Raw genomic sequence first — 55,685 nt, 5'->3', positions numbered from 1 at the left:
CAGGCCGCGGCTGATTCTGCAACGCGGCTGACCACGATCAGCCAGGAACCGGCCGACGACGCCGCCTGGCTGGCTGCGGCCCGCGCCAACCTGTCCCACCACGAAGCCCGCATGAGCAAGCGCTTCGATCATGGCGATGGCATGGATCGGGTGTTGGCCCTGCGCGCGCGCAGCGTCGATCACGTGCTCGTGGATGCCTGGCATCGCTGCGTTCCCGCCGACAGCCTGATGTCGCTGTTCGCGGTGGGCGGCTACGGGCGCGGCGAGTTGTTCCCGCAGTCGGACGTGGATCTGCTGGTGCTGGCCGAAGCGCCACAACAGCAGCAGCATCACGAGGCGCTGGCGCGCTTTTTCGCCCTGCTGTGGGACGCCGGCCTGCCGGTCAGCCACGCAGTGCGCTCGGCCGAGGAATGCACCCTTGCCGCCGCCGACCAGACCGTGTTGACCGCGCTGATTGAAGCGCGACCGGTGGTAGCCGAAGCGCAGGACGAAGCGCGCCTGATGGATGCGGTGGCGCCTGCCCGCGTCTGGCCGCCGCGCGATTATTTCGTGGCCAAGCGCGAGGAACTGCGCCAGCGCCATGCGCGCTTCGGCGACACCTCGGAAAACCTCGAACCCAACATCAAGGAAGGTCCCGGCGGCCTGCGTGATCTGCATGCCTTGGGCTGGATGGCCTTGCGTACTTTCGGCGTACGCGATCTGGAACCGCTGGTTGGCATGGGCCACCTGGGTCCTGACGAAGCGGCGGCATTGGCGCGCGAGCGTCGCGCACTGGGACGCCTGCGCTACGGCCTGCACCTGGTCGCCGGTCGCCCGGAAGAACGCCTGCGCTTCGACTACCAGAAGACCCTGGCCGAGCGCCTGGGCTTTGTCGACGACGCCGAAAACCTGGGCGTTGAAAAGATGATGCAGGGTTTCTATCGCAGCGCCGCGATCGTGCGCCGCATCAGCGACCGCCTGCTGCAGCGTTTCGAGGAACAGTTCGATGGCGAGGCGCTGCCCGAGCCGCTGGATGAGGCCTTCGCCTTGCGTCGCGGCTACCTGGCCGCACGTGATCCGCTGTGGCCACAGAACGATGTTTCGCAGGTGTTCGCCCTGTTCGCCATGTGGGCGGCACAGCCGCAAGTGCGCGGCCTGCATTCGCGCACCGCGCGCGCGCTGGCCGAAGCGCTGCCGCGCCTGACCGCCTATCCATCCGCCACCGCCGAACAGCGCGCCGCCTTCATGGGCCTGCTGCGCGGACCGCGCGCCGTGGAAACACTGACCCGCATGGCCCGCCTGGGCGTGCTCGGACAATGGCTGCCTGCGTTCGCGCGCGTGTCCGGGCGCATGCAGTTCGATCTCTTCCATGTCTACACCGTGGATCAGCACACCCTGATGGTGCTGAAGAACATCGCCACCTTCTCCAGCGGCCGCGCCGACGAGCGCTTTTCCATTGCGCACGAGGTCTGGCCGCGCCTGCGCAAGCCGGAACTGCTGTTGCTGGCCGGCCTCTTCCACGACATCGCCAAGGGCCGCGGCGGCGATCACTCCGAACTGGGCGCGGTCGATGCGCGCGAGTTCTGCGCCGCGCACAACCTCAGCGCCGCCGACAGCGATCTGATTGCCTGGCTGGTCGAGCAGCATTTGCGCATGTCGGTCACGGCGCAGAAGCAGGACATCGCCGATCCGGAGGTGATCCACAAGTTCGCCAGCATCATTGGTGATCGCGAGCGTCTGGATTACCTGTACCTGTTGACCTGCGCCGATATCGCCGGCACCAGTCCCAAGTTGTGGAATGCGTGGAAGGATCGCCTGCTGGCGGATCTTTATTTCGCCGCACGCCGCGTGTTGCGCGAAGGCCTGGAGAATCCGATCGCGGTCGACGCCCGTCTGGCCGAAGCGCGCGAATCGGTGCGGGTGCTGCTCAAGCTGCACGCGGTGGACGATGCCACCGCCGACAGCCTGTTCGCGGCCATGCCCGAGGAAAGCTTCCTGCGCTTCCGCCCGGAGCAGTTGGCTTGGCAGGCCGAAGCTCTGCGCGGGGTGGCGCACGGCGAAACCCGCGTGCGTGCGCGGCTGATTGCCGATGACGCCAACGCGATGGAAGTGTTCGTGCACTCGCCGGATCGCGATGGCCTGTTCGCTGCCATCCTGGCCACGCTGGATCGGCAGGGCTACGCGATTCACCAGGCGCGCGTGCTGGTCGGCCCGCAAGGCACGGTCTTCGATACGTTTGAAGTGCTGCCGGCCGACAGCTATGCCAGCCGCAATCCGGCCGACCTGGAGGCTGCATTGACGGCGGCGCTGGCCGGCCCGCTCGACAAGGTGCGGACCTCACGCCGTGCGTTGCCGCGCCAGTTGCGCCATTTCCGCTTTGCCCCGCGCATTGAATTCGGACGCACGCCCGATGGCCGGCGCACGGTGCTGAGTCTGGTGGCGCCGGATCGCCCCGGCCTGCTCTCCGATGTGGCGCAGGTCCTGCGCGCGCGCCAGTTGCGCGTGCACGACGCGCGCATTGCCACCTTTGGCGAGCGTGCCGAGGACATCTTCCAGATCACCGACGAAGCCGACATGCCGCTGACTTCGGAAGAGCAGCAACAGCACTTGCGCGATGCCATCCGCGCTGGCCTGGAAACGTCGAACTGATGCATCGCCACCCGCAACGAAGCACCCCACAAGAAATCACCCAGTAAGGACATGGATTGATGAGCCCCCGCAAAGCCACCGCCACAGAAGAACTGAAGTCGACGATTGAAAGCGCCTTCGAGCGCCGCGCCGAACTGACCACGATCGAAATTGAAGGCTCCACCAGCGCCGCCGTCGAGCGCGCCATCGAGGGCTTGGAGAGCGGCAAACTGCGCGTGGCCGAGCCGGATGGCAAGGGCGGCTGGAAGGTCAACGAATGGCTGAAGAAAGCGGTGCTGCTGTACTTCCGCGTCAACGAGATGGAGTACGTCGAGGCCTACCCGGCGCCGTTCTGGGACAAGGTGGAGGCGCGCTTCGGCGCGTTCGAGGAGGCTGATTTCCGCAAGCTTGGCGTGCGCGTGGTGCCTGGCGCGATCGCCCGCCGCGGCAGCTACTTCGGCAAGGACGTGGTGCTGATGCCCAGCTTCGTCAACATCGGCGCCTACGTGGGCGAGGGCACCATGGTCGATACCTGGGCCACCGTCGGCTCGTGCGCGCAGGTCGGCAAGCACTGCCACCTGTCCGGCGGCGCCGGCATCGGCGGCGTGCTGGAACCGCTGCAGGCCTCGCCGACGATCATCGAGGACCATTGCTTCATCGGCGCGCGTTCGGAAGTGGTGGAAGGCGTGGTGGTCGGTCACCACAGTGTGATCGGCATGGGCGTGTTCATCGGCCAGAGCACCCGCATCTACAACCGCGCCACCGGCGAGATTACCTACGGCTACGTGCCACCCGGCAGCGTGGTGGTGTCCGGCTCGCTGCCGGCCGCCGATGGTTCGCACTCGTTGTACTGCGCTGTGATCGTCAAGCAGGTGGATGAAAAGACCCGCAGCAAGACCAGCGTCAACGAACTGCTGCGCGGACTGGCTGACTGATTGGCCATGACCACCACGATTTACGGACTGAAGAATTGCGACACGTGCAAGAAGGCGACCAAGTGGCTGGATCGCTTCGAAGTGCCGTACACCTTTGTCGACTATCGCGACAACCGGCAGGCGCCCGAAACGCTGCTGGCGTGGTCGATGAAAGCCGGTGGTTGGGATGCCTTGATCAACAAGTCCTCGACCACCTGGCGGCAACTGCCCGACAACCGCAAGGCGCCCGGTTCGGAAGCCGAATGGAAGCTGCTGCTCAAGGAGTATCCGCAGTTGATTCGCCGACCGGTGGTGGTGACCGGGGGCGACGGATTTTCACAGGGCTTCAGTGACAATGGTTTCAAGAAGATTTTCGGAGTCGGCAAGTGAGTGACGTCGTTGAACTGTCCAGCGAACTGATCCGCCGTCATTCGGTCACGCCCGACGACGCGGGTTGCCAGCAGGTGCTGGCAACGCGTTTGTCGGCGGCCGGATTCACCTGCGAGTCGCTGCGCTTTGGCGACACCGACAATCTTTGGGCCAGCCACGGTAGCGGCGAGCCGGTCCTCGTGCTGTTGGGTCACACCGATGTGGTGCCACCCGGGCCGCTGGCGCAATGGACCAGCGATCCGTTCATTCCGACTGTCCGCGACGGCGTGCTGTACGGCCGCGGCACCGCCGACATGAAGTGCAGCGTGGCCGCGTGCACAATTGCACTCGAGCGCTTTGTCGACGCGCATCCCCATCATCCGGGCACAGTGGCGCTGCTGGTCACTTCAGATGAAGAAGGCGATGCCCATGATGGCGTCAAGCGAGTCGCCGAGACCTTCCGCCAGCGTGGCCAGCGCATTGACTGGTGTATCACCGGCGAACCGTCCTCCAAGGAAAAACTGGGCGACCTGCTGCGCGTCGGCCGTCGCGGCACGGTCACCGGCACGCTCACCGTGCGCGGCATCCAGGGCCATGTGGCGTATCCGCACAAGGCGCTCAATCCGATCCACAAAGCACTGCCTGCGCTGGCCGAACTGACCGCGCGGGTCTGGGATGACGGGTATGAAACCTTCCCGCCAACCAGCCTGCAGATTTCCAACATGCAGTCCGGCACCGGCGCCAGCAACGTCATTCCCGGAGATCTCAAGCTGATCTTCAACCTGCGCTTCAATCCCACCTGGACCGCGGAAAAGCTGGAGCAGGAGATCGAAGACCTGCTGCGCCGGCATGAATTGGACTACAGCATCCATTGGCACCGTGGCGGCGAGCCGTTCTATACGCCCGAAGGCCAGCTGCGCGCCACGGCGCGGCAGGTGCTGGCGGAATTTGCCGGCGAACCGCCGGAAGAGAGCACCGCAGGTGGTACCTCTGATGCGCGATTTATCGCCCCACTGGGCGCGCAGTGCATCGAAGTGGGTCCGGTCAACGCGAGCATCCACAAGGTGGACGAGAACATCGCGGTGGCGGAGCTGGAAGCGTTGCCGGGCCTGTACCAGCGGCTGCTCGAGCGCCTGATGCTGCCGGGGTGACACCTCTGCAGGAGGCGCTTCAGCCCCGATGCTCTTGCTGTCGGGGCTGAAGCCCCTCCTACAACATGCACAGGTACGGCCAGGCTGACCTGTTGCATCTGCAACCTTTTCGATTCGAGCCCGGGGGCTTGCCAGCCACCACCCGGACCGGTTAGCTTCACCCCCATGCTTCGTCTTTCCGCCGTCAACACGACCAATTCGAACCGCCGCAATAATGCGCGTGCGAATAATCGTGCGTGTGCGCTGCGGGTCTGCGATTAGGCAAAGTTTCAAAGCCGAGTACAGGAAACCCGCATCGCGAGATGCGGGTTTTTTTTTTAGCCGCCGATTTCCCTTCCCCTCAGGAGTTTCCCCATGTGTTCCATCTTCGGCATCTTCGGCCTGCAGGCCGGCGACGACAAAGCAGGCCTGCGACGACTGGCCCTGGATCTTTCGCAGCGCCAGCGCCATCGCGGCCCCGACTGGAGCGGCGTGTTCGTCGATGACGGCGCCATCCTGGTGCACGAGCGGCTCGCCATCGTCGACCCGGCGGGTGGCTCGCAGCCGCTGCGCTCGGGCGACGGCCAGCTGGCCCTGGCGGTGAACGGTGAAATCTACAACCACCGCGAATTGAAGAAGGAACTCAAGCAGGCCTACGAGTTCCAGACCGGCTCGGATTGCGAAGTGATCAACGCGTTGTTCCGCGAAGACACGCCGGCCTCGTTCCTCAACCGCCTCAACGGCATCTTTGCCTTCGCGTTGTGGGACGCGGCCAGCCAGCGTTTCCTGATTGCGCGCGATCCGATCGGCGTGTGCCCGCTTTATTGGGGCCATGATCGCGAAGGTCGCCTGTGCGTGGCCTCGGAGATGAAGGCGCTGGCCGATACCTGCGCTGACGTCGCCCAGTTCCCGCCGGGCCACTACTACGACAGCGCGACCTCTGCCTTGGTGAAGTACTACGACAAACCCTGGCGAGACTACGACGCCGTCGAAGGCGTGCAGGTGGGTCCGCAGGAACTGCGCGAAGCGTTCGAACGCGCCGTGCATCGCCAGCTGATGACCGACGTGCCTTACGGCGTGCTGCTGTCCGGCGGCCTGGATTCCTCGCTGGTCGCCGCCGTCGCAGCGCGCTTCGCCCGCAAGCGGGTGGAAGACGACGATACCTCCGAGGCCTGGTGGCCGCGCCTGCATTCCTTTGCCATCGGCCTGAAGGGATCGCCGGACCTGGCCGCCGCCGAGATCGCGGCCAAGTCGCTGGGAACCGTGCACCACGGCTTCGAATACACCTTCGATGAAGGCCTTGACGCATTGCCAGAAGTCATCCGCCATATCGAGACCTACGACGTCACCACCATCCGTGCGTCCACGCCGATGTACCTGCTGGCGCGCCGGATCAAGGCGATGGGGGTGAAGATGGTGCTGTCGGGCGAAGGCTCGGACGAAATCTTCGGCGGTTACCTGTACTTCCACAAGGCGCCGAACGCGCGCGAATTCCACGAAGAACTGGTGCGCAAGCTCGACGCGCTCTACAGCTACGACTGCCTGCGCGCCAACAAGTCGATGATGGCCTGGGGCGTGGAGCCGCGCGTGCCGTTCCTGGATGTGGAATTCCTGGACGTGGCGATGAAGATGGACGCGCAGGCCAAGATGGCCGGCAAGGGTCGCATCGAGAAGGCGGTGCTGCGCGAAGCCTTCGAAGGCTACCTGCCCGAAGGCATCCTGTGGCGCCAGAAAGAACAGTTCAGCGATGGCGTGGGCTATGGCTGGATCGACGGCCTGAAGGCGCATGCTGAAGCCCTGGTCAGTGATCGTGAACTGGCGGCGGCCGACAAGCGATTTCCGGTGAATCCGCCGCTGACCAAGGAAGCCTATTTCTACCGCAGTGTGTTCGAGCGCTTCTATCCCAGCCCTGCCTGCGCGGAGACGGTGCCTGGTGGCAAGTCGATTGCCTGTTCGTCGCCGGCGGCGATTGCGTGGGATGCCAGCTTCGCGGCCGCGGCCGATCCTTCGGGCCGCGCCATTGCCGGCGTGCATAACGCTGCGCTGTAATCCGCGGCGCGGCAAGGCGCACGGATCTGTGCGCCTTGTTTCGATTTGATGTCGCCCGGCGCTTTGGCGCCGGGCAATTGCGACTGACTCGTATTAGAACGCGGTCATTTCGATTCGGGCATCATGCGCTCCGCCGCGCTTGCAGCGGCGTTGGAGAAGCACCGCATGAAAGGCCATCCCGAAGTCGTCGACTACCTCAAGCAGCTGCTGCGCGGCGAACTGTCCGCGCGCGATCAGTACTTCATCCATTCCCGTCGTTATGAGGACATGGGGCTGAAGTCGCTGTACGAGCGTCTCAACCACGAGATGCAGGAAGAGACCGAGCACGCCGATGCACTGCTGCGTCGCATCCTGTTCCTGGAAGGTGATCCGGACATGACCCCGGACCCCTTCGTCGCCGGTCAGACCGTCGAGGAAATGCTGCAGCGGGATCTGGAAGTGGAATACGCCGTCCGCAAACACCTGGCCGATGGCATCGCCCTGTGCGAACGCCACGGCGACTTCGTCAGCCGCGCCATCCTGCAGGTCCAGCTGAAAGACACCGAAGAAGATCACGCGCATTGGCTCGAGCAGCAGCTCAGCCTGATTCGCCTGCTCGGCCTGCCGAACTACCTGACCGCCCAACTGCGCGCCGAGAAATCCGGCGAGTAAGCCCCGCGTCATCCGGCTGGCCGCCCCACGTAGGAGCGGCTTCAGCCGCGAAGCCGATAGCCCTCACACAGCCAGCCAGCCCGCCCGCCAGCCCGCCAGCCAGCCCGCCAGCCAGCCCGCCAGCCAGCCAGCCAGCCAGCCAGCCAGCAAGCAAGCCAGCAAGCAAGCAAGCAAGCAAGCATTCGCCAGCCAACCCCCGCCCACTGCAACTAACGTCCAGCCAGCCTTCGCCAGCCAGACGTTTGCGGAACTTCCGGATCCGTAGTGCTCAGGCCTTGCGCTGAAGGCGATAGACCGCAGTCGACAAGGCGGTGACGCCGTCTTCCTGGAACGCGGGTTCCTGCGCCAGGATGTCGCGACGATCAAGTTCCTCGATCGACCACTGGGGGGCGAACAGCGCCTCGACCTCTGCCACATCGACGCGGAAAGGCGGACCGGCCTTCTCGGCCTGCGGATATTCCAGCGTGATCAGCAGCGCCTGGCAGCCCAACGGCAAACGCCCATAGACCTCGCTCACATATCGCCGCCGCATGTCGGCCGGCAAGGCGATCAAGGCGGCGCGGTCGTAGACCGCCGTGCAGCCAGCCAGTGCGGCAGCATCCAGTTCGAACACATCTCCGCAGACCAGATCGATCGGTCCGGCGCGATGGTGCCGGCCGTCGGCTTCGTCGCTGATTGCGGGCTGCAACTGGTTCTCGTCGAAGAACTGCGCCACAGCCAGCGGCGACAGTTCCGCACCCAGCACGGCATGGCCCTGTTCGGCCAGCCACAGCATGTCCAGCGACTTTCCCGCCAGTGGCACAAAGACCCGGCAGCCCGCAGGCAAGGCCAGTGCCGGCCAATGCTGGCGCAACAAGGGCATCACCTCATCGCGGTGGAAGCGGGTGCGTCCTTCTTTCCAGCGTTCGAGCCAGAAGCCGGCTTCCATCATTCCACCGCCAGTCCGTCGACCTTCTGCCAGCCGCGCGGCAGCAGGCCACCGCGGGTGGCGCGTGCGCCCAGATACGCATCCAGTTCCTTGAACGACAGCGACATCGTGCGCGCGCCGCTGCGCACCTGCAGGGTGCCGCCGGGCGACACCGCCGCGATGGCGACCACGCGCTCGGTGCCCAGCTTGGCCTTGGGGATGTCGATGATCTTGTTGCCCTTGCCCTTGTCGAGCTCAGGCAATTCGCTGATCGGGAAAGCCAGCAGGTGACCGGCGCTGGTGACGGCAACGATGCGATCGGTGTCCACGCTCGCTACCGAGGCCGGCTGCAGCACCTTGGCCCCGGTGGTCAGGTTGAGCATGGCCTTGCCGGCCTTCTGCCGGCCGGTCAGGTTTTCGAAACGGGTGACGAAGCCGTAGCCATGCGAACTGGCCAACACCAGCCGGCTGTCGTTGTCGCCGCTGGTCAGCGCCTGGAACGACGCACCGGGCGCGGGCGAGAAACGCCCGGTCAGCGGTTCGCCGTTGCCGCGCGCCGAGGGCAGCGTGTGCACGGCAGTGGAATAGCTGCGGCCTTCCGAATCCAGGAAGGCCACCTGCTGGGTGCTGCGCGAGCGCACCGCCGCCAGCAGGTTGTCGCCATCGCGGTAGGACAGGGTCGAGCCATCGACGTCATGGCCCTTGGCGGCGCGAATCCAGCCCTTCTCCGACAGCACCACGGTCATCGGCTCGGAGGCGACCAGTTCGGTTTCATCCAGCGCCTGCGCCGCGCCACGCTGTACCAGCGGCGAGCGGCGGGCGTCGCCGAATTTCTTGGCATCGGCGGTCAGCTCGTCCTTGATCAGCTTCTTGAGCTTGGCCTTCGAGTCCAGGATGCCGGCGAGCTTGTCGCGCTCGGCCGCCAGTTCGTCCTGCTCGCCGCGGATCTTCATCTCTTCCAGGCGCGCCAGCTGGCGCAGCTTGGTGTCGAGGATGTAGTCGGCCTGGTCTTCGCTGAGCTGGAAGCGCGCGATCAAGGCCGGCTTGGGTTCTTCCTCGCTGCGGATGATGCGGATAACCTCATCCAGGTTGAGGTAGGCAATCAACAAACCTTCCAACAGGTGCAGGCGGCGGTCGACCTTTTCCAGCCGGTGCTTGAGCCGGCGGGTGACGGTGTCGTAGCGGAAGGTCAGCCACTCGGTCAGGAACATCTTCAGGTTCTTGACCTGCGGACGTCCGTCCAGGCCAATGATGTTCATGTTGACGCGGTAGCTCTTCTCCAGGTCGGTGGTGGCGAAGAGGTGGCCCATCAACTGCTCGGCGTCGACCCGGTTGCTGCGCGGAATCAACACCACCCGCACCGGATTGGCGTGATCGGATTCGTCCCGGATGTCTTCCAGCCAGGGCAGCTTCTTGGCGCGCATCTGCGCGGCGATCTGCTCGATTACCTTGGAGGGCGACACCTGGTAGGGCAGAGCGTTGATGACGATGTTGCTGTTCTCGCGCGCATAGGTCGCACGCGCGCGCACGCTGCCGTGGCCGGTTTCGTACATCGCCCGGAAGTCGCTGGCCGGGGTGATGATTTCGGCCGTGGTCGGATAGTCCGGCCCGCGCACGTGTTCGCACAGATCGGCCACGGTGGCTTCGGGGTCGTCGATCAGGCGGATGACGGCGCTGACAATCTCGTTGAGGTTGTGCGGCGGCACATCGGTGGCCATGCCCACGGCGATGCCGGTGGTGCCGTTGAGCAACAGGTGCGGCAGGCGCGCCGGCATCCAGGTGGGTTCTTCCAGGGTGCCGTCGAAGTTAGGCGTCCAGTCCACCGTGCCCTGGCCCAGTTCACCCAGCAGCACTTCGGCGATCGGGGTCAGCTTGGCCTCGGTGTAGCGCATGGCCGCGAAGGACTTGGGATCGTCGGGCGAACCGAAGTTGCCCTGGCCTTCGATGAGCGGGTAGCGGTACGAGAACGGCTGCGCCATCAGCACCATCGCCTCGTAACAGGCGCTGTCGCCATGCGGGTGGTACTTGCCGATGACGTCACCGACCGTACGCGCCGACTTCTTCGGCTTGGAGGCCGCGCTCAGGCCCTGCTCGCTCATCGAGTAGATGATGCGGCGCTGCACCGGTTTCAAACCGTCGCCAATGAAGGGCAGGGCGCGATCCAGCACCACGTACATGGAATAGTCGAGATAGGCCCGCTCGGCGTATTCACGCAGCGGAATCTGCTCGAAGCCGTGGAAAGTGGAACGAATGGTGTCAGTCATCTAGGGAAGGGCAAGCCTGCTTGATTCGAACGCCAATTCTACGGGAATGGCGCTGCGGCCAAACAAAAAGCCCCGCTTGCGCGGGGCTTGGTGCTGGCAACGACGCAGGGCTCAATTGGCGGGAGGCGCTGCGGCGGGCTCGGCGGCCACGCCTTCGTCCGCCGGAACCAGGGGAACGCGGGCGGTGGCGCCCGGGCGCACGTTGACCACGAAATTGCCGACGGACTCGCCATTGCGGGTCACGCTGACGCGGTACTCGCCCAAGGGCAGGTTGCGGAAGTGGTACTTGCCGCCTTCCTCTACCACGGTCTCCCGCTTGAATCCGGTGCCGGTATTGTGGACGGCCACCTGATCACCGGCGACAGCATTGCCACCGATATTGCCGTCGGCGCGCTGCGCCAAGGCGGAGAACGAAACCAGCATCATCAACAGCGACAACGCAAGGAACAGCCAACGCGACTTGGATACAAGGGCCATGCACTTCCTCCTGAAGGACGGAATACGATCTCCATGTGTATACAGGGATTACAGTGCTGGAAGTCATAGTCCAGGTCGGCGGCGGACCGCCGACCCGGGCGCCGGGACCGGAGGGGCAATGAATAGCCCCGCTCGCGCAGGGCTTTCTCATTGCAGGCGCCGGCAATCAGTTGGCTGGGGCAGGTTGGCCCGCCAGCGGCTTGGAATCGGCGGTCAGGTTGGGCACACGCGCCGTGGTACCGGGGCGCACATTCAATTTGAAGTTGGCCACGGGGGCGCCATTGCGAACCACGGACACGATGTATTCGCCCAGGGGTAGCGAACTCAGACGGTACTTACCGTCCTGGTCAGCCACTGCCTCGCGCTTGAAGCCCGTGCCGGTATTGACGGCGGTGACCTGATCGCCGGCGACGGTGAGGCCGCCAATATTGCCGTCCGTGCGTTGCGCCCACGCGGAGAAGGAAACGAGCGCCATCAACAGCGACAAGGCCAGGACCAACCAACGCGTATTGGATTTTGAAGACATTGCATTTCTCCTGCTCGGTGGAGGCTTGAGCATCCTCCCGGCCTGCACGAGCACCCAGTGGAGGAAGTCACTGGGCCTGTCGACATGCGTCGACGAATGCACAGCGCGCATTCATTCAGAAGAACCACGACACGCCCACGCTGACATTGCGTCCCAACCCCGACAGAAAGCCCGGTTGTGCAGCAGTAGCCTGGTGCCGCATGGAGGAACTGCTGGCATGGCGACGGTCGGTCAGATTGTCGCCAACCACAAACACCGACCATCCGTTCGTCGGAGCGAGATACTCCACGCGAAAGCCAAGCAGTGCATACGCATCCTGGTAGATGCTTTCAGAGTTGGCGTGATCGGTGGGGGTGTCTTGCGGCAACCAACGAAGACTCGGACCTGTGCGCCAGCCCTTGCTGCCCGACCACGGCACTTCCGCGCTGATCAGATTTGCCGACTGGCAGCGCCACGGGAAAATCAGCGGACGCCAACGCGACTGGCAAGTCCGCGATCTGGCTGCCCTGCGCGAACTGGCGCGCGGCGCGGAACGGGGTTTTTGAAGGGGGCCCAGGCCAATCGGGTTAAGATCGCCCGGTGCACCTGTCCCGCTGCTTCCGTCGAACGATGACCCAGCTCGCCCTCGTGGCGGTGCTGCTGGTGGCGTTCGCGCCCTCCATCAATCGCCTGGTCGGTGGTGCGGGCGCACAGGTGTTGGCCGGATGGACCGAGCTGTGCACGGCATCCGGCTTGAAGTGGGTGGACACCGCGGACACCTCGCCCGCCAAAAAGGCGCCACTGGCCGGCGGTGGCATGCCGATGGGCGCGGACTGCGACTACTGTCGTCTGGTCGACGTGCTACCTCTGCTGCTGCTCGCGCTATGCCTGACGGCGCCGACAGGGTTGCGCGCCCGCTTCCAGCCCAAACCCGCGCCCTCACGCCGGCCGCCGACCAATCTTCGCGGCCTGGGTAGTCAAGGGCCACCGCTCTTTCTCTGAAACATCGCCACTCATTCGGGCGCGTTCGAACGCGTCCGGACCTCGTGCTTTTTTCGGAGTTCCCCATGTTGATTCCCGCTTGCGGGACGCTGCCTGCGTCCCGTCTTGGCGTCGCCGTTGCGGCCGCGCTTTGCTGTTCCCCCTTGTTTGCCGCCGAAGAACCGGTCGACTCGACGACCCTGGACGCCATCGTGGTGACCGCGGCGCCGGTGTCGCCGCTGACCTGGGAAACCGACCCCCGGCTGCCACGCCAACCGGTGCCGGCCAGCGACGGCGCCGACTATCTCAAGACCATTCCGGGATTCACCGCGCTGCGCAACGGCGGCACCAACGGTGACCCGGTGCTGCGCGGCATGTTCGGCTCGCGCCTGAATCTGCTGACCAACGACGGCAGCATGCCGGGCGCCTGTCCGGCGCGCATGGACAATCCGCTGTCCTACGTGTCGCCGGAAACCTACGACCGCCTGATTGTGGTCAAGGGCCCGCAGACCGTGCTGTGGGGACCGGGCGCATCGGCCGGCACGGTCCGCTTCGAACGCAACCCGCCGCGATTCGACGAGCCGAATGTGGCGATCACCGGCAGCCTGCTCGGCGGTTCGTTCGGCCGCAACGATCAGGTGCTCGATGCGACCGCCGGCAACCCGACGGCCTACGCGCGCCTGAGCGCCAACCGATCCGAAGCCAACGACTACGAAGACGGCGATGGCAATGTGGTGCCGTCGTCGTGGAAGAAGTGGAACACCGACCTGTCATTCGGCTGGACGCCGGATGCCGATACCTTGCTGGAACTCAACGCCGGCATCGGCGATGGCCAGGCGCGATACGCCGGGCGCGGCATGGATGGCGCGCAGTTCAAGCGCGAGAGCTACAGCCTGCGCTTCGAGAAGGTCAACCTGGCCGGTGCACTGGACACGTTCGAAACCAGCGCGTTCTACAACCATGCCGATCACGTGATGGACAACTACAGCCTGCGCGAACCCAACCCCATGAGCGCCATGCCCATGCCGATGGTGGCCAACGTGGACCGCCGCACGCTTGGTGGGCGTGCCGCGCTGGGGTGGAAGTGGCAGCGCTTCGAGCTGATTGCCGGCGTGGACGGACAGGAGAGCCGGCACCGCGAACGCAGCGGGATGGGGCGCAACGCGCATCTGGCTTTGCCGTGGACTACGGATGCCAACTTCAAGACCGTCGGAATTTTCGCCGAGTCCACCTGGACGGTCGGCGTCGGCGAGCGCTGGGTGAGCGGGCTGCGCATGGATCGCGCGCAGGTGAAAGACGAGCGCGCCACCAGCGGGATGATGGGCATGCCCAATCCCAGCTTCGGCATTACCCGCAAGGAAACACTACCCGCAGGATTCCTCCGCTTCGAGCAGGATCTGTCCGCTGTTCCGCTGACCTGGTACGCAGGCGTCGGACATACCGAGCGCATGCCCGACTACTGGGAGCTGTTTTCGCCGGACATGGGGCCGATGGGCGCGGTCAACGCGTTCGCAGGCATCCAGCCCGAAAAGACCACGCAGTTGGATATCGGCCTGCAGTACCGGACCGAAACCGTTGATGCGTGGATCTCCGCCTATGCCGGCCGCATCAACGACTACATCCTGTTCTCCTACATCGGCGGCGGGATGATGGGCATGATGTCGGCCGCCGGCAATGTCGACACCGACATCCGCGGCGCCGAAGCCGGCGTGGAATGGCGCGTCGCCCATGCATGGAAGCTGGGTGGCACGCTGGCCTACGCCTGGGGTGAGAACCGTGATGGCGGCACCGCACTGCCGCAGATGCCGCCGCTGGAAGCGCGCCTGACGGCCGGCTTCGACAACGCGCGCTGGAGCGCGGGCGTGTTGTTGCGCGTGGTCAGCGATCAGGATCGCGTGGCGATTGACCAGGGCAATGTGGTCGGGCGCGATTTGAACCCGAGCGCGGGCTTTGCCACGCTGGCGTTGAATGGCGGCTATCGCTTTTCCGATCGCGTGCAGCTGACGGCAGGCATCGACAACGTCTTCGATCGCACCTACAGCGAACATCTCAATCTGGCGGGGAGCGCGGACTTCGGCTATCCGGCGGATCCGGTGCGGATCAATGAGCCCGGTCGCAATGCGTGGTTGAAGGTGAACTTCAGCTTCTGAGTGCAGGCGCCTCCCTGCTCGAAAGGGCAGGGAGGTGCTGGTATGAAGGCATTCGACAGGCACAAAAAAACCCGCCGGAGCGGGGTCTTTGTTGGTCTCCGGAGAGACCGGTTTGCAGTGGTGCCCAGGAGAGGACTCGAACCTCCACGGTTTTACCCGCTAGTACCTGAAACTAGTGCGTCTACCAATTCCGCCACCTGGGCAGGTGTGCAGGGCGCGAATTGTGGTGGAGGCGGATTTTTTTGTCAAACGTTTCTTTTCGCGCGGCCTCCATCGGACCGGGGTGTAACATGAACCGATGACTAAAAAGACCAGCAAAGGCAGCGCGAAATCCTCGTCCCGCAAGGGTCCGCCCGGTTCGCGCGGGGGCAGCGGCGGCAGCCGCGACGGCGGCAAGAGCAAGCGTCCACCGTGGATGCCCGACCTGCCTGCGCCACCGCCGCGCAATCGCGCGGGCGGCGCACCAGGTCCCGCGTCGGCGCCGCGCCCGGCGCGTGCCGCACCGGGCGGCGGCTTCCATGATCCCCACGCGGCACGCGAAGCCGCGCGCTACGCCGACCCCATTCCCAGTCGCGAAGCCATCCTCGGCCTGCTCGAAGCCGCCGGCGGTCCGCAGACCGCCGAGGAAATCGCGGTCCAGCTGGGCCTGGCCGCAGCCGACCGCGCCGATGCCCTGGGCAAGCGCCTGGCGGCGATGCTGCGCGACGGCCAGGTGGTGCAGAACCGCCGCGGCGGCTTTGCCCCGGTCCAGCACACCGACCTGATCGCCGGCATCGTGATCGCCAATCCCGATGGCTTCGGCTTCCTGCGTCCGGATGCGGGCGGTGACGACCTGTTCCTGCCGCCGTTTGAGATGCGCAAAGCCATGCACGGCGATCGCGTGCTGGCCAACGTGACCGGCATCGATCGCCGCGGCCGCCGCGAGGGCAGCATCGCGCGCGTGCTGGAGCGTCGCCTGACCCGCCTGATTGGCCGCTTCGCCTTCGAGGCCGGCATCGCCTATGTGGTGCCGGACGACAAGCGCATCCAGCGCAACGTGCAGATTCCTCCAGACGCCACCCAGGGCGCGCACGATGGCCAGCTGGTGGTCTGCGAACTGACCCAGGCGCCGGACGCACGCCGTCCGCCGATTGGCCGCGTGCTGACCGTGCTGGGCGACAAGCTGACCCCGTCGCTGGTGGTGGAAGCGGCCATCCACGGCCACGACCTGCCGCATGAATTCCCGCCCGAGGTGCTGGCCGAAGCCACCGCCGTGCCGCTGGTGGTGGAGGAGGGCATGATCGACGGCCGCGTGGATCTGCGCGCGGTGCCGCTGGTGACCATCGATGGCGAAGACGCCAAGGACTTCGATGACGCGGTGTTCTGCGAAGCCAACAAGCAGGGCTTCCGCCTGATCGTGGCCATTGCCGATGTCTCGCACTACGTGCGTCCCGGCACGCCACTGGATGACGAGGCGCAGAAGCGCGCGACCTCGGTCTACTTCCCGGGCTTCGTGGTGCCGATGCTGCCGGAGACGCTGTCCAACGGGATCTGCTCGCTCAATCCCAAGGTCGATCGCATGTGTTTTGTCTGCGACATGCAGATCGACCACGACGGCATCGCCACCCGCTCCAAGTTCTACGAAGCAGTGATGAACTCGCACGCACGCCTGACCTATACCCAGGTCTGGCAGGCGGTGGGCGAGGACAACGAAGACACCCGCAAGCAACTGGGCGCGGTGCTGCCGCACGTGGAGCGCCTGCACCAGTTGTACGAGGTGCTGTCGAAGGCGCGCCAGGCGCGCGGCGCGATCGAGTTTGAATCCTCCGAAGTCCGCTTCGTGCTGGACAACACCGGCGAGGTGACCCAAGCCGGCATGCTCCAGCGCAACGATGCGCACAAGCTGATCGAGGAATGCATGATCGCGGCCAACGTGGAAGCCGCCAAGTACCTGCTGCAGAAACACATCCCGGCGCCGTACCGCATTCACGACAAGCCGCCGGAATCCAAGTACGAGGATCTGCTGGAATTCCTCAAGGAGTTCAAGCTGACCCTGCCGGCCTGGAGCAAGGTGCAGCCGCGCGACTTCATCAAGTTGCTGAAGAAGATCCGCGACCGTCCCGACGCCGCCCTGCTGGAATCGGTGCTGCTGCGCAGCCAGAGCATGGCGGTGTATTCGCCGGACAACGTCGGCCATTTCGGCCTGGCGCTGGAGTCGTATGCGCACTTCACCTCGCCCATCCGCCGCTATCCGGATCTGCTGGTGCATCGGGCGATCAAGTTCGCCTTGAAAGGCGGCAAGCCGGACAAGTACCTGTATCCGCCGCACGAGATGGCCGCGTTGGCGCTGCAGTGCTCGGAGCGCGAACGTCGCGCCGACGAAGCCGAGCGCGAGGTCGACGAGCGTTACCGCGCCGCATGGATGGAGAAGCACGTCGGCGGCCAGTTCGATGGCGTGATCAGCGGCGTGACCAGCTTTGGCCTGTTCGTGGAGCTGGCCGATTCCAAGGTCAACGGGCTGGTCCATGTCACCCAGCTGCCGCACGACTATTACCACTTCGATCCGGTGCGCAAGACGCTGACCGGCGAGCGTCGTGGCAAGGAATACCGGTTGGGCGATCAGGTCCGGATCATCGTGCTCAAGGCCAGCCTGGAGGAGCGCAAGATTGATTTCCGCCTGGTTGAGGGCAATGAGCAGGGGCAGGGGCCTGGACCGGCTGCCGGGTCGGGTCCGGGTCCGGGTCCGGCAAAAGGTCCGGCGAAGGGTAAGGGCAAGCCGAAACCTTCGGCTTTCCCGGCTGCTCCGTCGCGTGGGCAGCCGGCCAAGCGCAAGAAGCAGCCGTACTGATAGACCCTGATGGCGGGCTTGCCCTCATCCCAGCCTTCTCCCGCAAGCGGGCACGCCCTCATCCCAGCCTTCTCCCGCAAGCGGGCACGCCCTTCCAGCCTTCTCCCGCAAGCGGGAGAAGGGGCTTATCATGCGCGCCCCGGTTGTCGTGGGCGCCGCGGGTCCGCGTGATCCGTGCATCGAGTCCTGCTGACTACCTTTCCCACTTTCCCCTTTTCCCTGCGCCACTTCCCCCATGAGCAAACAAAACCAGTGGATCGTCGGCGTCAACGCCGTCGCCTCGTCCATCGAGAACGATGCTGACAACGTCCGCGAAGTCCTGGTCGAAGGCGGCAGCAAGAACGCGCGCCTGACCGAGATTGAAGAGAACGCACGGCGCAAGGGCATCGAGGTGCGCCGGGTCACCGCGCAGGCGCTGGATGGCGTGGGCGGCAACGTCCGCCATCAGGGCGTTGCCGCGCGCTACGCCGCCGCGCCCACCTGGGAAGAGGGCGAACTGGAGGGCCTGGTCGAGAAGGCCGAGGGCCGCGCGCTGTTGCTGGTGCTGGATGGGGTGCAGGATCCGCACAACCTGGGCGCCTGTCTGCGCAGCGCCGCCGCCGCCGGGGTCACTGCGGTGATCATTCCCAAGGACAAGTCGGCCACGGTCAATGCGACTGTGCGCAAGACCTCGGCCGGCGCGGCCGATCGCATCCCCGTGGTGGTGGTGACCAACCTGTCGCGTTGCCTGCGCGATCTGCAGAAACAGGGCGTGTGGATCTACGGGCTGGCCGGCGAAGCCGAGGCCTCGTTGTACGCCACCGACCTGCGCGGCAACGTGGCGCTGGTGCTGGGCGGCGAAGCCGATGGCCTGCGCCGGCTGACCCGCGAGCATTGCGATGGCCTGGTCAAGATTCCGATGCCGGGCGATATCGAAAGCCTCAACGTGTCGGTCGCCGCCGGCGTGACCCTGTTCGAAGCCGTGCGCCAACGCCAGGCGTAAGCCTCGCCACGTCCGGGCGCGTCTGCGCCCGCCATCGCCTGAGACCCAAGGGGCCATCGTGAATCGCCTGCCTGCCGATGCTTCGCGCGTACCGCTGATGCCGGTCGGCATGGTGTTGCTGTCGATGGTATCGATCCAGGTCGGCGCCGCGTTTGCCAAGGGCCTGTTCCCGCACGTGGGCGCCGCCGGTGCGACCGCGCTGCGGCTGATCCTGGCCACGCTGATGCTGGTGCTGTTCTTCCGCCCATGGCGGATGCGCGTGAGCCGGGCGCAATGGCGGCCGCTGATCGTATTTGGCGTGTCGCTGGGCCTGATGAACCTGCTGTTCTACAAGTCGCTGGAGACCCTGCCGCTGGGGCTGGCGATCGCGCTGGAGTTCACCGGCCCATTGGCGGTCGCGCTGCTGGGATCGCGGCGCTGGATCGATCTGCTGTGGGTGGCGTTGGCGGTGTTGGGCCTGTGCCTGCTGCTGCCGCATCTGGACGGTACCGCGCTGGACCCGCGCGGCATGGCCTACGCACTGGGCGCGGGCGTGTGCTGGGCCTTGTACATCGTCTACGGCCAGCGCGCCGGCATGGATCACGGACCGCAGACGGTAGCGCTTGGCTCGGTGATCGCCGCCGCGGTGGTGGTGCCGATTGGCGTGGTGCAGGTGGGTGCGGCCTTGTTCGCCCCTGCGCTGCTGCCGCTGGCTTTGGCCGTGGCCCTGCTCTCCACCGCATTGCCCTACAGCCTGGAAATGGTCGCGCTGACCCGCTTACCGGCGCGCACCTTCGGCATGCTGATGAGCCTGGAGCCGGCCATCGGCGCGCTCTCGGGTTTGCTGTTCCTGCATGAGCAACTCAGCCAGCGGCAATGGCTGGCGATTGCGGCGATCATCGTGGCGTCGGCGGGCAGCACGCTCACTGCCAGCGCACCCCGGGCCGAGGCGGGCTGCGGGGAGGGCTGATCCCGCTTACAGCACGCCGGGCACCAGCGCCTTGGTCTTCTTCATGTAGTCCGCGTAAGGCGTGCCGAAGCGCGCCAGCAGGAAGCGTTCTTCCTGTCGCGACTTGTACCAGAACGAGGCGAACACCACCGCCAGCGCCAGCCAGCCGCGCCAGTCGCCCATCTTCAACGCGGTGCCGAAGAACGCCAGCAGCAGGCCGGTGTAGATCGGATGGCGGACGAAGCGATAGGGGCCGCGCTGGATCAACTCGTGGTCCTGCTTGATCTGCACTTCGCTGCTCCAGTTGCGGCCCAGCATGCGCCGCGCCTGGATCGCCAGCGCCACGCCGGCGAATGTCAGCGCCACGCCCACGCCCCTGAGCAGCAACGACTTGGGCAGGATGCGCTCGTGCAGCGGACAGCCGATATACCAGTCGCCCGGACCCAGCAGCGATGCGGCAAACAGCAGCGGCAGCCAGTACGCCAGCAGGCGGTGCCAGGCCGGCTCGGTGCGTGCGGCTTGCTTGACGCTGCGCCATTGCCACAGCCAGTAGCCGGCAAATGTCAGCCAGGCCAGATGGTGCAGCCAGGTCAGCAGCTGATCAGGCGAAGGCAACACAGCGGCTCCCGGTGATGGCGGCAGGTCCGCCGGCGATACGGCAAAATCAGCCCAGCGGCGAGGGCCAGGCGTTGGCAATCTTGCAGAACAGGCGCGCGGTCTGTTCCGCGTCGTACACCGCCGAGTGCGCGTCGTCCGCGTTCCAGTCGAAGCCCGCCGCCTGCACGGCGCGCGCCAAGACCGTCTGCCCGTAAGCCACGCCGGCGAGCGTCACCGTGTCGAAGACGCTGAACGGATGAAACGGATTGCGCTTGTGGCCGACCCGCGTCACCGCGGCATTGAGGAAGTTGAGATCGAAATGGGCGTTGTGGCCCACCAGAATCGCGCGCTGGCAGCCATGCTTCTTGACTGCCGCGCGTACCGACGCGAACACGTGATCCAGTGCCTCGCGTTCGTGCTTGGCAAAACGGAAGGGGTGATCCAGCACGATGCCGGTGATCTCCAGCGACTTGGGATCAATTTCCAGGCCGGGCGCCGGATGCAGGTGCACGCTCGCGGTTTCGCCGGGGACCAGCAAGCCGTTTTCGTCCAGATCCAGCGGCACGGCAGCCAGTTCCAGCAGGGCGTGGCGGTTCCAGTCAAAGCCACCGGTTTCCACGTCCACCACCACGGGCAGATAGCCACGAAAGCGGCGGGCCATGGGGGTGGAGGCGGGTGCTTCGGCAGCGTCGTTCATGCCGATCAGGTTATCAGAGCGGGCCTGTACCGAGCAGGCTGCCCTCCTCGCGCATCCGCTCCAGCATCGCAGCGCCCTGCGCCAGAAACGCGGCGTCCGCCGGCACGCCCGCCTCGTCGGCCAGGGCCTGCAAGGCCGCAAGGCCGGTGGCCTGACCCGGCGCCAGCCGTTCCCACAAACGGAACACCAGCGGTGACAGCCGGGCAAAGTGGATGACGTAATCGGCATCGCGACGGACCAGCAGCAAGGTCGGTTCCGCGGGTGCGCTGTCAGGCTGGTACGCCGGACCAATCTGCGGCACCGGCCAGGTGTAGGCCAGCGCCCAGGCCAACGGCGACACAATCGGTACGCCCGTCATCAAATCGCCGTCAGGGTGGTGTTGCGGCAATGCGTCGTCGGCAATTTGCAAGGCCAGCTCCACCCACTCGTAATGCGCCAGTTCGGCCAGCCACGGCGGATCGCCGCGCGCCTCTCCTTCGCGCTGCTGCAGATAGCGGATGAACTCGCGCGCCAGCTCCGGGAACAGCGGCGTGTGGCTGCGATGCTCGGCGTAGAAGGCACGCACGAGATCACACCAGCCATCCTCACCCAGGGTCTTGCGCATCACCGGGAAATTGCCGGACAGCAAGCCATGGATGTTGTTGAAGAACAGGTCGCGATAAACCGCCATGCGCCGTGACTCGATGCCGACAGGCGCCGGATGCGTGGCCGGATCACGCAGATGCCGGCTGAAGGCGAATTGCTGCGCGCGCAGGTCCTCAGCCATGCGCCGCCTGGCCCGTGTCGCCAAGCGCTTCGGCCTGGAGCTGACGGATGCGCGCGACCTCGGCGTACAGCACATCGGCCGCGGGGAAGTTGAAGTCGCGCTCGAGCAGCGTCGCACGTACGCCGTGCACGCGATAGGCCTGCGCCAGCAGATCCCAGACCGCGTTCTTGACCGGCGCGCCATGGGTGTCGATTTTCAGGTCATCGGCTTCATCGTAGTGACCGGCGATATGGTACGAGGCGATACGCGCGCCCGGCATGCGCGCCAGGAAATCGCCGGCGTGATAACCGTGGTTGATCGCGTTGACGAAGATGTTGTTGACGTCCAGCAGCAGGTCGCAATCGGCTTCGGCCAGGACCGCGCTGATGAAATCCACTTCGGCCATGGCCTGGTAGGGCGCGGCATAGTAGGAGACGTTTTCCACCGCGATGCGTCGGCCCAGGCTGTCCTGCACCTGGCGGATGCGGGCGGACACGTGGTGGACCGCTTCCTCGGTGAAGGGAATGGGCATCAGGTCGTACAAATGACCGTCGTCGGCGCAGTAGCTCAGGTGTTCGCTGTACAGACCGACGTGATGGCGATCCAGGAACTGCCGGGTACGCGCCAGGAAGGTGTCGTCCAGCGGCTCGACGCCACCCAGTGACAGCGACAGGCCATGGCAGGTGAGCGTATGCCGGGCGCTCAGTTCCTGCAGGGCTTCGCCGAAGCGGCCACCCACGCCGATCCAGTTGTCCGGCGCGCATTCGAGGAAGTCGAACGCACGCGCAGGCGCCGCACGCAGCTCCTCGAGCAGCGCGCGGCGCAGTCCCAGGCCGGCGCTGCCGGCAGGAGGAGTTCGCAACATGGGCAGGCCAATCCGGGCGCGCTACCGCCTGTGCGGCAGCGCGCACCTGCCCGGACTCAGGGCGTGGTCTTCTTGTCGTCGGCCTTCTTTTCGCCGTCGGCGCCGCACTTGCCTTCGCCACACTTGCCTTCACCGCATTTGCCTTCGCCCTTGTGGGCTTTCACCTCGGCAGCATCCAGGAAGCCGTCCTTGTTGGTGTCGATGCCGGCGAACTTGTCGGCCGGTGCATCCGGATGGGCGGTGGCGAACTCGGCCGAGGAGACCTTGCCGTCCTTGTCAGTGTCGGCCTTGGCCAGACCGCACTTGCCTTCGCCACCCTTGCCATCACTGGCGGGTGCCGCGGCGGATTCCGGCGCGGCCAGCAGATAACCCTGGGCCAGGGGTTGCATCGCGAACGCAGAGCCGGCCAGGACGATGCCGCTGGCCAGCACGGTGCAGGCGGCCAGGGTGGTGGACTTCGAGTTGGACTTCGACATTGCTGATACTCCGTGGGATGCGGCGAACCGCAGGGCGGGGGAGCGTCAGTGTAGTCGGCCCGTGTTAGCGCCATGTAAGCCGGCGGGGGCGACCGCTGGTCGCACCCCGCGGCGGGATCAGATGACCCCGGTGGTGCTGGTGTCGTCGCGCTTGTCGCGCGCGGGCAGCGGCTGGTCGCCGTGGATCAGGAACCACACGTTCTCGGCGATGTTGGTGGCGTGATCGCCGATCCGCTCCAGGTTCTTGGCCATGAACAGCAGATGCGTGCAGGGCGTGATGTTGCGCGGATCTTCCATCATGTAGGTCAGCAGCTCACGGAACAGCGCGGTATACAGCGCGTCCAGCTCGGCATCGCGATCCCGCACCTGCACGGCGCGCGCGTCGTCGTTGTTCTGGTAAGCCACCAGCACGTCGCGCACCTGCTGCGTGGCCAGCTTGCCGAGCGCGCGCAGGCCGGTGATCTGCGGCATCGGCGGCGAGACGTTCAGGGCGATCGAGCGCTTGGCCACGTTGGCGGCGTAGTCGCCGATGCGTTCCAGATCGGCCGGGATGCGCAGGCCGGCGAGGATCTCGCGCAGGTCGCGCGCCATCGGTCCACGCAGGGCCAGGTGCATCACGTCGTGGCTGATCTGCTGCTCCAGCGCATCAATCGCCTCGTCGTTGGCAATGATGCGCTGGGCGGCGCGGTCGTCACGGCGCTCGATCACGTCCAGCGCCGCTTCCAGCTGCGCCACGGCGGTTTCGCCCATGCGCACGATTTCGGTCACCAGGCGGCGCTGCTCTTCGTCGTAGCTCTTCACAATATGCTCGTGCGGTTGAGTATTCATGGGATTCCTTAGCCGAAACGACCCGTGATGTAGTCCTCGGTCTGCTGCTTGGACGGACGCGAGAAGATGGTGGCGGTGGCGTCGTGCTCGATCAGCTCGCCCAGGTACATGAAGGCGGTGTAGTCCGACACGCGCGCAGCCTGCTGCATGTTGTGGGTGACGATGGCGATGGTGTATTCCTGCTTCAACTCCTCGATCAACTGTTCGATCTTGCTGGTCGAGATGGGGTCCAGCGCCGAGGTCGGCTCGTCGAGCAGGATCACGTCCGGGCGCAGGGCCACGGCGCGGGCGATGCACAGGCGCTGCTGCTGGCCGCCGGACAGGCCCAGCGCGCTCTGCTTGAGCTTGTCCTTGGCCTCCTCCCACAGCGCCGCCTGGCGCAGGGCCTGCTCCACGCGCACGTCCATGTCGGCCTTGCCGATGCGTTCGTGATGGCGGATGCCGTAGGCGACGTTTTCGTAAATCGTCATCGGGAACGGCACCGGCTTCTGGAACACCATGCCGATCTTGCTGCGCAGGCGGTTCATCGGGTACTTGGGGTCGAGGATGTTCTGGCCGTCAAGCAACACCTCGCCCTCTGCGCGCAGCTTGGGATAGAGCGAGTAGATGCGGTTGAAGATGCGCAGCAAGGTCGACTTGCCGCAACCGGAAGGACCGATCAGCGCGGTGACTTTCTTTTCGGGAATATCCAGGTGGATGTTCTTCACGGCATGGAAATCGCCGTAGTAGAAATCCAGGTTCTTCGCCGCCAGCTTGACCCGTGCGGGGGCGCTGGAGTCGAGTTCGCGGGTCGTGGTCGCGACCGAAATACGGGCCACGTCATTCATGGGTCACCTTGTTTCGCAGGAGTAGGGTGCGGGCCAGCAGACTGAGCAGGAGCACCATCATGGTCACCAGGAAGGCGCCGGCCCAGGCCAGCGAATTCCAGGAGTCGTATGGGCTCATCGCATACTGGTAGATGACCATCGGCAGGTTGGCCATCGGTTGATTGAGGTCGGTGCTCCAGAACTGGTTGTTGAAGGCGGTGAACAGCAGCGGCGCGGTTTCGCCACTGATGCGCGCCAAGGCCAGCAACACGCCGGTCACCACGCCCGGCAGGGCCGAGCGCAGCAGTACCTGGGTGGTCACCTTCCATTGCGGCACGCCCAGAGACAGCGCGGCTTCGCGCATCTGCTGCGGCACCAGCCGCAGCATTTCGTCGGTGGTGCGCACGATGACCGGCAGGGCGATGAAGGCCAGCGCGACTGCGCCGGCCCAGGCCGACCAGTGGCCCATCTGCGCCACCATCACGGTGTAGATGAAAAGGCCCAGCACGATGGACGGCGCCGACAACAGGATGTCGTTGACGAAGCGGATGGTCTCGCCCAGCCAGTGCTTGTTGGCGTACTCGGCCAGGTAGGTGCCGGCGGCGATGCCGATGGGCGTGCCCAGCACGATGGCCAGCAGGCTGATCACCACGCTGCCGAAGATCGCGTTGAGCAGGCCGCCGGGTTCATTCGGTGGCGGCGTCATCATGGTGAACAGATCGGCATTGAGGCTGCCCAGACCCTTGGTCACCGTGGTCCAGAGAATCCACACCAGCCACAGCAGGCCGAAGATGGCGGCGGCAATCGACAGGGTCAGGGCGACCACGTTCTTGACCTTGCGCCAGGTATACAAAGAGGCGGACATGTCAGTTGCCCTCGCGCTTGGCCAGCTGGCGCAGCATCAGGCGGGCGATGGCCAGCACGATGAAGGTCAGCAGGAACAGGGTGAAGCCCAGCAGCAACAGCGAGCCGCGATGCAGCGGGTCGGTGGCTTCGGCGAATTCATTGGCAATCGTGGCGGCAATCGAGGTGCCCGGTTCCAGCAGCGCCGCGCTGATCGCGTAGGCGTTGCCGATGACGAAGGTCACCGCCATGGTTTCGCCGAGGGCGCGGCCCAGGCCCAGGAACACGCCGCCAATCACCGCCGAGCGGGTGTACGGCAGCACGATGTCCCACATCACTTCCCAGCGGGTGGAGCCGAGCGCGTAGGCCGACTCTTTCAAACGGCCCGGCACGGTCAGGAACACTTCGCGCATCACCGAAGAGACGAAGGGAATGACCATGATCGCCAGCACCAGTCCGGCGGTGAGCATGCCGATACCCAGCGGCGGGCCGGCGAACAGCACGCCGATGCCGGGAATCTGGCCGAGGTTTTCATCCAGCCAGGGATACACGTGTTCGCTCAACTGCGGCGCCAGCACGAACAGGCCCCACATGCCGTAGATGATCGAGGGAATGCCGGCCAGCAGCTCGATGGCCATGCCGACCGGTCCGCGCATCCACACCGGCGCCACTTCGGTCAGGAACAAGGCGATGCCGAAGCTCACCGGCACCGCGATGATCATCGCGATGCTGGCGCTGACCAGGGTGCCGTAGATCGGCACCAGCGCGCCGAACTTGCGCGCACCCACATTCCATTCGGTGCTGGTGAAAAACCCCAGTCCGAATTCCTGCAGGGCTTCGCGGCCACCCCACAACATCGAAAGCGCGGCGCCGACCAGCGACGCGAGTACGAACAGGCCGGCGGCGGTGAGCAGCCAGCGGAACAGACGATCCGCCCGCGCATCGCGCGCGGTGCGCAGATCCGTGGCGGAAGCGGCAAGGGTAAGTGCGGCGGTATTCATGTGATCGTGCGATCCGGGCCGTCGGTGCGGGGGAGGGCGCGGCGAGTGGACCCGCCGCGCGTTGCCTTACGGTGTCGCGACTGCGTGTACGGGCTTCAGAGCTTGATGTCGCTGGCCCAGTAGGCTTCGACCTGCTGCACCAGTTCCGGCGGCAGCGCCACGTAGTCCAGTTGTTCGGCCTGCGGCTTGCCCTGTTCGTAGGCCCACTTGAAGAAGTTCAGCGTGTTCTTTGCGCGCGCCGCATCCTTGGGTGCCTTGTAGACCAGGATGAAGTTGGTCGCGGTGATCGGCCAGGCCGCTTCGCCCGGCGCATTGGTGATGACCAGGTTGAAATCCCTGGCGCCCGCCCAGTCGGCGCTGGCAGCAGCGGCGGCGAAACTTTCAGCCGTGGGAGTGACGAACTTGCCGGCCGCATTCTGCAGCGAGGCGTAGGCCATCTTGTTCTGTTCGGCGTAGGCCAGCTCGACATAGCCAATCGAGTTCTTCAGCTGGCGCACGTACGCGGCCACGCCTTCGTTGCCCTTGCCGCCGACGCCGCCGATCCAGCTGACCGAAGTACCTTCGCCAATCTTCTGCTTCCACTCCGGGCTGACCTTGGACAGGTAGTTGACGAAGTTGAAGGTGGTGCCCGAACCATCGGAGCGGTGCACGCTGTTGATCTTGGCGTCGGGCAGGGCCAGGCCGGGATTGAGCGCGGCGATCGCCGGGTCATTCCACTTGGCGATCTTGCCCAGGAAGATGTCGGCCAGCAGCGGGCCGCTCAGCTTGAGCTGGCCCGAGGCGACGCCTTCCAGATTGATGACCGGCACCACGCCGCCAATCACCGAAGGGAACTGGCCCAGGCCGGCCTGCGCCAGCTCCTCCGGCGAGAGCGGCTTGTCGGTCGAGCCAAAGTCGACCGTACCGGCCTTGATCTGGGCAATGCCGCCGCCCGAGCCGATCGACTGGTAATTGATCTTGGCGCCGGTGCTCTGGTTGTAATCGCTGGACCAGCGTGCCATCAGCGGATAGATGAACGAGGCGCCGGCGCCGGTGACGACCGCGCCGACCTTGGCCGCGTCAGCGCCCGCCGGAGCCGCGGCAGGCGTGTTGCCGGCCGCGGCCGGAGCATCGGAGGAGGGTTTGCAGGCCGCCAACATCAGCGTGGCGGCGATAGCGAGCGCGGCCATCCGCGCAGGCTGGGAAAGGGTCATGGCGGATTCCGTCTTGGGGGCGTGTCGGGTCATGGCCGCTATGAAATGATGTTTTTGTTACAGCGTGATGACATCGGCTTTGGGACCCGGGTCACGCCTGCAATGAAAAAGGGGTCAGAGCTGGCTCTGACCCCTTTTCGTTTGGTTGATCCCGCCCGCGACTGGGAGAGAGAGGAGGCCGCGGACAGGATCGGGGAGGTGGTGCTCAGTACTTCAGGTTCTGCGTCCAGTAGGTCTCGATCTGCTGGACCAGCGCGTCCGGCAGCGGAACGTAGTCCAGCGCCTTGGCCTGGGCGTCGCCGTTGTCGTAGACCCAGTTGAAGAATTCCTTGGCGGCCTTGGCGCTGGTCGGATTCTTCGGGGCCTTGCTGACCAGAATGAAGTTGGTGGCGGTGATCGGCCAGGAATTCGCGCCCGGGGCGTTGGTCATCACCAGGTAGAAGTCTTTGGCGTTCTTCCAGTCGGCGCTGGCGGCCGCGGCCGAGAAGGTCTCGTCGCTCGGCAGCACGAAGTTGCCATCGGCGTTCTTCAGGCGCGAGTAGGACATCTTGTTCTGCAGCGCGTAGGACAGCTCGACATAGCCGATGCCGCCCTTGATCTGCTTGACGTAAGCGGCCACGCCTTCGTTGCCCTTGCCGCCGATGCCGGTCGGCCACTGCACGCTGGTGCCTTCACCGACCGAGGACTTCCACTCGCCGCTGACCTTGGACAGGTAGTTGACGAAGTTGAAGGTGGTGCCCGAACCGTCCGAACGATGCACGACGGTGATCTTCTGCGCCGGCAGCTGCACGCCGCCATTGAGCGCGACAATGCGCGGGTCGTTCCAGGTCTTGACCTTGCCCAGGAAGATGTCGGCCAGCAGCTCGCCGTCCAGCTTGAGCGCGCCCGAGGCCACGCCCGGCACGTTGATGACCGGCACCACGCCGCCAATCACCGAGGGGAACTGGGCGAGGTTGAACTTGGCCAGTTCGTCCGGCTTCATCGGCGCGTCGGAGGAACCGAAATCGACCGTGCCCGCCTTGATCTGGGCAATGCCGCCGCCCGAACCGATGGACTGGTAGTTGACCTTCTTCTGGGTGGCCTTGGCGTAGTCGGCCGACCACTTGGTCATGACAGGATAGACGAACGAGGCACCGGCGCCGGTGACGTCGGCGGCAAACGCATTGGCCGACAGCGCGGTGGCGATGGCCAGCACGACGACGCGGGACTTGAACGAGTTGAACACGGAGGGCTCCTGGATGGATATAGCGGCATGGCTGCCGTCGGCGTGCATTTCACGACGTTTAGGTGACAGCCCGGTGTCGCCTGTATGACAGCGGTGTGACAGCCTTCGAACCCTTCCCCCGCCTGCGGGGGAGGGAGTCTGATGGCATGCGTCGGCCAGCAAGGTGCTCGATAAAAAAAGGGCGCGGCTTTCGCCGCGCCCTTTCTGCTTCGTCCGAAGCTGCAACAATTACCAGTAGAACTGCATGCGCGCTTCGAGGATGTTGGGGTCGTCGTTCAACGCGCCCTTTTCCTGCTTGACCGCCACGTAGTTCAGCATGAACTTGAAGTTGGAGCGCCAGTACCAGTTCACGCCGGCGGTGATGCTGTCCATCTCGCCGCCGACCACGGCGCCGTCGGTCAGGTCGATGGTGTCGTAGCGCAGTCCGAGCTGCCACAGGCCCTTGGTCGGGTCATCCGGCAGCGGGGTGGTCGGCACGCCGGCCTTGTAGCCCCAGGTTTCGCCGGTGATGTTCCACAAGCCCGACACGTAGTAGCCGTCGCCGGTGAAGTCTTCGAAGTTGCCGTAGCGCTTGACGTCGGTGGTCATGTACTCGCCCTGCAGCTTGAACGGGCCGTTGACCCACATCGCTTCCAGGCCCAGCACGTTGTTGCGGTCGGCGGCGCGCAGGCCGCTGCTGCCGGTGTCGACGAAGCGGGTCGGCACCATGTCGGCCATCGGACGCGCGCGCAGGCGGATCACGTCGCCGTCGGTGTCCTTGTCGGTGTAGTTGATGCCCAGGTGCAGGATGCTGCCGGCGCTGTTGATCGGCGCCCAGTAGCCGCGGGCCGAGTAGCCGCCGCCGTGTTCGCGGTTGCGGGTCAGTTCGCGACCGAAGAAGCTGGCCGTCACGCCCCAGTTGGCGTCACCGATGTTGTACTGCAGGCCAACGCGACGCGGGGTGCCGATCGAGTTGGTGATCGAGGACTTGCTGATGAAGTCGTTGTTCTTGGTGCTGGACAGCTCTTCCAGCGTGGCACCCGGCTGCTTGAACTGGCCGATCTGCAGGAAGTGGTTGGCGTTGCCGCCAATCTTGTACTTGATGTTGGCGTCGAGGAACTTGTCGTCCTTGGCGTCGTAACCCAGCACCCACTCGATGTTGCCCGGGCCCTTGCCCTTCAGCACCAGCTCGGCGCGTCGCAGTTCCTGCAGGTAGTCATCACCGTCCAGATCGGTCGCCGAGTCGGCGCCGTAGTCGATGGTGTCGGAGTCGAACTTGTAGAAATCGGCCTGCACCAGACCTTCGAACGAGACTTCGGAACCGGCGATCACGTCGATCGGGATCTCGGCCTGTGCGGCGGGCGCTGCGGCGGCGGCGAGCAGTGCGAGGGTCAGGGTGGAGCGGGTGAGTTTCATGGCTTAGCCCTTGGGGCGCGTGTGGAAGACGCTGCGCAGGCTAAGGCGTGAAAGTTGCGTTATTGTTACAGCGCTGTCTTATTTCGTTGCGGTGACAGTGGGATGACGCGGACGTCAGGCCGCGCCGGCTTCGCCCGGAGTCTTGTCGGGAAATCGGCAGAGATCGCGGATGACGCATTGCGGGCAATCCGGCTTGCGCGCCTTGCAGACATAGCGGCCGTGCAGGATCAGCCAGTGGTGCGCGTCGTGCATGAATTCCTTCGGCACGACCTTGACCAGCTTGTCCTCGACCGCGCGCACATCCTTGCCGGGCGCCAGGCCGGTGCGGTTGGAGACGCGGAAGATATGCGTGTCCACCGCCATCGTCGGTTCCCCGAAGGCGGTGTTGAGCACCACGTTGGCGGTCTTGCGGCCGACGCCGGGCAGCGCTTCGAGTGCTTCGCGCGAGCGCGGGACTTCGCCACCGTATTGCTCCACCAGGATCCTGCAGGTGGCGATGACGTTCCTGGCCTTGGCGTTGAACAGGCCGATGGTGGCGATGTACTTCTTCAGCCCGTCCTCGCCCAGGGCGAGGATTTTCCCGGCCGTGTTGGCCACCGGGAACAAGCGGCGCGTGGCCTTGTTGACGCCAACGTCGGTCGCTTGCGCGGACAGCGTCACCGCCACCAGCAACTCGAAGGGCGTGCTGAATTCCAGCTCCGTGGTCGGCTTGGGATTGAGTTCGCGCAGGCGCGAGAACAGTTCGTGGACTTCTTCGCGGCTGAGCGTCTTGCTGCGGCGCGTGCGGGTTGCGGTCATGCGGGCTTCTTTCGAGCGGGTTTCATTCAAGCGCGTTTCATTCGAGCGGGCGGCCCGCGGCCTTGGCCTTGGCGCGCGCGAGGATCGCGGCGGCGCTGGCGGGCAGGGCGGGGCGTGCTGGCAGGGGAGAGGTGGCAGCTGGCGTGACCATGTCGCCGTCAGTCGTGGCTGGGGATGCGGGTGCGATCGCCGTGCTTCGACGCGCCTGGCGTACTTCGGCGCGACGTTGCAGGCGCGCCTGCCGGCTGCGATAGCGTTCGCGCGCCGCCCAGGCCATGCGCAATTGCGTCTGCGCGGCCCGCAAGGGGGCTACATCGGCGCAACAGGGCGCGGAGCAGGGCACGAAATCGATCAGGCCGGCTTCGATGGCGCCATCCAGATCAGCCGCACGCACGAGCGCAAGCAAGCGCTCACGCAGTGCCGACTGCGGACAGATCGAGATGGCGCCCATGCGCGCGATCAACGGCCGTTGAACTGCGGCTTGCGCCGTTCCAGGAAGGCACGCGTGCCTTCGCGCATGTCGTCGGTGGCAAACATCAGGCCGAACTGCGCCGATTCGTATTGCAGGCCTTCTTCAATGCCGCACTCACCGCCGACGTGGATCACGTCCAGGTTGCCGCGCAGGGCCAGTGGCGCCGCCTGCGCCAGTTGCTCGGCCCACTTGCCGGTTTCTGCGTCCAGTTCGGCCAAGGCAACAACGCGATTGACGATGCCCAACTGATACGCGCGCTCGGCAGTGATCGGTGCGCCCAGCAGGCACAGTTCCAGTGCGGCGGCGCGACCGGTCAGTCGCAGCAGGCGTTGGCTGCCGCCAAAACCCGGCACCAGGCCCAGGTTGATTTCGGGCTGGCCCACTTTGGCGCTGTCGGCGGCAATCCGCAGATGGCAGGCCATCGCCAGTTCCAGGCCACCGCCCAGCGCGAAACCATTGATCATCGCGATCACCGGCTTGGGCATGGTTTCGATGCGGCGCATCAACTTCTGCCCGCGCAGCGAGAAATCGCGGCCATCGGTGGCGCTCAAATCCGCCATCTCGGCGATGTCGGCACCGGCGACAAATGCCTTGGGTCCGGCGCCGGTCAACACGATCACGCGCACGGCCGGATCGGCGGCGGCGGCTTCGAAAGCCACCAGCAGGGCATCCAGGGTGGCGGCGTTGAGGGCGTTCAATTTATCCGGCCGGTTGACGGTGATTCGGCGGATTGCGGCCTGGTCGGTGACGGAAACTGGGGATTCGGACATGCGTAAGACCCGGATTTTTCGTAAAAAATTGGTGAAGGGGAACTCCTGGACCGCGCCTGCGGTCGGACCCCCCGGTTGTCAGTAGCGGTTAAGTCCCGCCACGGCTATCCTAGCGCGTCCATCCGGGGCGGTTTCTTCCGCCCCGTACTATCACCCGGAGATATCGTTGATGAAGTTGCGTTCCTTAGTGGTCGCTGTCGCGGCATTCGCCATGGCCGGTAGCGCCCTGGCCCAGGACACCACGTCCGAGAAAGGCAAGTTGAGCTATTACTTCGGCTACGACTACGGCAACAACCTTGCCGAACTGGGTGGTCGCGGCGAACAGCTCGACATCAACACCGTCATCAAGGGTCTGCAGGATGCTTATGCCAAGAAGCAGCCGGCGCTGACCGCCGAGCAGCTCAAGCCCGCGCTGGAAGCTTTCCAGAAGCGTGAGCAGCAGCGTGCCGCCACCGCCAAGGCCGAGTACGACAAGGTCGCCGGCGAGAACAAGACCAAGAGCGATCAGTTCCTGGCCGCCAACAAGGCCAAGGCCGGCGTCAAGGTCCTGCCGAGCGGCGTGCAGTATCGCGTGGTCGATGCAGGCAATGGCGCCAAGCCGACCCAGGCCAGCACCGTGAACCTGGAAGTGGGTGGCCCGTTCCCGTACGGCCAGCACCCGGCCGAAGCGCGCGCGCCGCAGTCGATGCCGAACGTCAAGGTCAGCGAAATCGAAATGCAGGCGATGCGTGAAGTGATCCTGCAGATGCCGGCCGGCGCCAAGTGGGAAGTCGCCCTGCCGCCGGAGAAGGCGTACGGCGCCGACCCGCGCACCGGCTTCCCGCCCAACGTGGCGGTGGTGTTCGAAATCAAGCTGCTCAGCGTCAAGTAAGCCGCTTTCCATGCAGTCCCGCTACGCCGGCCCCTGGGCCGGCGTAGTGCTTTCTGCGCGCCGGCGCTGCAATCGCGCTAGGCTCGCTGGTATGAAGAAGTCCCATGTATTCCGCTTACCGCGCCGTGCTTAGTCCCTGCATAGGCGTCTGTACCCTGGCCGACGACGGCCTGTGCGAGGGTTGCCTCAGAACGACGGCCGAAATCGCCCGCTGGTCGCAAATGAATGACAACGAACGTCTGCGATTGATGGAAACGATCCTGCCCGCGCGCGAGCAGGACAGGCTGCCGTTCGCGCAGCGCCTGTCCGAAGCCAGCCGCCTGCGCCATGTTCTGCATCCGCTGGACCGGTTGCCGACCGCACCGGGCTGGAACCACGAAGAGCTGATCGATCTGCTCCCGCCTGGCCCACCCGCCGAAGCCGCGGTGCTGGCCGGCCTGGTGCCGCGTCCGCAGGGCACGCAGGTGTTGCTGACGCGGCGCAGTGATGATCTGCGCCACCACGGCGGGCAGGTGAGCTTTCCGGGCGGGCGCATCGAAGCCAGCGATGGCGGCGTACTGGCCGCGGCGCTGCGCGAAACACAGGAAGAAATCGCCCTGGCCAGCGAGCAGATTGCACCGTTGGGCTATCTGGATCCGTTCACCACGATCAGCGGTTTCCGGGTGGTGCCGGTGGTGGCGATCATCGATCCGGCCTACGTGCCGCGTCCCAATCCGGACGAGGTGGCGGACGTGTTCGAAGTGCCGCTGGATTATCTGATGGCGCCGGCCAACCTGCGCCGGGTCGAGATGGACTACCGCGGCCGGCGTCGTGTGGTGCTGGAATACGGCTGGCCGGGCCAGCGCATCTGGGGCGCGACAGCGGCCATTCTCTACAACTTGCGGCAGCGACTGGAGGGCGTGTGATGGAGTGGACCACGCTGGTGGATGCCCCAACCCTGGCCGCTGCCTTGCAGAACCCCGAACTGCGGCTGGTGGATGCACGCGCGGCCTTGGCGGATCCCGACGCCGGCAGGCGCGCCTTCGCAGAGTCCCATCTGCCGGGCGCGGTGCACGCCGACTTGAATCGCGACCTGGCCAATCTCTCGCGCAGTGGCCAGGGACGTCATCCGCTGCCCGACAGCGATGCGTTCGCCGCCTGGCTGGGACATGTGGGTATCGCCCCGCAGCACCAGGTCGTGGTGTATGACGCCGGGGATGGCAGCATGGCGGCCGCGCGCCTGTGGTGGATGCTGCGCCTGCTGGGCCATCGCCCCGTCGCCGTGCTGGATGGCGGACTGGCGGCGTGGCGGGCTGCCGGGCTGCCCGAGACGCCGCTGCTGGCGGCCGCAGCGCCGGAACCGCCGTACCCCGCGCAGTTCGACCAGGATGCCGTGGTCGACGTTGCAGAAGTGCTGCGTCGTTCCACCGAGGCAACGCCCGGCATCTTCGATGCACGCGCCGCCGAGCGTTTCCGCGGTGAGGTCGAACCGATCGATCCGGTCGGCGGCCATGTACCCGGCGCGCGCAATCGCCCGTTCGCCCTCAACCTGCGCGACGGCCAGTTCAAGCCGGCCGACGAACTGCGCGCCGAACTCGAGGCCTTGCTGCAAGGCCTGCCCGCGCGGGACGCCGTGCTGATGTGCGGCTCGGGCGTCACCGCCTGCCACCTGTTGCTGGCCTTCGAGCATGCAGGCCTGCACGGTGCGCGCGTGTATGCCGGTTCCTGGAGTGGCTGGATCAGCGACCCCGCGCGGCCGGTCGAGCGCTCCGCCGCATCCTGATCAACGCACGTCATCGCCCTGTCATCGTCCGGCGGCACTCTGCCGGGCTTTACAGGGGGATGTTGCATGTACCAGTTCTGCCTGCGCGCTGCGTTTGCGGCGTGCCTTGTTCTGTTCGCGATCCTGCCCGCGCATGCGCAGGAAGACGCCGAGCGCCTGCGCATCCATGGCTCCAATACCGTCGGCCAGGTGCTGCTGCCGGCGATGGTGGAAACCTGGCTGCACGATATCGGTTACCTGCAGATACGCCGCAAATCGCTGGGCGCGCAACGCCTGGAAATCCATGCCGTGCGCGATGGCATGCCGCTGATCGTGGAAATCGATCGGCGCGGTTCCGCCCAAGGCTTCCAGGCACTGGTGGATGGTGAAGCCGAAATCGCGATGATGACGCGCGAGCCCAGCGCGGCCGAGCGCGATGCCGGTTGGCAGCTGGGCGATCTGCAATCGCCGGACCAGGAATTCGTGGTGGCGCTGGACGGCCTGGCGGTGGTCGTCCATCGCGACAATCCGGTGCAGGGCCTGAGCGTGGCGCAGCTGCGCGACGTATTGGCCGGGCGCATCACCGACTGGTCGCAACTGGGCGGCCGCAAGGCGCCGATTCAATTGCACCTGGGCGCTGAGCCCAGCGGCAACCGCGACTTCCTGAAAGAGCGGGTGATGGCGGGAACGCCGATCCTGGGCAGTGCATCCACCGCAGCGACCCTGGCGCAGGCGGCACGCGCGGTGGCGCACGAAGCCGGTGGACTGGCGGTGGTCGGCGTGATGACTGCGATTCCCGCAGGCGTGCGCACGCTGGCCGTCTCCGATGGCGGCATCGCCGTGCTGCCGACCCGCTTGAACGTGTTGAGCGAGGACTATCCGCTGGTGCGTCGCTATCGCCTGTACGGCGGACAGCTGATGTCGGCGCTGGGGCGCAGCTTTGCCCAGTACAGCATCACCCGGCGTGCGCAGCTGGCGGCCGAACGCGCGGGTTTTCTCGCGGTGACGCTGCGACCGGCATCGCAGGCGACGCCGCCCGACGTGGCGCGTCCCTATGGCGCCGCCGTGGCGGGCGCCGAGCGCCTGCCATTGAGCCTGCGCTTTACTCCGGCTTCGCTGACCACGTTCTTCGACAGCCGCAGCTTCAACGATCTGGATCGGGTGGTGGCCTATCTGAAACTGCCGCAGAACCGCGAACGGCATGCGACCGTCGTCGGCTTTGCCAACCAGGACGGCAGCAATCGCCTGATCACCACCGTGCGCAGCAACGAACGCGCTGACGCCGTGGCCGAATACCTGGTCAAGCAGGGCATTCCGGTACAACGCTCGGTCGGCGTGGGCGCCATGCGCAGCTTGAGCGGCGGCGGCGGCGAGGCCGCGCGCTTCCGCAACGAACGCATGGAAGTGTGGGTGCGCTGAGTCGGGATTACTTCTTCAGTTTCTCGACGAGCGATTTCAGCGCGGCCTGCGTGTCCGGCGCATCCCAGGCATCAATGAAGCGATCGAGCTGGATGAACTCCGGCGACATCGCTTCGACCACGTCCTGGCGGGCGATGGCGCGGGTCTGCAACATGGGATGGTGGGGCAGGCGCAGCAGGCCCCGCAGCCAGGCCACGGCGCGTTCGCCGACCTGGTCCTGCTCGACCAGCTCGTCGACCAGGCCCAGCTCCAGCGCGCGTTCGGCGCTGACCATTTCACCGACCACCAGCAGGCGTTCGGCGCGATGCGGGCCGACCAGGCGGCGCATCAGACGCTGGATGCCTTCCGGCGCCACCAGGCCCACCTGGGTTTCGTTCAAGCCAATGGCGAAGGGCCGCGCCGGGTCCACACTGCGCGCCATGACGCGGTAGTCGCAGCACAGCGCCAGCACGCAGCCGCCGGCGGGCGCATGCCCGGAAATTGCGGCGACCACCGGGATGCGCGAATCGGCCAGTGCACGCGCCGCGCCAAAGAACGACTGCCACGCATCCATCAGCGCGTGGCGGTTTTCGCCCAGCGACATCAGATAGGGCACGTCCATGCCGGCCGAGAAGATCCTGGGATTGCCTGCCAGTACCAATCCGCGCACGCCATGGGCGATGGCCGTATCCACGGTGTGGATCAGGGCGCGGCACAACTCGGTGTTGAGTGCGTTGACCGGCGGACGGGCCAGGCGGATTTCGCGGACATCGCCGTGATCGACGGTCTCGATGAGGGTGGACATTCATCTGCTCCCAGTTACTGAAGCCGTATCATAGGCGCATGAATAGCCGCCTTGTATCCGTTTGCGCACTCGCGCTGGGCCTGCTCGCCGTCAGCCACGGCGCACACGCCGCCGACTGCGCCATCACCGCCAGCCAGGCCTGGATTCGCCTGCCGCCCACCGCCGCCATGCCAATGGCCGCCGGCTTCGTGCGCATCGACAATCCTTGCGGCAAGGCAGTCAACATCGTCGGCGCGGAAAGCCTGTTCTTTGGTGACGTATCGCTGCATGAGTCGCGCGTGGTCGACGGCGTCAACCAGATGCGCGAAATCCAGAACCTGCCGGTGGCGGCTGGCAAATCGGTGCAGCTCAAGCCGGGCGGCCTGCACCTGATGTTGATGCAGCCGGAATCCCCGCTCAAGGAAGGCGAACAGCCGGTGATTACCCTGAAGCTGCAGGATGGCCGCAGCCTGCCGGTGACCTTCACCGTGCGCAAGACCGCCCCGTAGGCCGGGCACGAAAAGCCCGCGGCAACGACCGCGGGCTTCGCTGCAAAGCGAGGTCGCTCAGACCGAGGTGTTGCGGATGGCCTCCGGCAAGGGCGCGCTCTTGCCGGTCTGCGTATCCATCCAGACCACCACCACATTGCCGTCCGAATACAGCAGGCTGTCGTCGTCCTTGTCGACAATGCGGTGACCGATGGTCACGCTGCTGCTGCCCAGGCGATCCACATACAACTCCACGATGATGTCGTGGGGCCAGGTCAGTGGGCGTTTGTAGTTGATGTTGTTGGCGGCCACCACCGGCGCGATGCGATCGGTCATCGACACGCCCGGCACGGTCAGCATCCAGCGCACGCGCGCTTCTTCCAGATACGAAATGTACTTGGCGTTGTTGACGTGGCCCATGCTGTCCATGTCGCGCCAGCGCACGCTGATCGGCACCTTGGCCAGCAGCTTGCGGTCAGCGGGAGGGGCGGAGGTATCGTTCATCGCGTGGCCTTTTTCCTGGGCTTGGCGGTGCTGGCGGATTTGGCCACTTTCGCGGCCGCTTTGGCAGCGGCCTTCTCGGCCAGTTTGGCCGCTTCTTTTTCGGCCTTGCGCGGCGGCAGCACGTCCGGCTTGGCGACGGCTGCCGGTTTGCTGGCCTTGGGCGTCTTCGAGGCCGGCAGCAGTTTGGCCAGGAAGTGACCGGTATGCGATTCCGGATGCGCGGCCACGTCCTCGGGCGTGCCGGTCACCAGGATGCGGCCACCGCGATGGCCACCTTCAGGTCCCAGATCCACCACCCAGTCGGCGGTCTTGATCACGTCCAGGTTGTGTTCAATCACCACGATGGTATTGCCGTCATCGCGCAGTTTGTGCAGCACCGCCAGCAGGTGCTCGATATCGTGGAAATGCAGGCCGGTGGTGGGCTCATCGAGGATGTACAAAGTGCGGCCGGTGTCGCGGCGCGACAGTTCCTTGGACAGCTTGACGCGCTGCGCCTCGCCGCCAGACAGCGTGGTCGCGCTCTGGCCCAGCTTGATGTAGCTCAGGCCCACGTCCATCAGCGTTTCCAGCTTGCGTGCGATCGACGGCACCGGCTCGAACAGCTTGAGCGCATCTTCGACGGTCATTTCCAGCACGTCGTTGATGTTGTAACCCTTGTAGAGGATTTCCAGCGTCTCGCGGTTGTAGCGCTTGCCGTGGCAGACATCGCAGGGCACGTAGACGTCGGGCAGGAAGTGCATCTCCACCTTGATCAGGCCATCGCCCTGGCAGGCTTCGCAGCGTCCCCCGCGCACGTTGAAACTGAAACGTCCGGGCGAATAGCCGCGCGCACGGCTTTCCGGCACCTGCGCGTAAAGCTCGCGCAGCGGCGTGAACAAACCGGTGTAGGTAGCCGGGTTGGAACGCGGGGTTCGACCAATCGGCGACTGGTCGATGTCCACCACCTTGTCGAACAGGTCCAGGCCGGTGACTTCCGCATACGGCGCCGGCTTGTGCGAAGCGCCGTTGATCTCGTTGGCCGCCAGCGCATACAGGGTGTCGTTGATCAGCGTCGACTTGCCCGAACCGGACACACCAGTGATGCAGGTAAACAAGCCCGATGCGATTTCCAGATCGACGTTCTTCAGGTTGTTGCCGCTGGCGCCCTTCAGGTTCATCACCATCTTGGGGTTGGCCTTGTGGCGCGCCTTCGGCACTTCGATCTGGCGCTTGCCCGACAGGTACTGGCCCGTCAGCGAACGCGGCGACTTCAGCAGATCCTGCACGCTGCCCTGGCCGACAATTTCGCCGCCATGCACGCCGGCGCCGGGACCGATGTCGAGCACGTAGTCGGCCGCGCGAATCGCATCCTCGTCATGCTCGACCACGATCACCGTGTTGCCCAGATCGCGCAGGCGGGTCAGCGTACCCAGCAGGCGCTCGTTGTCGCGCTGGTGCAGGCCGATGCTGGGTTCGTCCAGCACATACATCACGCCGACCAGACCGGCGCCGATCTGCGATGCCAGACGGATGCGCTGGGCTTCGCCACCGGACAGGGTGTCGGCCTTGCGCTCCAGGGTCAGGTAATCCAGGCCCACGTCGACCAGAAAGCCCAGCCGCTCGCCGATTTCCTTGACGATCTTGGCGGCGATTTCACCGCGCCAGCCCGGCAGGCTGAGGGTGCGGAAGAAGTTCAGCGCCTCGTCGACCGGCATCACCACCAGCGACGGCAGCGGATGATCGGCCACGAACACATTGCGAGCAGCCTTGTTCAAGCGCGCGCCGCCACATTCGGGGCAGGGCTGCTCGCTGATGTACTTGGCCAGTTCCTCGCGCACCGCCGGTGATTCGGTTTCGCGGTAGCGGCGCTCCAGGTTGGGCACGATGCCCTCGAAGCGATGCTTGCGCTGGGTGCGGCCACCGGCTTCGGTGAGGTAGTTGAAGCTGATCACTTCGTTGCCGCTGCCGTACAGCACGGCCTGGCGCGCGTTCTCGGCCAGGCTGCTCCACGGCGCGTCGACGTCGAAGCGATAGTGCTTGGCCAGCGAAGCAATCAACTGGAAGTAGTAGGCATTGCGCCGATCCCACCCGCGTACCGCGCCGGCGGCCAGCGACAGTTCCGGATGCACCACCACCCGACCCGGATCAAAGAACTGCGCCACGCCCAGGCCATCACACTTGGGGCAGGCGCCGACCGGCGAGTTGAACGAAAACAGGCGCGGCTCCAGCTCGGGCAGCGAGTAATCGCAGACCGGGCAGGAATACTTGGAGGAGAACAGCAGCGGCGCGGCGTCCGGCTGATCCAGCGACATCACCGAGGCCATGCCGTCGCCCAGCTTGAGCGCGGTCTCGAAGCTCTCTGCCAGCCGTTGCTTGATGTCCTCGCGCGGACGGAAGCGATCGATGACCGCTTCAATCGTGTGCTTCTGGCGCAGCGCCAGCGGCGGTACCGCGTCGATTTCGTGCAGCTGGCCGTCCACGCGCACGCGCACGAATCCCTGCGCACGCAACTGGTCGAAGACCTGGGCATGCTCGCCCTTGCGCTCGCGGATGACCGGCGCCAGCAGCATGTAGCGCTGCTCGCCATCCAGCCCCAGCACCTGGTCGACCATCTGGCTGACCGTCTGGGCTTCCAGCGGATAGCCATGGTCCGGACAGCGCGGGGTGCCGACGCGGGCGTAGAGCAGGCGCAGGTAGTCGTAGATCTCGGTGATCGTGCCGACCGTCGAGCGCGGGTTGTGCGAGGTCGACTTCTGCTCGATCGAGATGGCCGGTGACAGACCCTCGATGTGGTCGACGTCCGGCTTCTCCATCACCGACAGGAACTGGCGGGCATAGGCCGACAGCGACTCCACGTACCGGCGCTGGCCCTCGGCGTAGATGGTGTCGAACGCCAACGAGGATTTGCCCGAGCCGGACAGGCCGGTGATGACGATCAGCTTGTCCCGGGGGAGGTCGAGATCGATGTTCTTCAGGTTGTGGGTGCGAGCGCCGCGGATGCGGATGCTGTCCATGCCGGTGGGGTGGCCTGTTCAGAAGGGAAGGAAGGGTGGGGCTCCTGTCCGTCGGCGCGGCATGCGCACCAACGAATCGCCCAGCGTAGCGACTCCGATATTTGGGGGCAAACCGCGTAGAACCAACGCCCGCCATAGGGTTTGGCGGGACTTCAGGGTTTCACCAGTCTGGGGCGGGGCCGCGGTGCGGGCTCGACTGGCGGGCCCTTGGCTGCGGTAGGGAACCGGGCCGCCGGGGGAGGCCGGGGATCCGACGGAGCGACCGGATCAGGTGCCGCCGGCGGGGTTCCCGGCCCGGTCAGGGGGCGGGTTGACCCCAAGTCACTGAAACCCTTACAATTCCGCTTCTGACCGCCCTCGATGGCGGCTCAGGTTGAGAATAACTACAGAAGAGGATTCACCCATGTACGCAGTTCTGGTCACTGGCGGTAAGCAATACCGCGTGATGAAGGGCGAGACGTTGCGCGTCGAGTTGCTCGATGCCGAAGCCGGCAAGGACGTCACGTTCGACAATATCCTGATGTTGGGCGACAGCGATGGCGTCAAGCTGGGCGACGCGCTGAAGGGCGTGAGCGTTTCGGCCAAGATCGTCGGCCACGGCCGCGCTGACAAGGTCCGCATCATCAAGTTCCGCCGCCGCAAGCACCACATGAAGCGTCAAGGTCATCGGCAGCACTACACCGAAATCGAAATCACCGGCATCAACCTGTAAGGAGAAACAGTCATGGCACATAAAAAGGGCGTAGGCTCATCGCGCAACGGCCGCGACTCCAATCCGAAGATGCTGGGCGTGAAGGTCTATGGTGGCCAGGCGATCGACGCCGGCAACATCATCGTCCGTCAGCGCGGTACCCAGTTCCATGCGGGTCTGGGCGTCGGTCTGGGTCGTGATCACACGCTGTTCGCGCTGATCGACGGCAAGGTCGAGTTCTCGACCAAGGGTCCGAAGAAGCGTCGCACCGTGAGCGTGGTCGCGGAAGCCTGAGCTTCCCGCACCTCGTGAGATATCGGAAAGCCCCGCTTCGGCGGGGTTTTTCGTTTGTAGATCGCTAAACTGTCATCCACCGTGGACGGTGCTTGCCGTTCCTCTCATCGCGTTCCCCGCCCATGAAACTCGTAGACGAAGCAGAAATCCAGGTCATCGCCGGCAACGGCGGCAACGGTTGCATTGGCTTCCGGCGCGAGAAGTTCATCCCGCTGGGCGGACCGGATGGAGGTGACGGCGGTGGCGGCGGCAACGTCTGGCTGCAGGCCGACGAAAACCTCAACACCCTGGTCGACTTTCGCCACGAGAAGAATTTCCGCGCCCAGCGCGGCGAGAACGGCATGGGCCGGCAGATGTACGGCAAGGCCGGCGAAGATCTGACTATTACCGTGCCGGTGGGCACCGTGGTCTGCAATGTCGAGACCGACGAAATCATCGGCGACCTGACTACCCATGGTGATCGCCTGCTGGTGGCCAAGGGTGGCAAGGGCGGCTTGGGCAACATGCATTTCAAGAGCTCGGTGACGCGCGCGCCTCGCCGCGCCACGCCGGGCGAAGAAGGCGAGCAGCGCCTGCTCAAGCTGGAACTCAAGCTGCTGGCCGACGTCGGCCTGCTGGGCTTTCCCAATGCCGGCAAGAGCACGCTGATCCGCGCCGTTTCGGCGGCCACGCCCAAGGTGGCGGACTATCCGTTCACCACGCTCTATCCCAATCTGGGCGTGGTCAGCGTGGAAGCGCACCGCAGCTTCGTGATTGCCGACATCCCCGGCCTGATTGAAGGCGCCGCCGATGGCGCCGGCCTGGGCGCGCAGTTCCTGCGCCATCTGCAACGCACCCGCCTGTTGCTGCACCTGGTGGACATGGCGCCGATGGAAGGCGGCGTGGAAGGCATCGACCCGGCCGAGCAGGTGCGGGCGATCGAGCGCGAACTGATGAAGCACGACCCGGCGCTGCTGGAAAAGCCGCGCTGGCTGGTCCTGAACAAGGCCGACCTGATGTTCGAGGACGAGGCCCGCGAGCGCGCCGAGCAAATCGTCGCAGAGCTGGACTGGATGCACCCGTGGTACCAGATTTCGGCGATTTCGCGCGAAGGCACCTTCCCGATCATGCAGGACGTGATGGCCTTCTTCGACCGGCAGAAGCTGGAGGCGGAAGAGGCGGCGGCCAATGGCGGCTGACCTCGCCGCGCGGCCCGAAGCGCGGGCAACAAAAAACCCGGCCGAAGCCGGGTTTTTTTGCTTTCCCGTAAACGCCGGCTTAGGCGGCCAGCGCCTTGATGCGGGCGGTCAGGCGGCTCTTGTGGCGAGCGGCCTTGTTCTTGTGAATCAGGCCACGGGCGCTGAAGCGATCCAGGATCGGCTGGGCCACGGCGAAGGCTTCCTTGGCGCCGGTGGCGTCATTGGCGTCCAGTGCCTTCAGCACTTTCTTGACGGCGGTGCGCAGCATGGAGCGCTGGGCAGAGTTGCGCGCGTTGCGCACGACGGTCTGCTTGGCGCGCTTCTTGGCGGACTTGATATTGGCCACGATGGATTCCTGAAATCTGGGAAAGTAATGAATTACGGGATTAGACCAAAAAGTATGGACGATTCAGAGGCTTGCGTCAACCTGGCTGGCCGGACCGGGGAGGGTACCCCATGAGCAGTGGCCGGCTCCTGCGTTCCACGGCGATTTTCAGCGCCATGACCTTCCTGTCCCGGCTGTCCGGACTGGTCCGGGACCAGGTCTACGCCATGGTCTTTGGCGCCGGCGCGGCCATGGACATCTTCTTCATCGCCTTCCGCATCCCCAATTTCATGCGCCGGCTGTCGGCCGAGGGTTCGTTTTCGATGGCCTTCGTGCCGGTCCTGGCCGAGTACAAGGAAAAGCACGGCCCGGGGGCGGTCAAGGAGCTGATTGACCGGGTCACCGGCACCCTGGCCGCGGCCCTGCTGGTGCTGACCGCGCTGGTGCTGGTCTTCGCGCCGGCGCTGGCGACCGCCATTGCCTCCAAGTACACCGGCGGTCAGCACGACATGCTGACCGAGATGCTGCGGATCACCTTCCCGTACGCCTTCTTCATTTCGCTGGCGTCGCTGGTGGGTAGTGTCCTCAACAGCTACCAGCGTTTTGCCATCCCGGCGCTGTCGCCCATCCTGCTGAATCTGTCGATGATTGCGGCCGCCTTCTGGCTGGCGCCGCTGATGGGCGGCTCGGTGATGGCCTTGGCCTGGGGCGTGCTCGCGGCGGGTGTCCTGCAACTGGTGTTTCACCTGCCGGCGTTGGCCAAGCTGGGCCTGTTGCCGCGACCGCGGCTGGGCATGGCGCACGAAGGCGTGCGCAAAATCATGAAGTTGATGGTGCCCACGCTGTTCGGCTCCTCGGTGGTGCAGTTCAACCTGCTGTTCAACACCTGGGCGGCGGCGTTCCTGGCGAGCGGTAGCGTGAGCTGGCTGTATTACAGCGATCGCCTGCTGGAATTCCCGCTCGGCATGTTTGGCGTGGCCATCGGCACGGTCATCCTGCCGCACCTGAGCAGCCGCCATGCCGCCACCGATCCGGACGGTTTTTCCAAGGGCCTGGACTGGGGTTTCCGCCTGTGCCTGTTGATCGGCGTGCCGGCCTGCATCGGGCTGATCCTGTGTGCCGGTCCGCTGATGTCCACGCTGTTCCAGTACAAGAACTTCACCCCCTTCAACGCGCAGATGAGCAGTTGGAGCCTGATGGCGCAGTCCACTGCGGTGCCTGCGTTCCTGCTGGTCAAGGTGCTGGCGCCGGCCTTCTACGCGCGCCAGGACGGGCGTACGCCGGTGAAGTCGGCGGTGGTGGCGGTGATCACCAATGCGCTCAGTACCATCGTGTTGTTTGCCGGCGTGTTGTTCTTCACCGCGCAGGGCCAGGCGGCGCTGGTGCAGACCGGTGGCAGGTACCTGGACGCGCTGGCGCTGATTCCCGGCATGCATGCGCTGCTGGCGCTGGCGATCGCCATAGCCGGCTGGGTCAATGCCCTGCAACTGGCCTGGTACCTGCAGCGCGCCGGGGTCTACCACCGGCAACCAGGCTGGGGCCGTTTCCTGCGCCAGATTGGCGTGGCCTCGCTGGTCATGGTGGGCTTGCTGATTGCCTTCCGCCTGGCCTGGCCCGATTGGGTGCAGTGGAACTGGTGGCAGCGTGGCCTGCGCCTGCTGGCGATGGTGGGCGCGGGCGGCGGCGCCTACGCAGTGCTGCTGTGGCTGCAGGGCATCCGGCCGCGCGACTTCCGCGGCCACTGATCCGCCCCCATTGAGCAGGGGCGGGACGGCTATACTCCCCCGTTCGTGTCATTGCGCCCGCGCGGCTTCCGCCGGGCGACTCCAACCAGGAAACCATGAGCAGGCTGTTCCGAGACGTCGATGGCGGGTCCTTGACCCCCCAGGGAAGCGTGGTCTGCATCGGCGCTTTCGACGGCCTGCATAGCGGCCATCGCGCGCTGGTGCGGCAGACGGTGGCCCGCGCCCGCGATTCGGGCGTGCCGGCGGTGGCGCTGACGTTTGAACCGCTGCCGCGCGAATTCTTCAGCCGCGACAATCCGCCGCCGCGCCTGACCCTGGCGCGCGCCAAGGTGCAGGGCCTGCGCCAACTGGGAATCGATGAAGTGGGCCTGCTGCGCTTCGACGCGCGCATCGCCGCCATGCCGGCGCAGGATTTCGTCGAGCAGATGCTGGTGCAACGACTTGCTGCGCGCGAAGTGTGGATTGGTCCGGATTTCCGCTTCGGTCACAAGCGCGGCGGCGATCTGGCCTTGTTGCAGCAATTGGGCAATGCGCAGGGTTTCAGCGCGCACGCCATCGACGCCGTGGAAGTGCAGGGCGAGCGCGTCTCCAGTACGCGCATCCGCGAAGCGCTCAGGCAGGGCGACTTCGCCGACGCCGCGCGCCTGCTCGGCCGACCGTATGCGATTGGTGGGCGCGTGGTACGTGGCCGGCAACTGGGCCGCACGCTGGGCTTCCCTACCGCCAACCTGCGTTTTCCGCGCACGCCGGCGCTGTCCGGGATCTACGCCACGTGGGTCCACGGCGTGGCGGATCGTCCATGGGCGTCGGTATCGAGCTTTGGTACGCGTCCTACCGTCGCCGGCATCGAACCGCTGCTCGAAGCCCACCTGTTCGACTTCGATGGCGATCTTTACGGCCGCCATATCGAAGTTGAATTCGTCGCCAAGCTGCGCGACGAACTCAAGTTCCCCGATCTGCCCAGCCTCACCGACCAGATGCATCGCGACGCCGAGCAGGCGCGCGCCGTGCTGGCCGAGGCCGCGCCCCAGTCCGCAGCTGTCGGCGCGGACTCTCCCCTTACAGCCCCCTGTTGATCATTCCCGTGACCCAAGACTACAAAGCCACCCTGCACCTGCCCGCCACGGAATTCCCGATGCGCGGTGACCTGCCCAAGCGTGAGCCGGACACCCTGGCGCGCTGGGAAGCCGGCAACCTGTACCAGCAGCTGCGCGATAACGCCGCGGGCCGGCCGCTGTTCGTGCTGCACGATGGCCCGCCGTATGCCAATGGCGCGATCCACCTGGGCCATGCGGTCAACAAGATCCTCAAGGACATCATCGTCAAGTCGAAGTACCTGGCCGGCTTCGATGCGCCCTACATCCCGGGCTGGGATTGCCACGGCCTGCCGATCGAAATCGCGATCGAAAAGAAGTGGGGCAAGGTCGGCGTCAAGCTCGATGCGGTCGAGTTCCGGCAGAAGTGCCGCGAATATGCCAACGAGCAGATCGACATCCAGCGCAAGGACTTCAAGCGACTGGGCGTGATTGGCGACTGGGACAACCCGTACAAGACCCTGGACTTCCGCTTCGAAGCCAATGAAATCCGCGCGCTGTCCAAGGTCGTGGCCAATGGCCACCTCACCCGTGGCGTGAAGCCGGTGCACTGGTGCTTCGATTGCGGCTCGGCGCTGGCCGAAGCCGAGATTGAATACCAGGACAAGGATTCGCCGGCGATCGATGTCGGCTATGTCGTGCGTGATCGCAAGGCGCTCGCCGCCGCGTTCGGCGCCGACATTCCCGACGACGTCGAAGTGGCGCTGCCGATCTGGACCACCACGCCATGGACGCTGCCGGCGTCGCTGGCTGTCTCGCTGGGCCCGGACCTGGAATACGCGCTGGTGGAAGGCCCGGCCCGCGACGGCAAGCGTCGCTGGCTGGTCTTGGCCGATGCGCTGGCCGCGCGCGCCTTGCAGCGCTATGGCGTGACTGACACGGTGACCCATGGCCGCGTCGCCGGCTCCGCGCTGGAAGGCATCCTCCTGGCCCATCCGTTCTACGCCGAGCGCGACATCCCGGTCATCCTGGGCGAGCACGTGTCGGCCGAAGACGGCACCGGCGCCGTGCATACCGCGCCGGGCCACGGCCAGGAAGACTTCGTGGTCGGCCAGCGTTACGGCCTGATCGACAAATACACCACCGCCCAGCTCAATCCGGTCGATGGCCGCGGTGTGTATTTGCCGTCGACGCCGCCGGCAGGCGACACCGTGCTGGCCGGCACGCATATCTGGAAAGCCAATGACGCATTGGTGGACGTGCTGCGCAGCTCAGGCGCGCTGCTTGCTTTTGCCAAGCTGCACCACAGCTACCCGCATTGCTGGCGCCACAAGACGCCCATCGCGTTCCGCGCCACGCCGCAGTGGTTCATCTCGATGGAGCAGGCGCACCTGCGCCGCGATGCATTGGCCGCGATCAAGCAGGTAGGCTGGTTCCCGCAATGGGGCGAAGCGCGCATCGCCGGCATGGTGGAAGGGCGCCCGGACTGGACCATCTCGCGCCAGCGCACCTGGGGCGTGCCGATTGCCCTGTTCGTCCATCGCGAGACCGGCGAGCCGCATCCGCGCAGCGTCGAATTGATGCAGGCCGTAGCCGAACGCGTGGAGCAGGGCGGCGTTGACGCCTGGTACACGCTGGAAATGGCCGATCTGCTCGGCACCGAAGCCGACGACTACGAAAAGATCACCGACATCCTCGATGTCTGGTTCGACTCCGGCGTCACCCACGAAGGCGTGCTGCTGGAACGCGGCCTGGGCAAGCCGGCCGACTTGTACCTGGAAGGTTCGGATCAACATCGCGGCTGGTTCCAGTCCTCGCTGCTGACCGGCGTGGCGATCGACAAGCACGCGCCGTACCGGCAATGCCTGACCCACGGCTTCACCGTGGACGAGCACGGCCGCAAGATGTCCAAGTCGCTGGGCAACGGCATCGAGCCGCAGGACATCATGAAGACCCTGGGCGCGGACATCCTGCGTCTGTGGATTGCTTCGGCCGACTACAGCAACGAGATGTCGCTGTCGCAGGAAATCCTCAAGCGCAATGCCGATGCCTACCGTCGCATCCGCAATACCGCACGCTTCCTGCTTGGCAACCTGCATGGATTCGAACCCGCGCGCGACCTTCGTCCGCTGGAAGACATGGTGGCGCTGGATCGCTGGATCGTGCATCGTGCATTCGAGCTGCAGGAGAAGATCAAGGCCGCCTACGAGCGCTACGACTTCGCCGAGATCGTGCAGGCGCTGCTGAATTTCTGCAGCGTGGATCTGGGCTCCCTGTATCTGGACGTGACCAAGGACCGCCTGTACACCATGCGCGAAGACTCGCGCGGTCGCCGTTCGGCGCAGAGCGCGATGTATCGCATCGCCGAAGCCTTTGTGCGCTGGGTCGCGCCGGTGTTGAGCTTCACCGCCGATGAAATGTGGCAGCACCTGCCGGGCGGACGCACCGGCAACGTATTGTTCGCCACCTGGTATGACGGCCTGGCGCCGTTGGACGCGGATGCCGCCTTGTCGGCCGCCGACTTCGACCAGCTGCTGGCCCTGCGCGAGCAGGTGTCCAAAGTGCTGGAGCCGATGCGCGCCAACAGCCAGATTGGCGCGGCGCTGGAAGCGGAGATCAGCGTGTCGGTCAATGCGGCACTGGCGGGCAAGTGGCAGCCGCTGGCCGATGAGCTGCGCTTCTTCCTCATCAGTGGCGACGTGAGCGTCAGCGCGATCGATGCAGATGAAGTGTTCGTGTTGGCGCAACCGACCAGCAAGACCAAGTGCGTGCGTTGCTGGCACCACCGCGCCGATGTGGGCGCGGACGCCCGGCATCCGGAATTGTGCGCCCGCTGCGCCAGCAACGTGGAAGGCCCCGGCGAAGATCGCCGCTGGTTCTAAAGGAACAGCATGACCGTACGTCCCAAACCCGATGCGCTGATCTGGCTGCTGCTGTCGGCGCTCGTCATCGGCCTGGATCAATGGTCCAAAGCCTGGGTGCTGACCAGCCTGCCCGAGCATGTGGCCGTGCCGGTCATCGAAGGCTTCTGGAACTGGTACCGCACCTACAACACCGGCGCCGCCTTCAGCTTCCTGGCCAATGCCGGTGGCTGGCAGATTTTCGTGTTCGGCGCGCTGGCCGTGGGCATCAGCTCGCTGCTGGCGTTCTGGCTCAGCCGCACCGCGCGCGCCGATTGGCGCCAGGCGCTGCCGTATTCGCTGGTGATTGGCGGCGCGCTGGGCAACGTGCTGGATCGGTTCATGCATGGCCACGTCATCGATTTCGTGCAGTGGTACTGGCGCGACTACTACTGGCCCGCCTTCAACGTGGCTGACTGCGCGGTGGTCGGCGGCGCCATCGGCATTGCCGTGTTCGGCTTGCTGGACGGCAAGCGCGGACAAAAAGCGGGATAATGCCGGCCATGGAGGTCCTGCTCGCCAATCCCCGTGGTTTCTGCGCCGGCGTTGATCGCGCGATCGAAATCGTCAAGCGCGCCATCGAGACCCTGGGCGCGCCGATTTATGTACGGCATGAAGTCGTGCACAACCGCTTCGTGGTGGACGACCTGCGTAATCGCGGCGCGGTGTTCGTGGAAGAGCTGGACGAAGTGCCCGACAACGCCACCGTGATCTTCAGCGCACACGGCGTTTCCCAGGCCGTGCGCATCGAGGCCGAGCGCCGTGGCCTGAAGGTGTTCGACGCCACCTGTCCGCTGGTGACCAAGGTCCACCTGGAAGTGGCGCGACACTGCCGCGCCGGTCGCGATGTCGTGCTGATTGGCCACGCCGGCCATCCTGAAGTGGAAGGCACGATGGGCCAGTGGAACCGGGAAGCCGGGACGGGGCGCATCTACCTGGTGGAAGACATCCACAACGTGGCCACGCTGGAAGTCGAGCAGCCGGACAACTTCTTCTACACCACCCAGACCACGCTGTCGGTGGATGACACCATCGGCATCATCCAGGCCCTGCAGGCGCGCTTCCCCAACATCCAGGGGCCGAAGAACGACGACATCTGCTACGCCACCCAGAACCGCCAGGACGCGGTGCGCGATCTGGCCAAGCAATGCGATCTGGTGCTGGTGGTGGGTTCACCCAACAGTTCCAATTCCAACCGCCTGCGCGAGCTGGCCGAACGTGACGGCGTGGAGTCGTACCTGATCGACGGTGCGCATGAAATCGACCCCGCCTGGGTGCAAGGCAAGCAGCGCATCGGCGTGACGGCAGGCGCCTCGGCGCCGGACATCCTGATTGACGGCGTGATCCAGCGTTTGCGCGATCTCGGCGCCGGTTCCATCGGCGAACTCGATGGCGAGCCCGAGAACATGGTGTTTGCTTTGCCGAAGGAACTGCGGCTGCAACTGGTCAGCTGATTCGCGCGCGTCGGCGTGGTTCGTTTGCATGGCGTGACCAAAGCGTTCTCTGCACCGCGACATCCTTGAATGTTGCGTGTGAGGCAATCGCACAGGCTCACCTTCTCTTGATGTGCGTTCCGCAATGGTGGAGTACGGCAGATTGAACTGCCTCCATCCATCACTGGGAGCACCAATGAATACGCAGAAGAAGATCGAGCACAGCCTCAACGATTTGATCGAGATTGCCCGAGATGGCAAGGACTTCTATACCGAAGCCGCAGGCAAGGTGAAAGACGCCGAACTGTCATCGCTGTTCACCCGCATTGCCGGCGTCAAGGGCGACATCGTCACCCGACTGAGCGCCGATGTGGCCGCCGCCGGTGGCAAGCCGGCCGAGCACGGCACCATGGTCGGATCGATGCATCAGATGTACGGCAACGTCCGCGCCGCCCTGGGCGACACCCGCTATGGCTACGTGGCCGAACTGGAAGCGTCGGAAGATCGCCTGCTCGATGCGTTCGATGAAACCCTCACCGATTCCGACACCCCGGCCAGCGCACGCGCCGAAGTGCAGGCGCTGCTGCCGCAGGTGCGCGAGTGCCACAACATCATGCGCGACCGCAAGCATGCGTTGCAGGCGTCGCACTAAGCCCAAACAGGTGGCACGCTTCGAAGCAAAAAGCCCCGCGTGAGCGGGGCTTTCTTGTGGATCGTGTAGGGAGGGTCCATTCACCGCATGCTGACCACCTGGTGTTTCAAGCGCCTGTTACCGCACGCTGACGACCATTCGGAAAGTACTTCTCCATGCCCCACAGCAGCAGCGCGAACGCGCTTGCGCCAGCCAGGATGATCGCGATGTTCAGGGCAACCCGCGCGTAGCCAAGTTCGTTCGCGTTGAGAAACGGGTAGGGATACCAGGCGGTCAGTGCGCCGCGGATGAGCGTGTACGCCAGCCACGCCACCGGCCATACGAACGCCAGCACCAACGTGCGCCCATCGATGCGCGGCCTCGGACCGAACAGGCACCAACCGAGCAAAGCGAGTAGAGGCGACAGGTAGTGGAAGCCCGCGTTGACCCAGGTGCCGATGCCACTGTGATGGACCAGTCCGGACAGCACGGTGGCAAAGACGATGCCGGTCACTGCGATGCCCAGCAGCGCATCGAGTCGCAGCACCCGCCAGAGGCGACCATCCTGTTGCGGATTCCAGGCCAGCGATGCCGCCGAGAACAGAACCAGCAGATTGCTTTCGACAGTGAAATAGCTGAAGAAGCGGACGAAGCGCGTGGACAGTGGAACCGCGGTACTGGCTTGCGCCGCGTTGATGTCCTGGCCTCCGGCGAGCAGCAGGCCGATCTGCAGGATGAAAGCGGCCAGCACGATCAGGGCCAGCAGCAGATTCCAGAGGCGGGACATCGTGATCAGGCTCATGCGGGGTCTTGTAGGGGGCGCCGGTTGCAGGCTAACCGAGCAGGGCGTGGGTCGGGCCCAATCGGCTGAGTATCGGGCACCGGCAGGCCCCCGTACATTGACCCATCCGAACCCTGGCCCTAAAATCGCCGGCTCAGCCGGAATAGCTCAGTTGGTAGAGCGGCGCATTCGTAATGCGTAGGTCGTAGGTTCGATTCCTATTTCCGGCACCAGTCGAGACAAAGGCCCTGCTTCGGCGGGGCCTTTGTTTTTTCGGACTTCTTGACCCTCGCCAGCGGGCCTCAACCCATCGGAGCCAGCGACTGCGCCCCTCGCGCGTCCGCCAGGGCCACCGCATCAGCCCCCGCCGGAAAATGCAGTTGCCCGGTCGCATCATTGGCTGCGCGCCAGACGGCCTCGGCCACATCGGCCTCCTGCGTGTAGGTGCCAGCATCGCCGAGCATGGCGAATACCTGCTGCGCGTAGGCCTGGTAGGGCTCGGGCAGCAGGCCGGCCATGCGCTGCTGGCCATTGGCGGTGAAGCGGGTGGTGGGGGCGTAGCCCGGTTCGACCAGCTTGACCTCGATGTCGAAGGCGCCCAGTTCGTGGGCGAGCGACGCGGTGAAGCCTTCGATGGCGGTCTTGCTTGCCGTGTAGGCAGCCACCAGCGGCATCGGCGCCAGCACGGCGCTGGAGGTGACGTTGATGATGCGACCGGTGCGACGCGCGCGGAACTGCGGGATCACGGCCTGCGCCATCGCCATCACGCCGAACGTATTGGTATCGAAGACCTCGCGCACGGTCGCCAGGGGCGTGGCCTCGAATGCGCCGAAGAGGCCGATGCCCGCATTGTTGACCAGCACGTCGATGGGGCCAGCCGCGTCCACTGCCGCGGTGATGCTGTCGTCCCGGGTCACGTCGAGCGCGAGCAGTTGCATGCGCTCGTCGGCAATCAGGGCAGCGCTGGCGGGATCGCGCAAGGTGGCGACGACCCGCCAGCCGCGTTCGTGGAAGTGGCGGGCGGTGGCCAGGCCGTAGCCGGAGGAACAGCCGGTGATGAGCACGGTTTGCATGGGGAAACCAGGGAGATTGAAGGGAAGCAAACGATAGGCGAGCATGTTCGGCATCACGATGCGCATGCGTCCGTATTTCCTTGGCGAGCGTCCGAATGAGCGATCCGCTGTCCCATGTGATGCAACTGCTGCATCCGCGCGCCGTATTTTCCAAGGGCATCAGCGGTGCCGGCGATTGGGCCGTGCGCTACAGCGAATTTGGCGAACCCAGTTTCTGCGCGGTGTTGGAAGGCGGGTGTCGACTCGATGTCGACGGACAGGAACGCCTTGATCTGATCGCGGGCGACTTCCTGCTGCTGCCGGCGACGCCGGGCTTCACGATGGCCGCGGGCGAGAGCGAGCGCCCGGTGCAGGTGGATCCTGCGCACAGCCAGGGATCCGTGGCTGAAATCCGCCACGGTCGCGCCGACGGTCCGGCCGAATTCCGCCTGCTCGGCGGCTGGTTCCAGTTCGATGCCGCCGATCCCGGCTTGCTCGCATCGCTGCTGCCGCAAGCGGTACATGTGCGCGGCGTGCCACGGCTGACGGCTTTGGTGCGGATGGTGCGTGAGGAAACCGACGCGTCGCGCCCCGGCCAGGGCGCCGTGCTCGGCCGGTTGGTGGAACTGTTGCTGGTGGAAGCGCTGCGCGCCGCGCCCGCGCAGGCCTCACCGGGTCTGTTGCGCGGCCTGGCCGATGCGCGACTGGCGGCGGCGCTGGTGGAACTGCATGCGCGACCCGAGCGTGCGTGGACCATGACGCAATTGGCCGAGCAGGCCGCGTTGTCGCGGTCGGCATTCTTTGAACGTTTCACCCGCGTGGTCGGCGTCGCGCCGATGGAGTATCTGCTGGCGTGGCGCATGTCGTTGGCGCGGATGCTGTTGCGACAGCCCAATGCCGACCTGACCGATGTGGCCGAGCGGGTGGGCTACAGCTCGGCGAGCACCTTCAGTACCGCCTTCAGTCGACGCGTCGGCTTGTCGCCGGGCCGCTATGCGCGCAGTAGCGCCTGACAGGTGCATGCTGCGGGCCGGCAAGGTTCCAGTGTGGGTTCAGCAGCGGTGGCCGGACCCGTTCGTCCGAGAGCGTTGATTTCATGAGAATCAGGGGCTTCCGACGACGCCAGCCTACGCTTGCGTATGGAATGCTCGTTTGATTGGCATCAATACAACTGTATACACAATCGTGCATTATTCGGTCCTCTGAATTCTGGACGCCCTATGAAATCCCCCGCCTCCTACTCCCGGGAACAGTTGCTGGCCAGCGCCCGTGGCGAATTGTTCGGACCTGACGCCGGTCGTCTGCCCAACGATCCCATGCTGATGTTCGACCGCATCACCGAGATTCGCGAAGACGGTGGCGCACATGGCAAGGGCATGATCCGCGCCGAGCTGGATATCCATCCGGAGCTGTGGTTCTTCAAATGCCACTTCCTTGGCGATCCGGTGATGCCGGGTTGCCTGGGCCTGGATGCGCTGTGGCAGCTGACCGGGTTCTACCTGACCTGGATTGGCGCACCGGGGCGTGGTCGCGCATTGGGCACCGGCGAGGTGAAGTTCACCGGCCAGGTGTTGCCCACCGCCAAGAAGGTGACCTACGAGGTCGACATCAGCCGCGTCATCAATCGCAAGCTGGTGTTGGCCGTGGCTGACGGGCGCATGTTGGTGGACGGTCGCGAAATCTATACGGCCAAGGATCTGCGGGTCGGCCTGTTTACTTCCACGGAGAGTTTCTGATGCGCCGCGTCGTCATTACTGGCCTGGGTATCACCTCGTGCCTCGGCAACGATGCGGACACGGTGTCGGCTTCCCTGCGCGAAGGTCGCGCCGGCATCCGCCATATCCCCGAGTATGTGGAGCTGGGTTTCCGCAGCCACGTTGGCGGCAAGCCCGAAATCGATCTGGAAGGGCAGATTGATCGCAAGCAGAAGCGCTTCATGGGCGATGCGGCGGGTTATTCCTACATCGCCCTGCGCGATGCCATCGCCGACGCCGGCCTGGATGAAACCCAGGTCAGCGATCCGCGCACCGGCCTGGTGGCCGGCTCCGGCGGCGGTTCGGCCGAGTGGCAGATTGAAGCGGCGGATCTGCTGCGCCAGCGCGGCATCCGCAAGGTGGGCCCGTACATGGTGCCGCGCACGATGTGCTCCACCGTATCGGCCACGCTGGCCACGGCCTTCAAGATTCGCGGCGTCAGCTATTCGATTTCCGCGGCCTGCGCCACCTCGGCGCATTGCATCGGTGCGGCGGCGGACCTGATCCGCAGCGGTCGCCAGGACATCGTGTTTGCCGGCGGCGGTGAGGAACTGCACTGGGCGCTGACCATGATGTTCGACGCCATGGGCGCCCTGTCGAGCAAGTACAACGATGCCGCGCTGACCGCGTCGCGCC

Annotated in this window: 55 protein-coding genes and 2 tRNA genes (1 of these 57 running past the window's edge); 30 read left to right on the top strand and 27 right to left on the bottom strand. The window is 65.4% G+C overall.

Annotated elements, in window-relative coordinates; translation table 11 throughout:
- Positions 1 to 27 precede the first annotated feature (27 nt).
- The 6 genes from glnD (at position 28) to bfr (ending at position 7,720) form a co-directional block, all read left to right on the top strand.
- Positions 28 to 2,628, top strand: a complete 2,601-nt coding sequence (glnD, locus tag B5X78_RS02895) for a [protein-PII] uridylyltransferase (RefSeq protein WP_229731061.1) — start codon at positions 28 to 30, stop codon at positions 2,626 to 2,628.
- Positions 2,629 to 2,687: 59 nt separating this feature from the next.
- Positions 2,688 to 3,542 carry a 2,3,4,5-tetrahydropyridine-2,6-dicarboxylate N-succinyltransferase gene (dapD, locus tag B5X78_RS02890; protein ID WP_079722963.1) on the top strand — a complete coding sequence of 285 codons (855 nt, stop codon included), beginning with the start codon at positions 2,688 to 2,690 and terminating at the stop codon, positions 3,540 to 3,542.
- A 6-nt stretch (positions 3,543 to 3,548) separates the two neighbouring features.
- Complete coding sequence (locus tag B5X78_RS02885) at positions 3,549 to 3,911, top strand: Spx/MgsR family RNA polymerase-binding regulatory protein (protein WP_079722962.1); 363 nt, start codon at positions 3,549 to 3,551, stop codon at positions 3,909 to 3,911.
- On the top strand, positions 3,908 to 5,041 hold the full coding sequence (gene dapE / locus B5X78_RS02880; protein WP_079722961.1) for a succinyl-diaminopimelate desuccinylase: 1,134 nt from the start codon (positions 3,908 to 3,910) through the stop codon (positions 5,039 to 5,041). Before B5X78_RS02885 ends, dapE begins: the two co-directional genes overlap by 4 nt.
- A gap of 354 nt (positions 5,042 to 5,395) precedes the next feature.
- Entirely contained in the window at positions 5,396 to 7,069 is a 1,674-nt protein-coding gene (gene asnB, locus B5X78_RS02875; RefSeq protein ID WP_079722960.1) for an asparagine synthase B, read from the top strand.
- Positions 7,070 to 7,234: 165 nt separating this feature from the next.
- The gene (bfr, locus tag B5X78_RS02870; RefSeq protein ID WP_079724401.1) at positions 7,235 to 7,720 is read left to right on the top strand and encodes a bacterioferritin; all 486 of its coding nucleotides are present in this window, start codon (positions 7,235 to 7,237) and stop codon (positions 7,718 to 7,720) included.
- A 268-nt stretch (positions 7,721 to 7,988) separates the two neighbouring features.
- Here bfr and B5X78_RS02865 read toward each other — a convergent pair whose 3' ends face one another.
- From B5X78_RS02865 to B5X78_RS18715, 5 genes are all read right to left on the bottom strand, one after another.
- Positions 7,989 to 8,648 (bottom strand): thiopurine S-methyltransferase, encoded by a 660-nt coding sequence (locus tag B5X78_RS02865; protein ID WP_079724400.1) that lies wholly within the window; start codon positions 8,646 to 8,648, stop codon positions 7,989 to 7,991.
- On the bottom strand, positions 8,648 to 10,891 hold the full coding sequence (parC, locus tag B5X78_RS02860; RefSeq protein WP_079722959.1) for a DNA topoisomerase IV subunit A: 2,244 nt from the start codon (positions 10,889 to 10,891) through the stop codon (positions 8,648 to 8,650). The genes B5X78_RS02865 and parC overlap by 1 nt, the downstream gene beginning before the upstream one ends.
- A gap of 111 nt (positions 10,892 to 11,002) precedes the next feature.
- A complete protein-coding gene (locus tag B5X78_RS02855; RefSeq protein WP_079722958.1) occupies positions 11,003 to 11,368 on the bottom strand; it encodes a carboxypeptidase-like regulatory domain-containing protein in 366 nt (121 codons plus the stop codon).
- Between the two features lie 166 nt (positions 11,369 to 11,534).
- Positions 11,535 to 11,894 carry a carboxypeptidase-like regulatory domain-containing protein gene (locus B5X78_RS02850; protein WP_176140762.1) on the bottom strand — a complete coding sequence of 120 codons (360 nt, stop codon included), beginning with the start codon at positions 11,892 to 11,894 and terminating at the stop codon, positions 11,535 to 11,537.
- Between the two features lie 115 nt (positions 11,895 to 12,009).
- The gene (locus B5X78_RS18715; RefSeq protein WP_079722956.1) at positions 12,010 to 12,261 is read right to left on the bottom strand and encodes a TonB-dependent receptor; all 252 of its coding nucleotides are present in this window, start codon (positions 12,259 to 12,261) and stop codon (positions 12,010 to 12,012) included.
- A gap of 19 nt (positions 12,262 to 12,280) precedes the next feature.
- Between B5X78_RS18715 and B5X78_RS18710 the strand changes: the two genes are divergently transcribed.
- From B5X78_RS18710 to B5X78_RS02835, 3 genes are all read left to right on the top strand, one after another.
- The gene (locus tag B5X78_RS18710) at positions 12,281 to 12,439 is read left to right on the top strand and encodes a hypothetical protein (RefSeq protein ID WP_217698632.1); all 159 of its coding nucleotides are present in this window, start codon (positions 12,281 to 12,283) and stop codon (positions 12,437 to 12,439) included.
- Between the two features lie 64 nt (positions 12,440 to 12,503).
- Positions 12,504 to 12,875: a DUF2946 family protein gene (locus B5X78_RS02840; RefSeq protein ID WP_079722955.1), complete on the top strand. Its 372-nt coding sequence runs from the start codon at positions 12,504 to 12,506 to the stop codon at positions 12,873 to 12,875.
- A 65-nt stretch (positions 12,876 to 12,940) separates the two neighbouring features.
- Positions 12,941 to 15,004, top strand: coding sequence for a TonB-dependent copper receptor (locus B5X78_RS02835; protein WP_079722954.1), 2,064 nt, complete (start codon positions 12,941 to 12,943; stop codon positions 15,002 to 15,004).
- A 118-nt stretch (positions 15,005 to 15,122) separates the two neighbouring features.
- On the opposite strand, the gene B5X78_RS02830 is transcribed toward B5X78_RS02835, so the two are convergent.
- Positions 15,123 to 15,207 (bottom strand) — tRNA-Leu (locus tag B5X78_RS02830).
- Between the two features lie 95 nt (positions 15,208 to 15,302).
- Between B5X78_RS02830 and rnr the strand changes: the two genes are divergently transcribed.
- The 3 genes from rnr to rhtA all read left to right on the top strand — a co-directional run bounded on the left by rnr (position 15,303) and on the right by rhtA (position 19,762).
- Entirely contained in the window at positions 15,303 to 17,831 is a 2,529-nt protein-coding gene (rnr, locus tag B5X78_RS02825) for a ribonuclease R (RefSeq protein ID WP_079722953.1), read from the top strand.
- Between the two features lie 235 nt (positions 17,832 to 18,066).
- The gene (gene rlmB / locus B5X78_RS02820; protein WP_079722952.1) at positions 18,067 to 18,813 is read left to right on the top strand and encodes a 23S rRNA (guanosine(2251)-2'-O)-methyltransferase RlmB; all 747 of its coding nucleotides are present in this window, start codon (positions 18,067 to 18,069) and stop codon (positions 18,811 to 18,813) included.
- Between the two features lie 58 nt (positions 18,814 to 18,871).
- Positions 18,872 to 19,762 carry a threonine/homoserine exporter RhtA gene (rhtA, locus tag B5X78_RS02815; RefSeq protein ID WP_425478686.1) on the top strand — a complete coding sequence of 297 codons (891 nt, stop codon included), beginning with the start codon at positions 18,872 to 18,874 and terminating at the stop codon, positions 19,760 to 19,762.
- A gap of 6 nt (positions 19,763 to 19,768) precedes the next feature.
- Here the strand turns inward: rhtA and B5X78_RS02810 are convergent, their stop codons facing one another.
- The 15 genes from B5X78_RS02810 to B5X78_RS02740 all read right to left on the bottom strand — a co-directional run bounded on the left by B5X78_RS02810 (position 19,769) and on the right by B5X78_RS02740 (position 32,452).
- Positions 19,769 to 20,356, bottom strand: a complete 588-nt coding sequence (locus B5X78_RS02810; protein WP_244898545.1) for a methyltransferase family protein — start codon at positions 20,354 to 20,356, stop codon at positions 19,769 to 19,771.
- A 49-nt stretch (positions 20,357 to 20,405) separates the two neighbouring features.
- A complete protein-coding gene (gene rnt, locus B5X78_RS02805; RefSeq protein WP_079722951.1) occupies positions 20,406 to 21,035 on the bottom strand; it encodes a ribonuclease T in 630 nt (209 codons plus the stop codon).
- Between the two features lie 13 nt (positions 21,036 to 21,048).
- Entirely contained in the window at positions 21,049 to 21,801 is a 753-nt protein-coding gene (locus B5X78_RS02800; protein ID WP_079722950.1) for an HvfC family RiPP maturation protein, read from the bottom strand.
- A complete protein-coding gene (locus B5X78_RS02795) occupies positions 21,794 to 22,645 on the bottom strand; it encodes an HvfB family MNIO-type RiPP peptide maturase (protein ID WP_079722949.1) in 852 nt (283 codons plus the stop codon). The genes B5X78_RS02800 and B5X78_RS02795 overlap by 8 nt, the downstream gene beginning before the upstream one ends.
- Before the next feature lie 56 nt (positions 22,646 to 22,701).
- Positions 22,702 to 23,121, bottom strand: a complete 420-nt coding sequence (locus B5X78_RS02790; RefSeq protein WP_079722948.1) for a CREC-EF hand family protein — start codon at positions 23,119 to 23,121, stop codon at positions 22,702 to 22,704.
- Between the two features lie 117 nt (positions 23,122 to 23,238).
- The gene (gene phoU / locus B5X78_RS02785) at positions 23,239 to 23,949 is read right to left on the bottom strand and encodes a phosphate signaling complex protein PhoU (protein ID WP_079722947.1); all 711 of its coding nucleotides are present in this window, start codon (positions 23,947 to 23,949) and stop codon (positions 23,239 to 23,241) included.
- Between the two features lie 8 nt (positions 23,950 to 23,957).
- Positions 23,958 to 24,776 carry a phosphate ABC transporter ATP-binding protein PstB gene (pstB, locus tag B5X78_RS02780; protein ID WP_079722946.1) on the bottom strand — a complete coding sequence of 273 codons (819 nt, stop codon included), beginning with the start codon at positions 24,774 to 24,776 and terminating at the stop codon, positions 23,958 to 23,960.
- Positions 24,769 to 25,620: a phosphate ABC transporter permease PstA gene (gene pstA, locus B5X78_RS02775; RefSeq protein ID WP_079722945.1), complete on the bottom strand. Its 852-nt coding sequence runs from the start codon at positions 25,618 to 25,620 to the stop codon at positions 24,769 to 24,771. Before pstA ends, pstB begins: the two co-directional genes overlap by 8 nt.
- Before the next feature lies 1 nt (position 25,621).
- Positions 25,622 to 26,599, bottom strand: coding sequence for a phosphate ABC transporter permease subunit PstC (pstC, locus tag B5X78_RS02770; protein ID WP_079722944.1), 978 nt, complete (start codon positions 26,597 to 26,599; stop codon positions 25,622 to 25,624).
- 95 nt (positions 26,600 to 26,694) lie between these two features.
- Positions 26,695 to 27,792, bottom strand: a complete 1,098-nt coding sequence (gene pstS / locus B5X78_RS02765) for a phosphate ABC transporter substrate-binding protein PstS (RefSeq protein WP_079722943.1) — start codon at positions 27,790 to 27,792, stop codon at positions 26,695 to 26,697.
- A gap of 205 nt (positions 27,793 to 27,997) precedes the next feature.
- Positions 27,998 to 29,017, bottom strand: a complete 1,020-nt coding sequence (pstS, locus tag B5X78_RS02760; RefSeq protein WP_176140761.1) for a phosphate ABC transporter substrate-binding protein PstS — start codon at positions 29,015 to 29,017, stop codon at positions 27,998 to 28,000.
- Positions 29,018 to 29,245: 228 nt separating this feature from the next.
- The gene (locus tag B5X78_RS02755) at positions 29,246 to 30,412 is read right to left on the bottom strand and encodes an OprO/OprP family phosphate-selective porin (protein WP_079722941.1); all 1,167 of its coding nucleotides are present in this window, start codon (positions 30,410 to 30,412) and stop codon (positions 29,246 to 29,248) included.
- Positions 30,413 to 30,526: 114 nt separating this feature from the next.
- Positions 30,527 to 31,210, bottom strand: a complete 684-nt coding sequence (gene nth / locus B5X78_RS02750; RefSeq protein WP_079722940.1) for an endonuclease III — start codon at positions 31,208 to 31,210, stop codon at positions 30,527 to 30,529.
- 37 nt (positions 31,211 to 31,247) lie between these two features.
- A complete protein-coding gene (locus B5X78_RS02745; protein WP_079724397.1) occupies positions 31,248 to 31,661 on the bottom strand; it encodes a hypothetical protein in 414 nt (137 codons plus the stop codon).
- Positions 31,662 to 31,669: 8 nt separating this feature from the next.
- Complete coding sequence (locus B5X78_RS02740) at positions 31,670 to 32,452, bottom strand: enoyl-CoA hydratase/isomerase family protein (RefSeq protein WP_079722939.1); 783 nt, start codon at positions 32,450 to 32,452, stop codon at positions 31,670 to 31,672.
- A gap of 169 nt (positions 32,453 to 32,621) precedes the next feature.
- Here B5X78_RS02740 and B5X78_RS02735 point away from each other — a divergent pair, with 169 nt between their 5' ends.
- The 4 genes from B5X78_RS02735 (at position 32,622) to B5X78_RS02720 (ending at position 36,483) form a co-directional block, all read left to right on the top strand.
- Positions 32,622 to 33,323, top strand: coding sequence for an FKBP-type peptidyl-prolyl cis-trans isomerase N-terminal domain-containing protein (locus B5X78_RS02735; RefSeq protein WP_079722938.1), 702 nt, complete (start codon positions 32,622 to 32,624; stop codon positions 33,321 to 33,323).
- A 104-nt stretch (positions 33,324 to 33,427) separates the two neighbouring features.
- Positions 33,428 to 34,228 carry a CoA pyrophosphatase gene (locus B5X78_RS02730; RefSeq protein WP_079722937.1) on the top strand — a complete coding sequence of 267 codons (801 nt, stop codon included), beginning with the start codon at positions 33,428 to 33,430 and terminating at the stop codon, positions 34,226 to 34,228.
- Positions 34,228 to 35,085 (top strand): sulfurtransferase, encoded by an 858-nt coding sequence (locus B5X78_RS02725; RefSeq protein ID WP_079722936.1) that lies wholly within the window; start codon positions 34,228 to 34,230, stop codon positions 35,083 to 35,085. The genes B5X78_RS02730 and B5X78_RS02725 overlap by 1 nt, the downstream gene beginning before the upstream one ends.
- Before the next feature lie 66 nt (positions 35,086 to 35,151).
- Positions 35,152 to 36,483, top strand: coding sequence for a substrate-binding domain-containing protein (locus B5X78_RS02720; RefSeq protein ID WP_079722935.1), 1,332 nt, complete (start codon positions 35,152 to 35,154; stop codon positions 36,481 to 36,483).
- A gap of 7 nt (positions 36,484 to 36,490) precedes the next feature.
- Here the strand turns inward: B5X78_RS02720 and B5X78_RS02715 are convergent, their stop codons facing one another.
- Positions 36,491 to 37,267, bottom strand: a complete 777-nt coding sequence (locus tag B5X78_RS02715; RefSeq protein WP_079722934.1) for an enoyl-CoA hydratase/isomerase family protein — start codon at positions 37,265 to 37,267, stop codon at positions 36,491 to 36,493.
- A 38-nt stretch (positions 37,268 to 37,305) separates the two neighbouring features.
- On the opposite strand from B5X78_RS02715, the gene B5X78_RS02710 reads away from it, so the two are divergent.
- Entirely contained in the window at positions 37,306 to 37,755 is a 450-nt protein-coding gene (locus tag B5X78_RS02710) for a copper chaperone PCu(A)C (RefSeq protein WP_079722933.1), read from the top strand.
- 57 nt (positions 37,756 to 37,812) lie between these two features.
- On the opposite strand, the gene B5X78_RS02705 is transcribed toward B5X78_RS02710, so the two are convergent.
- Entirely contained in the window at positions 37,813 to 38,238 is a 426-nt protein-coding gene (locus B5X78_RS02705) for an acyl-CoA thioesterase (RefSeq protein ID WP_079722932.1), read from the bottom strand.
- Positions 38,235 to 41,231 (bottom strand): excinuclease ABC subunit UvrA, encoded by a 2,997-nt coding sequence (uvrA, locus tag B5X78_RS02700; protein WP_079722931.1) that lies wholly within the window; start codon positions 41,229 to 41,231, stop codon positions 38,235 to 38,237. Before uvrA ends, B5X78_RS02705 begins: the two co-directional genes overlap by 4 nt.
- Positions 41,232 to 41,634: 403 nt before the next feature.
- On the opposite strand from uvrA, the gene rplU reads away from it, so the two are divergent.
- The 3 genes from rplU (at position 41,635) to cgtA (ending at position 43,394) form a co-directional block, all read left to right on the top strand.
- Positions 41,635 to 41,943 carry a 50S ribosomal protein L21 gene (rplU, locus tag B5X78_RS02695; RefSeq protein WP_079722930.1) on the top strand — a complete coding sequence of 103 codons (309 nt, stop codon included), beginning with the start codon at positions 41,635 to 41,637 and terminating at the stop codon, positions 41,941 to 41,943.
- Between the two features lie 12 nt (positions 41,944 to 41,955).
- Complete coding sequence (gene rpmA, locus B5X78_RS02690) at positions 41,956 to 42,216, top strand: 50S ribosomal protein L27 (protein ID WP_079722929.1); 261 nt, start codon at positions 41,956 to 41,958, stop codon at positions 42,214 to 42,216.
- A 122-nt stretch (positions 42,217 to 42,338) separates the two neighbouring features.
- Entirely contained in the window at positions 42,339 to 43,394 is a 1,056-nt protein-coding gene (gene cgtA / locus B5X78_RS02685) for an Obg family GTPase CgtA (RefSeq protein ID WP_079722928.1), read from the top strand.
- A 79-nt stretch (positions 43,395 to 43,473) separates the two neighbouring features.
- Here cgtA and rpsT read toward each other — a convergent pair whose 3' ends face one another.
- Positions 43,474 to 43,740, bottom strand: coding sequence for a 30S ribosomal protein S20 (gene rpsT, locus B5X78_RS02680; RefSeq protein WP_079722927.1), 267 nt, complete (start codon positions 43,738 to 43,740; stop codon positions 43,474 to 43,476).
- Between the two features lie 110 nt (positions 43,741 to 43,850).
- Here rpsT and murJ point away from each other — a divergent pair, with 110 nt between their 5' ends.
- From murJ to B5X78_RS02650, 6 genes are all read left to right on the top strand, one after another.
- On the top strand, positions 43,851 to 45,464 hold the full coding sequence (gene murJ / locus B5X78_RS02675; protein ID WP_079722926.1) for a murein biosynthesis integral membrane protein MurJ: 1,614 nt from the start codon (positions 43,851 to 43,853) through the stop codon (positions 45,462 to 45,464).
- Positions 45,465 to 45,559: 95 nt separating this feature from the next.
- Entirely contained in the window at positions 45,560 to 46,540 is a 981-nt protein-coding gene (locus tag B5X78_RS02670; protein WP_079722925.1) for a bifunctional riboflavin kinase/FAD synthetase, read from the top strand.
- Positions 46,541 to 46,548: 8 nt separating this feature from the next.
- A complete protein-coding gene (gene ileS / locus B5X78_RS02665) occupies positions 46,549 to 49,380 on the top strand; it encodes an isoleucine--tRNA ligase (protein ID WP_079722924.1) in 2,832 nt (943 codons plus the stop codon).
- Positions 49,381 to 49,389: 9 nt separating this feature from the next.
- Complete coding sequence (gene lspA, locus B5X78_RS02660; RefSeq protein WP_079722923.1) at positions 49,390 to 49,893, top strand: signal peptidase II; 504 nt, start codon at positions 49,390 to 49,392, stop codon at positions 49,891 to 49,893.
- Positions 49,894 to 49,901: 8 nt separating this feature from the next.
- Entirely contained in the window at positions 49,902 to 50,852 is a 951-nt protein-coding gene (ispH, locus tag B5X78_RS02655) for a 4-hydroxy-3-methylbut-2-enyl diphosphate reductase (RefSeq protein WP_079724396.1), read from the top strand.
- Positions 50,853 to 51,027: 175 nt separating this feature from the next.
- Complete coding sequence (locus B5X78_RS02650; protein ID WP_079722922.1) at positions 51,028 to 51,483, top strand: PA2169 family four-helix-bundle protein; 456 nt, start codon at positions 51,028 to 51,030, stop codon at positions 51,481 to 51,483.
- A gap of 106 nt (positions 51,484 to 51,589) precedes the next feature.
- Here the strand turns inward: B5X78_RS02650 and B5X78_RS02645 are convergent, their stop codons facing one another.
- Positions 51,590 to 52,264 (bottom strand): Pr6Pr family membrane protein, encoded by a 675-nt coding sequence (locus B5X78_RS02645; RefSeq protein ID WP_079722921.1) that lies wholly within the window; start codon positions 52,262 to 52,264, stop codon positions 51,590 to 51,592.
- Positions 52,265 to 52,400: 136 nt separating this feature from the next.
- On the opposite strand from B5X78_RS02645, the gene B5X78_RS02640 reads away from it, so the two are divergent.
- A tRNA-Thr gene (locus B5X78_RS02640) sits at positions 52,401 to 52,476 on the top strand.
- A 69-nt stretch (positions 52,477 to 52,545) separates the two neighbouring features.
- On the opposite strand, the gene B5X78_RS02635 is transcribed toward B5X78_RS02640, so the two are convergent.
- The gene (locus B5X78_RS02635) at positions 52,546 to 53,316 is read right to left on the bottom strand and encodes an SDR family oxidoreductase (protein WP_079724395.1); all 771 of its coding nucleotides are present in this window, start codon (positions 53,314 to 53,316) and stop codon (positions 52,546 to 52,548) included.
- Between the two features lie 95 nt (positions 53,317 to 53,411).
- On the opposite strand from B5X78_RS02635, the gene B5X78_RS02630 reads away from it, so the two are divergent.
- The 3 genes from B5X78_RS02630 to fabB all read left to right on the top strand — a co-directional run.
- On the top strand, positions 53,412 to 54,308 hold the full coding sequence (locus B5X78_RS02630; RefSeq protein WP_079722920.1) for an AraC family transcriptional regulator: 897 nt from the start codon (positions 53,412 to 53,414) through the stop codon (positions 54,306 to 54,308).
- Positions 54,309 to 54,515: 207 nt separating this feature from the next.
- On the top strand, positions 54,516 to 55,031 hold the full coding sequence (gene fabA / locus B5X78_RS02625) for a 3-hydroxyacyl-[acyl-carrier-protein] dehydratase FabA (protein ID WP_079722919.1): 516 nt from the start codon (positions 54,516 to 54,518) through the stop codon (positions 55,029 to 55,031).
- A protein-coding gene (gene fabB / locus B5X78_RS02620; protein ID WP_079722918.1) for a beta-ketoacyl-ACP synthase I crosses the window boundary here: on the top strand, positions 55,031 to 55,685 show its 5' portion. Its footprint extends 566 nt past the window's final position; only the first 655 of its 1,221 coding nucleotides appear in the window; its start codon is at positions 55,031 to 55,033; the stop codon falls past the right edge of the window. Before fabA ends, fabB begins: the two co-directional genes overlap by 1 nt.

Origin of the sequence: Pseudoxanthomonas indica (genome assembly GCF_900167565.1) — a bacterium.
Classification (GTDB): domain Bacteria; phylum Pseudomonadota; class Gammaproteobacteria; order Xanthomonadales; family Xanthomonadaceae; genus Pseudoxanthomonas_A; species Pseudoxanthomonas_A indica.
This window is presented reverse-complemented; position numbering and strand designations above follow the sequence as displayed.

Bases quoted from the DNA above. Each gene is read 5' to 3' on its own strand.
- dapD (WP_079722963.1), top strand. From the start codon at position 2,688: ATGAGCCCCCGCAAAGCCACCGCCACAGAAGAACTGAAGTCGACGATT.
- B5X78_RS02885 (WP_079722962.1), top strand. From the start codon at position 3,549: ATGACCACCACGATTTACGGACTGAAGAATTGCGACACGTGCAAGAAG.
- asnB (WP_079722960.1), top strand. From the start codon at position 5,396: ATGTGTTCCATCTTCGGCATCTTCGGCCTGCAGGCCGGCGACGACAAA.
- bfr (WP_079724401.1), top strand. From the start codon at position 7,235: ATGAAAGGCCATCCCGAAGTCGTCGACTACCTCAAGCAGCTGCTGCGC.
- B5X78_RS02865 (WP_079724400.1), bottom strand. From the start codon at position 8,648: ATGGAAGCCGGCTTCTGGCTCGAACGCTGGAAAGAAGGACGCACCCGC.
- parC (WP_079722959.1), bottom strand. From the start codon at position 10,891: ATGACTGACACCATTCGTTCCACTTTCCACGGCTTCGAGCAGATTCCG.
- B5X78_RS02855 (WP_079722958.1), bottom strand. From the start codon at position 11,368: ATGGCCCTTGTATCCAAGTCGCGTTGGCTGTTCCTTGCGTTGTCGCTG.
- B5X78_RS02850 (WP_176140762.1), bottom strand. From the start codon at position 11,894: ATGTCTTCAAAATCCAATACGCGTTGGTTGGTCCTGGCCTTGTCGCTG.
- B5X78_RS02840 (WP_079722955.1), top strand. From the start codon at position 12,504: ATGACCCAGCTCGCCCTCGTGGCGGTGCTGCTGGTGGCGTTCGCGCCC.
- B5X78_RS02835 (WP_079722954.1), top strand. From the start codon at position 12,941: ATGTTGATTCCCGCTTGCGGGACGCTGCCTGCGTCCCGTCTTGGCGTC.
- rnr (WP_079722953.1), top strand. From the start codon at position 15,303: ATGACTAAAAAGACCAGCAAAGGCAGCGCGAAATCCTCGTCCCGCAAG.
- rlmB (WP_079722952.1), top strand. From the start codon at position 18,067: ATGAGCAAACAAAACCAGTGGATCGTCGGCGTCAACGCCGTCGCCTCG.
- rnt (WP_079722951.1), bottom strand. From the start codon at position 21,035: ATGAACGACGCTGCCGAAGCACCCGCCTCCACCCCCATGGCCCGCCGC.
- B5X78_RS02800 (WP_079722950.1), bottom strand. From the start codon at position 21,801: ATGGCTGAGGACCTGCGCGCGCAGCAATTCGCCTTCAGCCGGCATCTG.
- B5X78_RS02795 (WP_079722949.1), bottom strand. From the start codon at position 22,645: ATGTTGCGAACTCCTCCTGCCGGCAGCGCCGGCCTGGGACTGCGCCGC.
- B5X78_RS02790 (WP_079722948.1), bottom strand. From the start codon at position 23,121: ATGTCGAAGTCCAACTCGAAGTCCACCACCCTGGCCGCCTGCACCGTG.
- phoU (WP_079722947.1), bottom strand. From the start codon at position 23,949: ATGAATACTCAACCGCACGAGCATATTGTGAAGAGCTACGACGAAGAG.
- pstB (WP_079722946.1), bottom strand. From the start codon at position 24,776: ATGAATGACGTGGCCCGTATTTCGGTCGCGACCACGACCCGCGAACTC.
- pstA (WP_079722945.1), bottom strand. From the start codon at position 25,620: ATGTCCGCCTCTTTGTATACCTGGCGCAAGGTCAAGAACGTGGTCGCC.
- pstC (WP_079722944.1), bottom strand. From the start codon at position 26,599: ATGAATACCGCCGCACTTACCCTTGCCGCTTCCGCCACGGATCTGCGC.
- pstS (WP_079722943.1), bottom strand. From the start codon at position 27,792: ATGACCCTTTCCCAGCCTGCGCGGATGGCCGCGCTCGCTATCGCCGCC.
- B5X78_RS02755 (WP_079722941.1), bottom strand. From the start codon at position 30,412: ATGAAACTCACCCGCTCCACCCTGACCCTCGCACTGCTCGCCGCCGCC.
- nth (WP_079722940.1), bottom strand. From the start codon at position 31,210: ATGACCGCAACCCGCACGCGCCGCAGCAAGACGCTCAGCCGCGAAGAA.
- B5X78_RS02745 (WP_079724397.1), bottom strand. From the start codon at position 31,661: ATGGGCGCCATCTCGATCTGTCCGCAGTCGGCACTGCGTGAGCGCTTG.
- B5X78_RS02740 (WP_079722939.1), bottom strand. From the start codon at position 32,452: ATGTCCGAATCCCCAGTTTCCGTCACCGACCAGGCCGCAATCCGCCGA.
- B5X78_RS02735 (WP_079722938.1), top strand. From the start codon at position 32,622: ATGAAGTTGCGTTCCTTAGTGGTCGCTGTCGCGGCATTCGCCATGGCC.
- B5X78_RS02730 (WP_079722937.1), top strand. From the start codon at position 33,428: ATGTATTCCGCTTACCGCGCCGTGCTTAGTCCCTGCATAGGCGTCTGT.
- B5X78_RS02725 (WP_079722936.1), top strand. From the start codon at position 34,228: ATGGAGTGGACCACGCTGGTGGATGCCCCAACCCTGGCCGCTGCCTTG.
- B5X78_RS02720 (WP_079722935.1), top strand. From the start codon at position 35,152: ATGTACCAGTTCTGCCTGCGCGCTGCGTTTGCGGCGTGCCTTGTTCTG.
- B5X78_RS02715 (WP_079722934.1), bottom strand. From the start codon at position 37,267: ATGTCCACCCTCATCGAGACCGTCGATCACGGCGATGTCCGCGAAATC.
- B5X78_RS02710 (WP_079722933.1), top strand. From the start codon at position 37,306: ATGAATAGCCGCCTTGTATCCGTTTGCGCACTCGCGCTGGGCCTGCTC.
- B5X78_RS02705 (WP_079722932.1), bottom strand. From the start codon at position 38,238: ATGAACGATACCTCCGCCCCTCCCGCTGACCGCAAGCTGCTGGCCAAG.
- uvrA (WP_079722931.1), bottom strand. From the start codon at position 41,231: ATGGACAGCATCCGCATCCGCGGCGCTCGCACCCACAACCTGAAGAAC.
- rplU (WP_079722930.1), top strand. From the start codon at position 41,635: ATGTACGCAGTTCTGGTCACTGGCGGTAAGCAATACCGCGTGATGAAG.
- rpmA (WP_079722929.1), top strand. From the start codon at position 41,956: ATGGCACATAAAAAGGGCGTAGGCTCATCGCGCAACGGCCGCGACTCC.
- cgtA (WP_079722928.1), top strand. From the start codon at position 42,339: ATGAAACTCGTAGACGAAGCAGAAATCCAGGTCATCGCCGGCAACGGC.
- murJ (WP_079722926.1), top strand. From the start codon at position 43,851: ATGAGCAGTGGCCGGCTCCTGCGTTCCACGGCGATTTTCAGCGCCATG.
- B5X78_RS02670 (WP_079722925.1), top strand. From the start codon at position 45,560: ATGAGCAGGCTGTTCCGAGACGTCGATGGCGGGTCCTTGACCCCCCAG.
- lspA (WP_079722923.1), top strand. From the start codon at position 49,390: ATGACCGTACGTCCCAAACCCGATGCGCTGATCTGGCTGCTGCTGTCG.
- ispH (WP_079724396.1), top strand. From the start codon at position 49,902: ATGGAGGTCCTGCTCGCCAATCCCCGTGGTTTCTGCGCCGGCGTTGAT.
- B5X78_RS02650 (WP_079722922.1), top strand. From the start codon at position 51,028: ATGAATACGCAGAAGAAGATCGAGCACAGCCTCAACGATTTGATCGAG.
- B5X78_RS02645 (WP_079722921.1), bottom strand. From the start codon at position 52,264: ATGAGCCTGATCACGATGTCCCGCCTCTGGAATCTGCTGCTGGCCCTG.
- B5X78_RS02635 (WP_079724395.1), bottom strand. From the start codon at position 53,316: ATGCAAACCGTGCTCATCACCGGCTGTTCCTCCGGCTACGGCCTGGCC.
- B5X78_RS02630 (WP_079722920.1), top strand. From the start codon at position 53,412: ATGAGCGATCCGCTGTCCCATGTGATGCAACTGCTGCATCCGCGCGCC.
- fabA (WP_079722919.1), top strand. From the start codon at position 54,516: ATGAAATCCCCCGCCTCCTACTCCCGGGAACAGTTGCTGGCCAGCGCC.